Genomic DNA, 57,671 nt, shown 5'->3' with positions numbered 1-57,671 from the left:
CGCCACTGCGGCCGCGGAGTCTCTACGCCGCAGGCAAGGTCGCGCAGGAGAACTATGCGCTGGCCTGGGCACTGGCCACCGGTGGTTCCGTGACGGCTCTGCGCTATCACAACGTGTACGGCGATCGCATGCCGCGGAACACCCCGTACTCCGGGGTGGCCGCGATGTTCCGTTCTGCCCTCGAGAACGGCGACCCTCCGCACGTGTTCGAGGACGGCAGGCAGACGCGGGATTTCGTGCACGTCCACGACGTCGCGGCGGCGAACGTGGCCGCGGTCGAGTCTGCGCTGCCGGGATTCTCGGCGTTCAATGTGTGCTCGGGGCAACCGATCACGATCGGGGAGGTGGCCGCGACGCTCGCGCGTTCGTACGGTGGCCCCGATCCCGTCGTGACCGGCGAGTACCGTCCCGGCGACGTGCGGCACATCGTCGCCGACCCCCGGCTGGCCCGGGAGCGGCTGGGGTTCCGGGCGCAGATCATGCCCGCCGAGGGAATCGCGGCGTTCGCGCACGCACCCCTGAGGGACGCGGTGCCGGCGGGACCTCCCCGTGTCTGAGCGCGAGCCGATCTCTGCGCGGGACGTCACCGTCGTGATCCCGTGCATGAACGAGGCCGGATCCCTGCCCGGAGTGCTGGCCGCGGTGCCCCGCGACTACCGGACGGTGGTGGTGGACAACAACTCCACCGACAACACCGCCGCAGTCGCCGGCGCGCACGGTGCGTCGGTGGTGCGGGAGCACGTCCCGGGATACGGTTCGGCCGTGCACGCCGGGGTGCTGGCGGCGCAGACACCGGTGGTCTGCGTGCTGGACGGCGACGGCTCGATGGACGCGGGTGAACTCCCGCGACTGGTCGCCGCGCTGGGCTCGGGAGCCGACCTCGCCGTGGGACGGCGTCGGGCCGATCGACGCGGCACGTGGCCGCTGCACAGCAGGATCGGCAACGCCGTCCTCGCCGCACGACTCCGGCGCCGGTACGGCCTGCCGATCCACGACCTCGGGGCGATGCGAGCCGTGCGCAGACAGGACCTCCTCGACTTGGGCGTCGACGACCGCAGGTCGGGCTATCCGCTGCAGCTTCTCGTGCTCGCCGGCCGCGCCCACTGGCGGGTCGTGGAACACGACATCACGTACCGGCCGCGCACCGCCGGCGCGTCGAAGGTGTCGGGTTCGCTGAAGGGCACCGTCGTCGCCGTCCACGACTTCTGGAAGGTGATCGGGTGAGCCTCGACGTCGCAGTACTCGTGGTCGCGAAGGCGCCGGTACCCGGGTTCGCGAAGACCCGGCTCGCGCGGGACGTCGGCGACGCCCGGGCCGCCGACCTCGCCGCCGCCTCGCTGCTGGACACCCTGGACGCCGTCACCGGTGCGGGTGTCGCGCAGCGGGTGGTGGCGATGACGGGCGACCTTGGCCGGGCGGTCCGGGGCACCGACATCGCCTCGGCGCTGGACTGTTTCACGGTGCTGCCGCAGCGGGGTGAGAATTTCGCGGCGCGATTGGTGAACGCCCACGCCGACACGTTCGACGCGTTCGGCCTGCCGATACTCCAGATCGGCATGGACACACCGCAGGTGACGGCGGGACTGCTCGCCGAATCGGCGGACCTGCTCACCGAACGGAGAGGCCGGTGCGTCCTCGGACTCGCGGAGGACGGCGGGTGGTGGATCCTCGGAGTGCCCGACGCCGTGGCGACGGAGGCGATCGGATCGGTTCCCACGTCGAGTCCGGACACCGGACGCCTCACCCGGGAGGCCCTCGTCGCGGCGGGGGCCGAGGTGCTGTCGCTGCCGACGCTCCGCGACGTCGACTACGCGACCGACGTCGCACCGGTCGCCGCCCTCTGCCCGGAGTCCAGCCACTTCCGCCGTGAGTACTTATCAACCACAGGAGGTTGACAAGTACTCACGGGGCGTTGATGCGGGCGAGCGCGAGATAGAGCGGCTCGGTGGGGTCGAGTTCGATCCCGTTGCGACGGAGGAACGCGTCGAGCACACCCCACACGAGGGGCGCCACCTGGCCGACGAAGTACTCGGTGTCGGGTTTCGCGGAACCCTTCGACGACTCGAGCCACAGGTCGGTGGTCGAGATCATGATCCCGACCGCGGCGCGGGCGGTGAACCGGACGTCGGAGACTTCGGCGGACACGGACTCGAAGATCGTCGACGCGACGCCTGCCAGCCGCTCGGTGAGGTCGCGCTCGACGTCGAGGGACAGGGCGGATCCCGCGCCGTCCTGTTTCAGCTCGCCGTCCGCCAGGAAGCGGAAGACGTTCGGGTGCTCGGCGACCACCTCGGCGTAGCCGGTGATGGCATGGTTCAGCGCCTCGTGCGGTGTGGTGAGCAGGAAGTTGAACTTGGGCGCCACCAGCTTGTAGACGTCGTGGGTGGTGCGGTCGGCGATGGCCTTGTAGAGGTCGGCCTTGTCTGCGAAGTGCCGGTACAGCCGGGGCTTCGTGGCCCCCGCTTCCTTGGCGATGTCGTTCATGCTCGGGCGTGGGCCGTGCGTGTCGATCACCCGATAGGCGGCGTCGATGAACTCTTCACGGGCGCGTGCCCGCCGGTCCCACGACCGCGGGGTGTCTGTTTCTGCCACTTCGCCTGGACTCCGAATACTCGTTGGACCGCGTGCCGATACCCAGGGTACGGGACCGTGTTCCGACAACGGCAGTAGTGGTTGACACCGAAGTTCGCCGGTGTGACACTCGACTCGCACAAAACGTAACCGCGGGTAACGCTCATCGTGTCTCGCGGTACCAGCGGCCACGCGGCCGAACGGCGCCCCTCGCCCGAAGCCGACTTCGAGGAGATCACTGATGGCACTGCGGAACGGAAAGAAGGTCGACGCGATCGACGTCGACCCCGGTGACGTGACCCTGCAGGCACGCAACGTGAAGTTCGACTGGTCCCGGACCCCGCTACACTGGATTCCCGGCGAACCGATCGCCTCCCACACGCTCAGCGCGATCAACCTGATCCTCCCCGAGGGGGAGCGGTGGTTCTGCGCGACATTCACCGAGGCGCTCCCCCTGATCAACGACGACCGGCTCCGCGCCGACGTCCGCGGGTTCATCGGGCAGGAAGCGATGCACGCCGAGACCCACAACGTGGTGCTGTACGAGTTCCTGGACGCACACGACGTGGATCCGCGGCCGTTCGTGCTGCAGTCGGAATTCCTCATGCGGAAGGTGCTGGGCCGCAGGGAGATGGGCAGCGCCCGCGCGCAGCGTCAGCAACTCGTCGAACGGCTCGCGTTCATCGGTGCGATCGAGCACATGACGGCGTTCCTGGGCGACTGGATCCTCAACGCGCGCCTCGAGGACTTCGACGCCGACCCGAGCATGACCGACCTCTACCGCTGGCACGGCGCGGAGGAGGTCGAGCATCGCAACGTCGCTCACGACGTCGCCATGTACTTCGGGGTGGGGTACTTCCGCCGCAACCTCGCGATGCTGGTGTCGGATCTCGCGTTTCTGGTGGTGATGACGCGCGGGCTGAAGTTCATCGTGCACGCCGACCCGACCATGCGCGACCGCGGCTACTTCTCGCTGTGGATGGGGCTGTTCGCGGCGATGCGCCGCGGTTCCCTGCCCGGACTGTCGAGCCTGTTCCGGGGCGCGCTCCGATACCTCAACCCCCGGTACTCGCCGCAGGCCGAGGGTGACACGGCGCAGGCGATCGCCTACCTGGCCAAGTCGCCGGCCGCGAGGGCGGCGTAGTGACTCCGACGTATCCGGCACCGACCTCCGTACCGGGTGATCTGTGGGGGAAGCGGCAGCGCGACCCGCTGCTACGTGCCGTCGCCGGTGTCACCACCGCGTACATGCGGTCGCTGCGCTTCCTCTACCGCACCGACCTCACCCCACCGGTCAGCGACGGCGGCCGGAGAATGCTGGTGCGTGAGCGCAGAGTGGTGGCGCACGACGAGAACGTCGTGAGCCTCACGCTGGCCGCCCCCGACGGCGGCGAACTCGACCGGTGGCGGCCGGGCGCGCATCTCGACCTCGAGCTGCCGTCCGGGCGGCGGCGTCAGTATTCCCTGTGCGGCGACCCGGCAGACAGTCGCGCGTACACCATTGCGGTGCGGCGCATTCCCGACGGCGGCGGAGGCTCACTCGAGGTCCACGACCTCCTGCACCCCGGAGCCTCGGTGAAGGTCCGCGGCCCGTACAACGCGTTCCCCCTGGCATTGCCCGGACACGGATCGACCGCCGACGGTCTGCATTTCGTCGCCGGCGGAATCGGGATCACCCCGATCCTCCCGATGGTGCGCCTTGCCTATCGCCTCGGCCTCGACTGGTCGATGGTCTACACCGGCCGCAACCGGGAGTCGCTGCCCTTTCTGGACCAGCTCGCGGAGTTCGGCGACCGGGTGACGGTGCGCACCGACGACGACGGCGGCGGAATACCCAGCGCAGCAGAGCTGCTCGGCGCGGTGACCGATTCGTCCGCGGTGTACTGCTGCGGTCCGATCCCGATGATCGAGGCCATCGACGGCGCTCTGCCGCCTGGTGCCGAATTCCACTACGAGCGGTTCTCGCCCCCACCGATCGTCGACGGACGGCCGTTCGAGGCCGAACTCGCCCGCACCGGCGAGGTGGTCGTCGTTCCCGCCGACCGGACGGCGCTCGACGCGATCTCCGACGTGCGTCCCGGGCTCGCCTTCTCCTGTCGGCAGGGGTTCTGCGGCACCTGTGCCGTCCGCGTGGAGCACGAGGGCCGGACCTCCGGCCAGATGCTGCTCTGCGTCGAACGCACGCAGGGCGAGCGCGTCGTCCTGGATATCTGACAACCCTCCCGAGGAGACGGTTCCTTCATGACACCACTCGACAACAGACACTTCGGGTTCGGCGACATCCCCGACCAGTGGGGCAGGACGATCCTCGTCACCGGCGCGAACAACGGACTCGGGCTCCACGCCGCGACGGCGCTCGCCGGTGCGGGCGCGACGGTCCTGCTCGCGTGCCGCAATCCGCAGACCGGCGCCGCCGCACTCACCCGGATACGCAAGGCGGGCAGCGACGCCGAGCACCACCTGATTCCCCTGGACCTCACCGACCTGGCCTCGGTCCGCGACGCGGCGCAGCACGCCTGCGGCGTCGCACCGCGGATCGACGTGCTGATCAACAACGCGGGACTGATGGCCGTTCCCTTCGGCCGAACGACCGATGGTTTCGAACTGCAGATCGGCACAAATCATTTCGGGCACTTCGCGCTCACCGGACAGCTCCTCCCGGCGCTCCTCGCCGCCCCGGCCCCGCGCGTGGTCACCCTCGCGAGCATCGCACACCGCCGCGGCCGGATCGTGCTCGACGACCTGAACTTCGACCGCCGCAAGTACACCCGGATGGGCGCGTACAACCAGTCGAAGCTCGCCAACCTTCTATTCAGTGGCGAATTGGCCAGGCGCAGTGCAGCCGCCGGCCTTCCACTTCTCTCGGTGGCGACGCACCCCGGCATCGCCGCCACCAATCTCTTCGACTCGATGGTTCCGCCGATCCCGGGGGCTCTCGCCGTGACCCACCTCGGATTGCGGGTGGTCGGCAACGACGAGAAGGACGGTGCGCTCGGACAGCTCTACGCGGCGACGATGCCCGACGTCCGCACGGACGACTACTTGGGTCCGAACCAACTGTTCGGGGTTCGGGGACCGGTGGCGCGCTCGCCGCGCACCGGTGGGGCACGGAACACGAAACTCGCGGCGGCCCTGTGGGAGAAGTCCGTCGAGCTGACCGGGGTGGAGTACTCCCAGCTCGTTCGCGCGTAGCAGGCCCCCTCTGCTCCCGCGCGTACCATCGGAGTGGATGTCGGAGAGAATGACACGCCATCCGTCCACCGTGGCCGACTGGAGCAACGATCGCCGCAAGGCGCGTCTGCACGCGACACGGCTCGGTCGCCAATGGCAGAAATTCGGTCGCACCCGGCGCTTCCTCGCCGCGGTCGCGCTCGGGACCGTCCCCCTGCTCCTGGCCGGCGGACAGTACTGGGTGCACGACGTGCAACCCGAACGCGAGCGACTCGCGCTGACCCAGCCACAGATCCACGAGGTGTACGACGCGCAGTCGCCCGCCGACCACGACACCGCCGTCGTCGACCTGGTCGGACTGGGCAACAAGGATGCCACCGACACCGCCCGCACCCTGTCCTCGTACGACCGGATCGGGCGGGTATGGGCGGTCCAGTACGACAACGGCGGTATCGACACCAAGGTGATCAGCGAACTGATCGCCACCCGCGCGGCCGACGAGGGCATCGACAACATCGTCCTGTCCGGGCACAGCATGGGCGGCGTCGTCGCGCTGGAGGTCGCGCAGCACATCTACGAGGACACGGACGCCAACCTCATCGGAGTGGTGCTCGACTGCACCCCGGTGGACCTGCACGCCGTCCGGGCCGGGAGCCGCGACAGCGGCGAGGACATGCTGCGGTGGATCGGCTGGCTCCCCGGCGCGCGTGAGAGCCGGACGATGCGCCTGCTCGTGGAGACAGCGGCCCGGCAGAGCAGGTTCCTCGACACGAAGTCGGACTGGTATCCGCACGTCGACGTCGACGAGTTCCGCGACGTCGTCGACGAGGTCCTCACCGAGAAGGTCCTGTCGGAGGACGTGGCGAGCAACGGGCTGATCGAATCGCAGTTCAAGACCATCGTCGCGTCCGGTGCGATCGACAACCTGAAGTCGCTGGCGGTGGAGACGGACGACAAGCCGCGGCCCGGGATCGTCTTCGTGCGTCCCCGCGCGGGGTGGAAGGACGCGGTGGTCGACGTCGACTACACGCAGAAGATCCTCGTCGAACAGTCCGGCGGGACCGACGGCAGGCTGCTGGTGGCGAAGCTCGACGGGACCGGTCACGCGAATCCGAACCAGCAACCGGTCGCGTACAACGAGGCGATCGTCGGCCGCATCCTGCCCTTCCTCCAGCCCATTCTCGACGAGCTGTCGGTCACCAGCGACGTCGCGGGCGGCCGGCGGTGACGGCCCGGCCCGGCCACGCCGTCGTGCGCGACTCCCACCCCCGTGCCAGCAGGACCGCCAGTCCCACATACGCCCATCCCGCCAGCACGTCCACGACGTAATGCTCACCGCCGTAGACCAACACGAACGCCATGGCGAGCGGGTACGCGACCAGCAGCGCCCGCGACCACAGGTTCTTCGCGAACGGCCAGAGAGCGACGGCCACGAGCAGGGCGAACGCCGCATGCAGGGACGGCAGCGCGGCGACGGGGTTGCTCTGCGCCTCCAGCCACCGTGTACCGACATCCGTGGGGACCACACCGAAACCGAAACCGGCGACGCGGCCCACGCTGCCGGAGATCACGTCCCCCTCGGCGGCCAGCCACGGCGGGACGGACGGCAGCAGGATGTAGGTGACCAGGCCGAGATACGACAGCAAGAGCACCCGCCGCATGTACCCCGACCACAGGTCACGCGAGTACACGTAGAAGACGGCCGCGACCACCCACGGAACGATGAAGTGGCTGGTGTAGACGATTCCCGTGAGCAGAGTCCACCACGGCAGCTCGCCCGTCGGGGGTAGGAGGGTGTCCTGCAACCAGACCGTGGGGATCGCGCCGCCGAAGAGCCAGCTCTCCACGGTCACCAATTCCTCCGCCCGCACCGGCATCCCGAGTTCGTGGGCGACGCCCCGGCTGAGGTCGTACACGACGAGAGCGGCGATGAGCGGCAACCAGTCCCGCACCACGCGCAGATGGTCCTGCCACGGCCGATCGATCGTGAAGGCGACGAGGCCGGCGACGATCCACGTCGCCTGGTAGATGCGGTCGGTGGGGAGCCCCAGCGTGTAGATCGTGGCGGCCAGCGCGAGCAGGTACGCACACCACACCGCCCACCGGAGGTGCTGCCGCCGCCCGTGAGTACTTATTAACCGCCCGCCGTTAATAAGTACTCACGGGTGCAGCATCCCCATGCCTGCCTGCCCCGGCGGCGAAGCGTGCGGCACCCTCCACCGTCCCGTTGGCCAGAGAGATTGCGCCGTGCCGGAATTCGTTCAGCAGGGCCTGATCCTCGGTGAGTCCCGACTGCTCGAGCAGCGACAACCGGTCCTGCCGCAGGCACACCTGGGGCAGGCCGGCGATCTCGGCGGCCAGCCGGCGGGCCGCGGTGAGGGCCTCCCCCGCCGCGACCTTCCGGTTGATCAGCCCGATACTCAGGGCTTCGTCGGCATCGACGGGCCGCCCGGTGAGGACGAGATCCATCGCGCGACTTTCCCCGATGAGCCGCGGCAGGCGGACGGTTCCGCCGTCGATGAGCGGCACGCCCCAACGTCGGCAGAACACTCCGAGGACGGCGTCCGCACCGGCGACCCGCAGATCGGCCCACAGCGCAAGTTCGAGCCCGCCTGCCACCGCGTGCCCGTCGATCGCGGCGATCACCGGTTTGGACAACCGCATCCGGGAGATGCCCATCGGTGCGTCGCCGTCGGGCGCCACCCGGTTCCCGGTCCCGGAACTGATCGCCTTGAGATCTGCTCCGGCGCAGAATGTTCCGCCTTCGCCGTGAAGTACCGCCACCGACGCGTCCTCGTCGGCGTCGAATGCACGGAAGGCGTCGGCGAGCGCCTCGGCGGTGGGCCGGTCGACGGCATTGCGGACTTCGGGCCGGTTCAGGCCGATCGTCGTGACCGGGCCGTCCTTGCGAACGAGTACCACGTCGGAAGTCATCGAGCGCGCCTTTCCTCGCTGGTGTAGCCGACGCTAGCACCCTTGACGGAAGAACGGAACGGGTGTTCACTCCTTGAATATGGCCTACCGGCGCACACCCGCCGTCCAGGAACGTCTGGACGCTCTCCGCACCACCCTCATCGATTCCGCGATCGGGCTGATCGCCCGCCACGGATACGCCGGGTGCTCGATCTCCGCGGTCGCGGCCGAGGCGGGGGTCGGCACCGGCACCGTCTACCGGCACTTCGCGAACAAGGGCGAACTGTTCGCGGAAGTCTTCCGCATCGTCTGCAGCCGCGAGGTGAGCGCCGCCGTCGAATCCGGCAACGCCGCCCGCGGCGCCGAGGGTCGCTGCGTCGCCGCGGTATCCGCCTCCGTCGGCACGTTCGCCGAACGCGCGCTGCGCGCACCCACCCTGGCGTACGCGCTACTCGTCGAACCTGTCGACCCGCAGGTCGACACCGAACGCCTCCTGTTCCGCGAGTCCTTCCGCGACGCCCTCGCGGTCGCGATCGCCGCCGCCGTCGAGGCCGGGGAGATCCCGGAACAGGACGCGTCGGTGACAGCAGCCTGCATCGTCGGCGCCATCGGCGAAGCGCTGATTCTGCCCCTCGCCCGCGGTGCCGCCGACGGCGCGATCATCCCCGCCCTGCTCACCTTCACCCTTCGATCCCTCGGGAGCCCGACATGAGTGCCACACACGAGGTCGTCAACCAGGCGCCGCCACTGGTCGATTTCGACGCGGCCGATTACCCACCGATCCTCGAAGCGCTGCAACGCGAAGGCGCCCACGACGCGCTCGAGGAACTGCACGACGTCGGACGCCTCGCCGGAAGCGAGGATGCCCAGCGCTGGGGTGATCTCGCCGAGGCGCACCCTCCCGTCCTGCGCACCCACGACCGCTACGGCAACCGCATCGACGAGGTGGAGTACGACCCCGCGTACCACCAGCTGATGACCACCGCAGTCGAGATGGGCCTGCACGGCGCACCGTGGGCCGACCCGCACCCGCGCGCCCACCTGGTCCGGGCCGCGAAGATGGCGGTGTGGGGCCAGGTCGACGCCGGACACGGCTGCCCGATCTCCATGACGTACGCCGTCGTCCCCGCCCTGCGCCACCACCGTGATCTGGCGGAACAGTACGAACCGCTGCTCACCGCCCGGGTCTACGATCCGGCGCTGCACCCACCGCTGACCAAGGCCGGACTGATCGCCGGGATGTCGATGACGGAGAAGCAGGGCGGCTCCGACGTCCGCGCGGGCACCACCCGCGCGGTGCCGCAGTCCGACGGCAGTTACCTCCTGACCGGCCACAAGTGGTTCACGTCAGCGCCGATGTCCGACGTGTTCCTCGTGCTGGCGCAGGCCCCCGGCGGACTGTCGTGTTTCTTCCTCCCCCGGGTGCTGCCGGACGGCACCCGCAACCGGATGCACCTGCAGCGCCTCAAGGACAAGCTCGGCAACCATTCCAACGCCAGCAGCGAGGTCGAGTACGACGAGGCGGTGGCCTGGCTGGTCGGCGAGGAAGGCCGCGGCGTTCCGACGATCATCGAGATGGTCAACATGACCCGGCTCGACTGCACCATCGGCACCGCCACCGGCATGCGTGTCGGCACCGCGCAGGCCGCGCACCACGCCGTGCACCGCAGCGCATTCGGCGCCCACCTGGTGGATCAGCCGCTGATGCGGAACGTGCTCGCCGACCTCGCCGTCGAGTCGGAGGCGGCCACGACCGTCGCCCTGTGGCTGGCCGCGCTCACCGACCGGGCGACCGCCGGCGACGAGCACGCGAACACCCTGCGTCGCATCTCGCTGGCGGTCAGCAAGTACTTCGTCTGCAAGCGCGGCCCGATCCACGCCGCCGAGGCCCTGGAATGCCTGGGCGGCAACGGGTACGTGGAGGAATCGCGGATGCCGCGGTTGTACCGGGAGGCTCCCCTGCTGTCGGTGTGGGAGGGATCCGGCAACGTCGCCGCCCTCGACACTCTGCGTGCGATGGCGAAACAGCCGGAGACGCTTCAGGTCTTCTTCGACGAACTCGATTCCACCGCGGGAGCCGACACGCGACTCGACACCGCCGTCGCGGATCTGAAGGCGAGTTTCGGCGATCTCGACACGCTCGAGCACCGGGCCAGGCGCATCGTCGGCGACATGGCGCTCGCCCTCCAGGGGTCGCTGCTGATCCGCCACGGACACCCGGCGGTGGCCGACGCGTTCTGCGTCAGCCGGCTGTCCGGCGACTGGGGCACCGTGTTCGGGACGCTGCCGGCCGGCGTCGACACCGCCGCCATCATCGACCGCGCCACTCCCAAGGTGGGGTCGTGACCGGCCGCGACGACCACGCCGGCACCCGTCCGGCGGCCTGGCGCGACGGCTGGGACGAGGGCGGCGACTCCCTGTTCGCGGGTCGTGAACCGGACCGGGCGGACGACGCGGCGGAGTATCGAACCCTCACCTACGAGGTGACCGGGCGGATCGCCCGGATCACGTTCAACCGTCCCGACCACGGCAACGCGATCACCGCCGACACTCCTGTCGAACTCGCCGCCACCGTGGAACGCGCCGACCTCGATCCCCGCGTCCACGTGATCCTGCTGTCGGGGCGCGGGAAGGGATTCTGCGGCGGATACGACCTGGGCATCTTCGCCGAGAACGGCGGCCACACCGACGAGGAACCGGACCGCACGACGGGCACCGTGCTCGATCCGATCGTTCAGGCGCGCAACCACAATCCGTTCGGCAACTGGGATCCGATGGCCGACTACGCGATGATGAGCCGGTTCAACCGCGGTTTCGCGAGCCTGCTCCACGCGAACAAGCCGACGGTCGCGAAGATCCACGGATTCTGCGTGGCCGGCGGCACCGACATCGCGCTGTACTGCGACCAGATCGTCGCCGCGGACGACACGAAGATCGGCTATCCGCCGACCCGGGTATGGGGTGTGCCTGCTGCGGGAATGTGGGCGCACCGCCTCGGCGACCAGCGGGCGAAGCGACTCCTCCTCACCGGCGACTGCATCACGGGGCGGCAGGCGGCCGAGTGGGGTCTCGCGGTGGAGTCGGCGCCCGCGGAGGAACTCGACCGTCGCACCGAGGACCTCGTCGAGCGGATCGCGAGGATGCCCGTCAATCAGCTGATGATGGTGAAACTCGCACTGAACAGCGCGCTACTGGCGCAGGGCGTCGCCAACTCGACGATGGTGAGCACCGTCTTCGACGACATGTCCCGGCACACCCGCGAGGGGTACGCGTTCCAATTACGCTCGGCCACCGCCGGATTCCGTGAGACCGTCCGCGAACGCGACGAGCCGTTCGGCGATCACAAGTCGCAGCAGTCGCAACCTGGATTTTGATCGACCGCGCGACCACCGACCGGCGCGGGGCAGCAGGTGTCGCCCTGCCACGCGTCGACGCCTTCCTTCACCGCGATGACCGCGATCACCAGGGCGGCGATCGGATCGGCCCACGACCAGCCGAGGGTGCTGTTGAGCAGCAACCCGACGAGCAGCACCGCGGACAGGTACGTGCACAGCAGTGTTTGTTTGGAATCGGCGACCGCCGACAGGGAACCGAGTTCACGACCGGCCCGGCGCTGCGCCCAGGACAGGACCGGCATCACGGCCAGACTTGCTGCGGCCAGCGCGATTCCGACCGTCGAGTGCTGCGCCTCACCGACCCCCAGCAGTGACCGCACCGCGTCGACGCTCACGTACGCGGCGAGCCCGAAGAACGAGAACGCGATGACTCGGAGCGCGACCTTCTCCCGCGACTCGGGATCGCGTCCCGCGAACTGCCAGGCGACCGCGGCCGCCGACGACACCTCGATCACCGAATCCAGGCCGAACCCGATCAACGCCGTCGACGACACCCGTGCGCCCTCGGTGAGTGCCACGATCGCTTCGATCACGTTGTAGGAGATCGTCGCGGCCACGAAGAACCGGATCCGGCGGGACAGGACCTGCCTGCGTTCGCCGGACGGTCTGGTGGGCATGCCGAGTTCGGACGCCATCAGCAGCAGCCTTCGGTCTCCGCGTCCGGGCAGCAGGACGGATCGACCGCGAGCACCAGGCCGAGCAGGTCGTCGAGGGCACGTGCGATCCGCGGGTCGGCGAGTTCGTACCGGCTCCGCCGACCCTCCGGCACCGCGACGACCAGACCGCACCCACGCAGGCACGACAGATGATTCGACAGGATCTGCCGGGATACCCCGATCTTCTCGGCCAACTCCGATGGATACCCGGGCCCGGACCGCAGGCTCAGCAGAATCTGCGTGCGGGTGGTGTCCGACAGCGCGTATCCGAAACGCGCGAGGGCGTCCCGGTGGACCAGCGTCTCCATGATTCTTACTGTACAGCGATTTCTGTATTCAGGAAATCGTGAATCAATGGTGGAGACTCACGGTTCGGCCTGCTCCGACGCGGCGGCGGCGCGGGCCATGAGGAGGTTCCGTTCACGGCGCGTCGGTGCGGTCGCCGCGGCGTCCTCGAGGGTCCGGGCCGCCTCCCCGCAGCGGCCGAGGCGTTCGAGGACTTCGCCCCGCACGGCGCCGTAGAGGTGCAGGCGCGCCAGCCGAGGGTCGTCCCGCACGGCATCGAGCGCAGCGAGCGCGGCCTCGGGCCCGTCCGAATGCAGCAACGCCACCGCACGATTGAGTTCCACCACCGGCGACGGCGCCACCTGCGCCAGCGCGTCGTACAGGGCGACGATCGCCTCCCAATCGGTGTCCTCGAAACGTGGCGCCCTGGCATGACACCCGGCGATCGCGGCCTGCAACGAATAGGGGCCCAGCGGGCGGCCGAGCCCGACAGCCCGCTCCAGCGCGGCATTGCCGTGCGTCAGAAGGGTTCGGTCCCACCGCGACCGGTCCTGATCCTGCAGCAGTACCGGCTCACCGTCGGCGCCCACCCGGGCGGCGAACCGTGAAGCCTGCAACTCGGTGAGCGCCACCAGTCCGTGCACCTCTGGTTCCCGCGGTAGCAGGCCGGCGAGGACACGGGCGAGCCGCATCGCCTCCGACGCGAGGTCACGCCGAATCCAGTCCTCGCCCGACGTGGCGGAGTACCCCTCGTTGAACACCAGATAGACCACCTCGAGCACCGCCGCCAACCGCGCCGGAAGTTCCTCGCGTGCAGGCACTTCGAACGGCACCTTCGCCTCCGACAGCGTCCGCTTGGCCCTGCTGATCCGCTGCCCCATCGTCGCCGAGGGGACGAGGAACGCCCGCGCGATCTCGTCGGTGCGCAGACCCCCGACCAGGCGAAGGGTCAACGCCACCCGCGATTCCCGGGGAAGCACGGGATGACACGCGACGAAGACCAGAGCCAGCAGGTCATCCTCCACGCCGTCGACGGCGTCCGGCGCCGGCATGGCGCTCGGCGGTTGCGCGGACGGGTCGACGGCGATCTCCGTGTACTTCGACTGCCGCGACCGGTCACGGCGAATGCGGTCGATCGCCTTGTGCTTGGCCGTGGCCGTCAGCCACGCACCCGGTTTGTCGGGAACGCCCTGCTCCGGCCACTGTTCGAGCGCGAGCACGAACGCATCCTGAGCGATCTCCTCGGCGATCCCGACGTCACGGACGAGGCGGGTGAGCGACGCGATGAGGCGTGGCGACTCCATGCGCCACACCGCCTCGACCGTGCGCTGGACGTCCACCGAACTCAGCCGTTCGGGTGCTGCTCACGGATCCGCTCCGCCAGTGCGGCTTCCTTCTCCCGCAGTTCCGGCGTGAACTCGTCCCCGAAATCCTCCGACTCGAAGATCGGCCGCACCTCGATCAGCTGGCGCAGTCCGGTGCCGGGGTCGGCGGGGCACTTCTTGACCCACCCGATCGCCTCCTCGAGGGATCGCACCTCCCAGATCCAGTAGCCCGCGATGATCTCCTTCGACTCGGTGAACGGGCCGTCGACCACCGACGTCGTGCCGCCCTCGAACACCACCCGCGCGCCGGCGCTGGTCGGCTTCAGACCCTGACCGTCGAGCATGATGCCCGCGTTCACCAATTCCTCGTTGTACGCACCCATCGCCGCCAGCATTTCCTCGGTCGGGGCGATCTTGTCTTCGTCGGCACCTGCACCCTCGATCATCACCATGACTCGCATGATTTCCTCCTCGATTGTGGTCGGTCCCGGCCTTCGTGCCGTGGACTCACACAGTACGTCGAACGGGCTACCCCCCATTTCGACATTCGCACCCCGTGAGTACTTATCAACCGCCCGCGGTTAACAAGTACTCACGGGCGGGGACTGCAACACGATGCAACGCTTGCCGCCCGCCCCACTCCGGAGTGTGCTGTATGTCACATACCAAGCGAAGGAGAGGTACATGACACAGACGGTCCAGCCGACTGCGGTACAGACGTCCCTGACACCTCAGGAACGAGTCGACCTGTGGTTGGCGAGCTTCGAATCCGCTCTCGCCGCGCGTGACGTCGACCGCGCCGCGGGCATGTTCGCAGTCGACAGCTTCTGGCGCGACCTGGTGGCGTTCACCTGGAACCTCAAGACGGTCGAGGGACGCGACGCCGTCGCCGCGATGCTCCACGCACGCCTGGACGACACCGACCCCGTCAACTTCCGCACCACCGAGACACCGGACGAGGCCGACGGCGTCACCTCGGCATGGATCGAGTTCGAGACCGCGACGGGCCGGGGCAAGGGACACCTGCGCCTGAAGGGCGACGAGGCGTGGACCTTCCTCACCACCATGCAGGAGTTGAAGGGCCACGAGGAACGCCGCGGACGGAACCGCGTCAAGGGTGCCGTCCACGGCTCCGGCGGCGACACCCTGAGCTGGGCGGAGAAGCGGGAAATCGAGGAGCGGGAACTCGGCTACACCCGCCAGCCGTACGTTCTGGTGATCGGCGGCGGCCAGGGCGGCATCGCGCTCGGCGCGCGGCTGCGCCAACTCGGTGTCCCGGCCATCGTCGTGGACAAGAACGAACGCCCCGGCGACCAGTGGCGCAACCGGTACAAGTCGCTGTGCCTGCACGACCCGGTCTGGTACGACCACCTGCCCTACATGCCGTTCCCGGACAACTGGCCGGTCTTCGCGCCGAAGGACAAGATCGGCGACTGGCTGGAGATGTACACCAAGGTGATGGAGATTCCGTACTGGTCGTCCACCACCTGCACGTCCGCGACGTTCGACGAGGAGACGAAGGAGTGGACCGTCGTCCTCGACCGCGACGGCGAGGACGTGGTGCTCCACCCGAAGCAGCTGGTGCTCGCGACCGGCATGTCGGGCAAGCCGAATGTTCCGTCGTTCCCGGGCCAGGACGTCTTCCGGGGCGAGCAGCACCATTCGAGCCGGCACCCCGGTCCGGATGCCTACGTGGGCAAGCGCGTCGTCGTCGTGGGTGCCAACAACTCGGCTCACGACATCTGCAAGGCGCTGTTCGAGAACGGCGCCGACGTGACGATGCTGCAGCGGTCGTCCACCCACATCGTGAAGTCGGACTCGCTGATGGACCTCGGCCTCGGCGACCTCTACTCGGAGCGCGCGGTTGCGGCGGGCATGACGACGGAGAAGGCCGACCTCACGTTCGCGTCGCTGCCGTACAAGATCATGCACGAGTTCCAGATCCCGATCTATCAGAAGATCGCCGAACGGGACAGGGACTTCTACGACCGACTGGAAAAGGCCGGATTCAAGCTCGATTTCGGTGACGACGGCTCCGGTCTGTTCATGAAATACCTGCGCCGCGGATCCGGCTACTACATCGACGTCGGCGCGTCCGAACTCGTCGCAGACGGCAGCATCCACCTCGTGTCCGGGCAGGTCGACCACCTCACCGAGGACGCCGTGGTTCTCACCGACGGGACGGAATTGCCTGCCGACCTCGTCGTCTACGCCACCGGCTACGGGTCCATGAACGGGTGGGCCGCCGACCTCATGGGTCAGGAAGTGGCCGACAAGGTCGGAAAGTGCTGGGGCCTCGGCTCGGACACCACCAAGGACCCCGGACCATGGGAGGGCGAGCAGCGCAACATGTGGAAGCCGACGCAGCAGGAAGCGCTGTGGTTCCACGGCGGCAACCTGCACCAGTCGCGGCATTACTCGCTGTACCTCGCTCTGCAGCTCAAGGCCCGGCACGAGGAGATCCCGACACCGGTGTACGGGCTGCAGGAGGTGCATCACCTCAGCTGATCGGCCCTGATATGCAGCGGCGCCCTCACTCGTCGAGTGAGGGCGCTGTTGAATCGTGAATACGCTTACCTCGCTTCGAGGACCCCGGTCATCTGCTTGACGGTTTTGGCCGCGAGCACCTCGAATGCGAGGCGGGCGACGGGGTCGGCGAATCGCGCCAGGCCGGTGAATTCGAGGTGGGCGCGGTAGGTGATCGACGTGGAGGCGTCGTCCACCTTCTCGAACGCCAGATCGTCCGACGTGGTGGCCGTCTTGTTGCGACCCTCGAAGGCGACGTGATCGGGGTCGTCGCGGGTCATGCGGTAGGTGAGTTCGGTGGTGCGGCCGAAGAACGACGACACGTTGTGCCATTCCGTGCCCACCGCCACCGGACCGGGGGTGGTCTGCTCGCACGTGTCGGTCCCGGGATCCCAGGCCTCGGTGTTCGCGAAGTCGCGCAGGTACGCGACGACTTTCTCGAGCGGTGCGGCGACGATGAACGTTCTACTGACCTCGGCCACTCGGGCCTCCTATACGCAGTCGCGGCAGATCGGCTGTCCACCCTCTTCGGACGCGAGACGCGACCGATGATGGACCAGGAAGCAACTACTGCAAGTGAATTCGTCGGCCCTCTTCGGAACGACGCGGACAGTGAGTTCCTCACCGGACAGGTCGGCGCCGGGCAGTTCGAAGGACTCCGCCGTGTCGGTCTCCTCGACGTCGACGACGGACGACTGCGAGTCGTTCCTCCGTGTCTTCAGTTCTTCGAGCGAGTCCGCGGCGAGTTCGTCGTCGACGGTAACCCGTGGTGCGTCGTAGTCGGTTGCCATGACTTCCTCCCTTTGGCTCATGTTCCCCGTGTCGTGAAATTCCACACTTGCGGGGCACGGTTGCTAGACAACGCACCGATCCCGCGTTTTGTTCCCGGGCGGCCACAGCTCACCGCGTGATTGCGGGATGCCCGTTCCGGGTACCACTCAATCAGCCGATCGGAAGGTGGTCAGTTGATGACGAGTGCCCACGACGAGCTCGGCAATCCCGTGCCGGACCCGGAGCCGGTGCCGCCGGATCCGAGCCCTCCGCCCGTCCCGCCGACGCCGTCGCCGCCTCACCCGTTTCCGCCCGAGCCGGGGCCGGAACCTGCACCTCCCGAGCCCGGGCCGCAACCGGAGCCGCCGGAACCTCCGGGACCTCCGCAGCCCCCGATTCCCGAGCCGACTCCGCCGTTTCCGCCGCAGATGCACGGGCGGGACCACTCCCTGTAGGTTAGCCTCACCTACAGGGAGGTATGTGGATGCGAACGCTCGACCGTCGCAAGTTCCTGAGCGTGAGCGCCGGGGTCGGCCTTGCCGTCGTCGCCGCAGCGTGTTCCTCGGGAACCGCAGCAGACACTGAAGGCGGCACCCGGACGGTGACGCACAAGAAGGGAACGACCGAAGTCCCGGACAACCCTCAGCGCATCGTCACGGTCGGCTACTCCGACCAGGACACGCTCCTCGCGTTCGGACGTCAGCCGGTCGGCGTCACCGACTGGTACGGCGACTACCCGGACGCCACCTGGCCCTGGGCTCAGGACGCGCTGAGCGGGACGCACCCCGAGGTCTTCAACCGCGGACAGTTCACCGGTGAGGCCAATTTCGCGTACGAGGCCATCGCGAAACTCGATCCCGACCTGATCCTCGCGCTGTACATCGACGTCGACGACGACGCGTATCAACGACTCTCGGCCATCGCGCCCACCGTGACGACGTCGCCGGACTACCCCGATTTCGGCATGCCGTGGCAGTACGCCGTCCGGATCGTCGGCACCGCCCTCGGCGAGGACGAGAAGGCGAACCACCTCGTCGCCGGCGTGGACGACCTGGTGGCGCAGCAACGCGCCGCCCACCCCGAGTTCGAGGGCAAGACGGTTGCGGTCGCCGAGCTGGGCGACGCCGGCACGTTCTACGTCCGCTCCCCGAACGACCCTCGTTCACGCCTGATGACGTCGCTCGGGTTCGTCGTCCCGGAGCGGATCGCGCAACTCGCAGGCGATCAGGATGCGTTCACCATCAGCAAGGAGCAGTTCGACATCGTCGACGTCGACGTCCTCGTCTGGAACGTGGGCAGCAGTCCCGGCGCCGAAGCGAAGATCACCGCCGACCCCGTCTATCAGTCGCTACCGGTGGCAAAGGCGGGGCGGGCCGTGTTCGTCGACGACCCCACCGTCTCCGGCGCGCTCACCTGGGGCACCGTCCTCAGCCTCCCGTACGCCGTCGAGGCACTCGTGCCGAAACTGGCGGAGGCCGCCGCCAAACCGGCCTGACGCCGCGCTCACCCGGACTGGTCTTCGAGCCGGGTGAGCGCCACCAGCGTTCGGACCCCGTGAATCATGGCGCGCTCGTCGAGGTTGAAACCCGGCTGGTGCAGTTCCTGCCGGGTGCCGGTCCCGTCCCACACGCCGAGTCTGGCCATCGCGCCCGGAACCTTCTCCAGGTACCACGCGAAATCCTCGCCGCCGCTGGACTGATGGGCCTCGGCCAGGTGGTCGAAGCCGACGACCGATTCGATCGCCTCCCGTAGGTCGGCGGTGCAGTCGGGATCGTTGACGACGGGCGGGACGCCCTGCAGATAGGAGAGTTCGTACCGCACGTTGTACGGCGCGAGCAGGTGACCGATCGTGTCCGTGACCAGCGGTTCGAGCGAGGCCCACGTCTCGCGGGACGCGCTGCGCAGGGTGCCGACCAGTTCACCCGACTCGGGAACGGAGTTCGCGACCTGCCCGGCGGCCACCTTCCCCCAGGTGAGGACGGTCGCGGTCCGGGCATCGATCCGGCGGTCGAGCACGGACGACAGACCGGTCACCAGGACGGCCGCGGCGTGGATCAGATCGCCGGTCAGATGGGGTCGCGCGGTATGTCCCCCCGCCGACCACAACCGCACCGTGACAGAGTCGTTGGACGACGTGATCGGCCCGGTCCGGGTGGCCAGTTTGCCGACCTCGAGATTCGGATCGCAGTGCAGTGCAAAGATTTTCGACACCCCGTCGAGTGCGCCCGCGGCGATCGTGTCGACCGAGCCGCCGGGGGTCGTCTCCTCCCCAGGCTGGAAGACGAGCCGGACCCGGGACGGCGGCGGGTATTTCGCCAGGACGGATGCCGCCCCCATCAACATGGTGGTGTGGGCGTCGTGACCGCACGCGTGTGACACCCCGGGCACCCGCGACTCGAACGGGAGACCGGTCGTCTCGGCGATCGGCAGCGCGTCGAGGTCGGCGCGCAGCGCAATGCACTCGCCCGTGTCCGGACCGACGTCGCACCACAGGCCGGTTCCGCCGGGCAACAGGACGGGTGCGAGCCCCAGACCGACGAGGTGGGCGCGCACGACGCCGGTGGTCCTGCGTTCCTCGAACGACAGTTCCGGGTGCGCGTGCAGATCCCGGCGCCACTCGATCAGCTTCTTCTCGTCGAGCTCCGTCGACTCCGTCCAGTTCATGTCGGCGGTGTCGCCGCGGTCCCAGAACCGCGCGCTCCAATATCGCCGGGTTCGGCCGGCACCGGTCGACCTCGGGCCGAGCTCGCGCGGCGCGGGTGGCGCCTCCACTTCGGGAAGGTGCTCGGAGCGGCCCGCCGTCTCCGCGAGCAGCAGATCGACCACGTCGGTGAGCCGGCCACGGCGACCGAGCGCCTGACGTTGCCGGGCGGCGGAGCTGCCGTGGGCGGTGGCCTCGGCGGACAGCTCCACCACGGTGTCCCAGTCGCCGGTCTCCTCGAGCTGCGGCCGCAGCGAATTCACGAAGTCGCCGACGAGTTCCGCCGCAGGACGGGCCTGCGGAACCGTCACGTCGACGAGGTCCTCCTCCAACCCCGACCGCGCCGCCCGCCACAGTGCCGCCCTGGTCAGGGTGGGGACGACCTCGACTCCCTTCGTCCCGGCGCGCAAACCCTCCACCTCGCGTTCCACGAGCGCACGGAACAGTGCGGCGACGAGCACGACCGTGTCCAGTCGCGGGCAGCTGTCGCACACCCGCAACTCCAGGGTCGGAAGTTTCACCGACGGCCGGACGTCGAAATACGCCATACCGGGGTCACTGATCACCCCACTGGCGACCAGGTCGTCGATCAGGGTGCCGTATTCGGCAGCCGAGGAGACCGGCGCGGCCGGACCGGTGCTCGGCCAGCGCAACCACAGCAGCGTCCGCGCGCTGGCATAGCCGGTGTCCGCACCGTCGGACCGGAACGGGGAACTCGCGCTGAGCGCCAGGAGGACGGGCATGTGCGGAGCGACGCGATGCGCGACCTGCACGGCCTCGTCGCGGTCGGGCAGGTCGACGTGAACCTGCGTGCCGCAGATCAGCTGCTCGCGGGCGAGCACCTGGTAGTCCGCGAGCATGCGCCGGTAACGCTGCGTCCCCGTCACGTGCATCTCGGCGGGCAGCGCCAGCGGCATCGAGCCCGCGGCCGCCACGCCGATGCCGAGCCCCTCGGCCGCGTCGATCAGCACTCTCCGGTGCCGCTCCAGGTCGTTCCGCAGGCCGGCGAGGTCGGCGTACACGCCACTGTTGACCTCGACGACGCACTGCTGGAGTTCGTCGACGAACACCCCGTCGGGAAGTCGTGCCAGCAACTCCGGCGCGCGGGTGGTCAGGCGCCGGGTCTTGCGATCGATGAGGTGGAATTCCTCCTCGACGCCCACCTTCCGTGGGTCGCTGGCGAGCACGATGTGCCTCGATTTCTATTTCTCTGTGGCACCCTCGGTGTCGTCGAAGAACGCCCAGGTGCCGTCCTCGTCGACTTCCATCCGCCATCCGAGTTCGGAATTGTCTGCGCGAACGTCGACGAACCATGCGTGCGCGTCACCGGCGCTCGGGATCTCCTTCGTCTCGACGACACTGCCCTGGGGATCGATCACTCGGTATTTCGCCATGGTCGACGGGTTCCCCGCCCGCCCCGGTCTGAACCATCGGACGGAATATCCCGTCCGCCCGCGCAGTTACATCATCTAATTGATGGTTCAACTATCACGAGGAGTGGTGGCATGGAACTCGGGTTGACGACGTTCGCCGAGGTCGGTTCCGGCGGAACCGGGGCGGTGTCCCCGCGGCAGCGCCTGAAGGATCTGCTGGAAGAGGTCGTCCTCGCCGAGCAGGTGGGCCTCGACGTGTACGGCGTCGGTGAGCACCACCGCGCGGACTTCGCCGCGTCGGCACCCGCGGTCGTGCTGTCGGCCGCCGCCGCCCGGACGTCCCGCATCGCATTGACCAGCGCGGTCACCGTCCTGAGCTCCGACGACCCGGTGCGGGTGTTCGAGGAATTCGCCACCCTCGACCTGATCTCCGACGGGCGTGCCGAGGTGATGGCCGGTCGCGGCTCGTTCACCGAATCGTTCCCGCTCTTCGGTTACGACCTGGCCGACTACGATGACCTGTTCGTCGAGAAACTCGGCCTGCTACTCGCCCTTCGCGACTCGGAGACCGTGAACTGGTCGGGACGGCACCGGGCGGCGCTGACGGACCAGTCCGTCTACCCACGGCCCGAACGTCCCCTTCCCATCTGGGTCGGGGTCGGCGGCAATCCCGAGTCGGTGGCCCGCGCCGGACTGCTCGGCCTGCCGATGGCGCTCGCGATCATCGGCGGACAACCCGCCCGATTCGCACCGCTGGCCGACCTGCACCGTCGTGCGGTGTCGGAGGGTGGGCACGAACCGCAGCCCATCGCCGTCCACGCGCACGGTTACGTCGCGGACACCGAGGACCGGGCGGTGTCGGAGTTCTACCCGTCGTACGCCGCGGCCATGACCGGCCTCGGACGCGAACGCGGGTGGGCACCGATGAACCCGCAGGCATTCGACGGTCTGCGCGGACCCGGCGGTTCGCTCGTGCTCGGCAACCCCGAGCAGGTGGCCGAGAAGATCGTCGGCATGCGCGACACCCTGGGCATCGAACGGTTCATGCTGCACCCCAGCGTCGGGCCGCTGCCCCACGACAAGGTGATGCGCGCGATCGAACTGCTCGGCACCAAGGTGGCCCCGCTCGTCGAGCAGGCGTGATTCCTGCGGTGGCGGTGCGTTAACCCGTACCGTCACCCATCACCGCGCCCTCCCGTCGTGGGTCCGCGCCGCCGACCCACCCCGAGTCCTGGCGCTGCAGCGCACTGAGCCCACTGGACTGCGGCGCGACCGACACCTGGTGACCCATCGCCCGCAACTGCACGATCAACGGGTCGTCGGCGCCGTCGTTGGCCGCATTGATGTTCGGATGCTCCCCACCGACGCCGGTGACCGGGGTGTTGGCGGCCCCGAAGTCGACCGCCGACACCGCCTGCTGCGGGTTCAGACCCCAATCCAGCATTCCCACCAGCGTTTTCACGACGAACTGGATGATCACCGAACCGCCCGGCGACCCCGTCACGTACTGGACGTCCCCCAGCGAACCGTCGCTGCCGCGGTCGAAGACGAGCGTCGGCGCCATCGAACTGCGGGGTCGTTTACCCGGTTCGACGCGGTTGGCGAGCGGCGTCCCGTCCGGTCCGACGGGCTGGGCCGAGAAGTCGGTGAGCTGATTGTTGAGCACGAAGCCGTCCGTCATGTGGAACGAGCCGAATGCCGATTCCACCGTCGTCGTCATCGACGCGACGTTGCCGTACCGGTCGGCGATCGAGATGTGGCTGGTGCCGTGTTCCTTGTCCTGCGGCTGCACACCGAGCGGGACCGGACCGAAGTCTCCGGGTTGCGCGGTGCCCATGCTCTTGCCGGGGTCGATGAGGCCGGCCCGCTGCTTCAGGTAGTCCTCGTTCAGCAGTGTGTCGAGGGAATTGCCCGGCAGCGGAACGAAATCGGGGTCCGCGACGTACTTGTCCCGGTCGGCGTACGCCAGTCGCTCCGCCTCGGAGATGAGATGCACGGCCTCCGCCGTCGGCTTTCCGCCGTTGTCGTCGAGGTTCGTGGGCCCGTACTCCGACAGGTCGAAGTTCTCCAGGATGCCGAGCGACGCCGCGACCGCGGTGCCGCCGGACGACGGGTTGGGCATGCCGCAGATCTCGTGGTCCCGATACGGCGTGCACAGCGCCGTCCGTTTCTTCGACTGGTAGTTCGCGAGGTCGTCGAGAGTCATCTGTCCGGGGGTGCGCCCGCCCGACGCCGTCGCCGTCGCATCGACGATGCCCTGGGCGATGGCCCCGGTGTAGAAGGCGTCGGCACCGCCCGCCGCGATCGCACCGAGCGTCTTGGCCATGGCCGGGTTCGTCAGCTTCGTGCCCGCCGGTTTGGGGCTGCCGTCCGGATTGAGGAAGTATGCCTTCGACGGCTCGTCGAGCGCCAGATCGGGTGCGGACTCGGCGATCTGCCCGCCCATCCGGGGGCTGATCTCGAGTCCCTGGTCCGCGAGCGAGATGGCCGGGTCGAACAGTTCCCGCCACTCGTCCCGGCCGTGTTCGCGGTGCGCCAGCTCGAGCATCCGCACCACCCCGGGAACCCCGATGGACCGCCCGCTCGCCCGGGCGTCGGGTTTGGGTTCGGTGCGGTCGGTGTCGCTGATCCAGCGGAGGTAATTCTCCGTCGCCGCCATCGGCGCGACCTCACGCCCGTCGTACGCCTCGACGCTCTTCTGCCCGGCGTCGTAATAGAGCAGGAACGCCCCGCCCCCGATTCCGGAGGACTGCGGTTCGACGAGCCCGAGAACGGTCTGGGCCACGATCAGCGCGTCGGCGGCCGTGCCCCCGTCCCGCAACACCTCGCACGCGGCCTGCGTCGACACGGGATTGGCGGTGGAGACCGCGTACGACGCGGTGTTCACCGGCACCATCCCGGAGCGGTACACCGTGGCGATCTCGGGGTTGGTCGCGAGGTTCTGGGTGGTCGGCGCCGGGCCCGGGGGCGGCGGCGCCTTGGCGATCGGGGTGCCGTTGGGAACGTCCGCACACGTGGCCGCCGGATCGCTCTGCGGTTCCTCGTCCGACGCGCACGCGGCCAGCATGCCGACGCAGAGAGCCGCGGCCAACGAGGCCCGAATTGCCGTTCCGATTCCCGTCACAGGACCCATCACCGAACCCTAACAGCGGGGATCCGGTGCCGACCGGCTAAAGACGAGGTCCGAAGTGCCGGGTGAGAATTCGGTAGCCGAGCTCATGGAGGTGGTGGTGCTCGGGCCACCGGTCGCGGGTCCACGCCGGGTCGGTGTGGGCGGCGGTGATCGCGGCGGTGGTGGACGCATGCAGATCGAACTCGAGATCCCGGCAGAGTTCCGCGACGGCATCCGGTTCCCGCGCATCGCCGAGCCGCCCGATCGTCCCGGCCACCTGGTCGTCCGCGTCGCGCAGGATCCGCCGGTACGAGCCCGGAAGCACGGTCCACAGCACAAGGAGCGCCACCGCCACGCCGAGAACGGTCTCGAGAAGCCGGTCCCGGGTGACCGCGACGAGGTCCACGTGCGTTCCGAGACCGCCGAGAACCAACGCGAGCGGGGTGATGAACACCATCGCCAGGCCGTAGTTGCGGACGAGGAAGGCTTCCGTCCCCGCCATCAGGAGCGCGACGACGAGGACCAGCGCGGCCGCCGACAGGTCGAGGGTCGCGAGCGCGGCGAGCAGAGCGAGTCCGAGCACCGTTCCGAAGAACCGGTGCAGCCCGCGGTACGTCCCCAGCACCCGGTCGGGACCCTGGTGCAGGATCATCGCCGCGGTGATCACGGCCCAGTCGGGCCGGGCGACACCGAGACCCAGCGCCAGGAGACCGGCCGCGGGGCACGCGACCAGCAGTCGTGCGACGATCGTCCAGGACCGGCCCCGGAGATGGGCCGCCCGCGCGAGCCGGTAGCGGATCGACGGCCTGGGCAGCGGTACCTGCGGCCGCAGGTCGTCTTCGTCGGAGGCGTGGTCCGCGTCGAGGCCATGCACCGTGGCCGCGCACCGCAGGTGAGCCGCACGCAACGTGCGGGTCAGTGGATGATCACGGCCGACGAGGGCGGCGTCGTGCAGGCACTGCCAGGCGGCGTGAAGCGACCGCACCGCGTCCCGGCGGGCATTCGGTGCGGGCGTGCCGGAGAGTGCGGCGTCGACCGCGGCGACCGCGGTCGCGACCGCGGCCCGCTCGGGGGTGCGTGGACGCGCGAGCAGCCCCGACATCGACACGAGCAACGCCGACACCGCACCGGCCGCCGCCCAGGACGTCACCTCCGCCACGGAGACACCGAGGGCGGGCAGCGCGGACGAGATCTCCACCGTGAGCAGCGGAAGAAAGGCACCGGGTGCTCCGAGCCGCAGCCCGTCGACGACGAAGGCGCAGACGGCCACCACGACGGTCATCGCGAGGACGAGCGCCATCCCCCACAGCGCGGAACCGCCCGCCGCGGTCGCGTCGTGAACGAACGCGCCGACCGCGGCGCCGACACCGGCCAGGAGCACCATCACGGCGGCGGCGATCGAGACCACCCGCCACCGCACCCGGTACGCCCTGCCCTCGCCGTAGACGACGGCGAAAGCTCCCAAAGTCGCCGTCGCGGCGACCGCAGAGTGTCCGAGCGCGACCCCCGCCAGCGCGGGCAGACACGCCGCCATTCCGGCGCGGACCACTCCCGGCCAGCGCCGACCTTGCTTGGGCACCCCCAGAAGCAACGACCGTGCCGGGGCCGGCGCGGGGATCGGCACACCGTGATCCCGGTGATCCCGAGACCCGGTTCCCTGATCCTGCGCTCCTACCGACACGACCACACAGACTACGAGCGGTCGAGTCACTCGAAACAGTCGATGAGGTGCATCTCACGTGGGTGCGCGGTACCGATCAGGCGTGGGGGCGGTGGAGCGGGCGCCCGTATTCCGCGGCGAGCAGGCCGAGAGCGACGGCACCGGCGAGCAACCCGAAGTCGCGCAGTGCGACGTCGTAGTACCCGGACAGCGTGACCAGGTTGACGATGATTCCGGCCAGCCAGGCCGCGACGACCCAAGCGCCGATCCGCGGCATCACGGCGACGAGGATTCCTGCGACCACTTCGATCACGCCGACGGCGTACATGCCCTGCTGCGCGGTCCCCGGCAGGATGCCGTCGATCCACGGCGCCAGGTAGGCCGGCCAGTCGGTGAGCCAGTTCGTGAACTTGTCCAGCCCGAACAGGATGGGCGCCACGGTGAAGACCGTGCGCAGTACGAGAAAGGCCTGATACCCGGGGTCGGCCAGGGTGTGCGAACCGTGGCTGACCTCGTGGGGTGTGTTGGTAGCCATGACGACTCCTTCTAAAAACTATGTATCTTGACTATAGAATTCCCGGCACAATTAAGTCAACGATTCTCGGTTTTACAATGGGTCCATGGACGACACTCCACGCTCGGACGTCTCGGCCGTCTCCTCGCTCGACGAACCGGTGCGCAGGCGGGTGTACGACCACGTGCGCGCGCAAGCGACCCCGGTCAGCCGCGACGACGTCGCCGAGGCGCTGGGACTCGCCCGCTCGACGTCCGCGTTCCATCTCGAGAAGCTGGCCGACGAGGGGCTGCTGGCCGTCGAGTTCGCGCGGCGCGGGGGGCGGTCGGGTCCGGGCGCGGGGCGGCCCGCCAAGCTCTACCGACGATCCGACCGTGAGTTCTCGGTACACCTGCCCGAGCGGGCGTACGCGCTCGCCGGCGAGTTGCTCGCCCGGGCGATCGAGGACGCGGATTCCACCGGCGCATCACCGCGGGCGGCCCTCTCCGCGCGTGCCCACGACTTCGGGCGCGGCCTCGGCGCCGACACGGGCTGCACGGACGACGATCTGCTCGCGGCGCTCGCGACGTGCGGTTACGAACCGCGCCGCAGCGACGGCACCCTCGTCCTGGTCAACTGCCCGTTCCACGCGCTCGCCCGGCAGCACACCGACATGGTGTGCGGAATGAACCTCGCGCTGTTGTCCGGACTGCTCGACGGCGCGGGATGCGAGGATCGCCGCGCCACGCTGGCACCCGCCGAGGGGTACTGCTGCGTGCGGATCGAAAGTGAGCAGCCACCCGCACGTGAGTGACAAAGCGTGCCCCGGGACGCTTCGGCACTCACCTGGGGTTGGCGCCGACGACGACGGTGGCGTCCATCTCCTCCGAGGTCTCGATCCGGGTGATCAACCCGGCGTCCGCGAACGCCTCCGCGGTGAGCGGGGCCTGACCCGCACTGGTCTCAATCAATAGATAACCGCCCGGCGCGAGCCAGTCGCGTGCCCCGAGGGTCACCCGCCGCTGGATGTCGAGTCCGTCCGCGCCGCCGTCGAGCGAGACCCGCGGCTCGTGGAACCGGGCCTCCGGCGGCATCAACCGGATCGCGTCGGTGGGCACGTACGGGGCGTTGGCCACCAGGACGTCGATGCCTCCCCGCAGCGTGGTGGGCAACGGCTCGTACAGGTCGCCCTCGAACACCCGGCCTGGGTCCGGGACGTTGCGTCGCGCGCACCGGACGGCGGCGGCGTCGATGTCCACCGCATACAACTCGATGCCGTCGCCCGTCTCGGCGAGCGCCGCACCCACCGCGCCCGAACCGCAGCACAGGTCGACCACGACAGCGTGCGCGCCCGCGAGGGCGGCGGCCTGCTCGACGAGGAACGCGGTACGACGACGCGGCACGAACACCCGCGGATCGACCGCGATCCGGAGCCCGCAGAACTCGGCCCAGCCGAGGACGTGTTCGAGAGGGACGCCTGCGACGCGGCGGTCCAGCATCGACGCGAGTTCGTCGGACGTCCGGGCCGCGGAGACGATCAAACGGGCCTCGTCCTCGGCGAACACACAGCCGGCGGCGCGAAGCCTCGTGACGAGAACGAATTCGAGGGACGGTGAGAGAGACACTGACATGGGAGAGCCTTCCGGAATGCCGATGGGCGCTCTCCCGGTCACCTTATGTCGGTACGACCGCGCGGTCGCGGAGTGAGAGCACCCGACCTGAACGAACGGACACAGGTCTCACCTCCTCGATACGGATCCTGCTCGGAGTCGCCACACTACCTTCATCCGCGGTCGCCGGGCATCCGAATAACCGGAAGTGGTGTGGACCGGAGCGGCGGCGGGTATCCCATGTGACCTGCCCGAATTGACCAGGTAGATCGATCGATGGTGATGCTCGGACCGCTGCCTCCGCATGGTGGTGGCGGATACAATCGAGGTTTCCGCGCTATGTATGGCGGATCTCGGATAGGACCCCGATATGGCCGATCAGGCGAAGCTCCTCGACTATCTGAAGCGAGTGACCGCGGAGCTCTACCAAGCGCGGGAAAAGCTGCGCGAGGTCGAGGGTGTGAGCCGCGAACCGATCGCCATCATCGGGATGGGCTGCCGGTTCCCCGGCGGGGTGCGATCGCCGCAGGACCTGTGGCGGTTGGTGGAGTCCGGCACCGACACCGTCGCCGGGTTCCCCGAGGACCGGGGCTGGGGCCTGGCGGACCTCTACGATCCGACGGCCGAGCAGGCCGGCAAGACATACACGGTGCAGGGCAGCTTCCTCGACGATCCGGCGGGGTTCGACCCCGAAGTCTTCGGCATCTCGCCGCGCGAGGCGCTGGCGATGGACCCGCAGCAGCGGCTTCTGCTGGAGACGAGCTGGGAGACGTTCGAGCATGCCGGCATCGATCCGCGGTCGATGCACGGCCGCCAGGTCGGCGTCTTCACGGGGCTGTCCGGCATCGACTACGCGGCGCGGGCGGGCGGCATGCCGCCCGAAGATCTCGAGGGGTACTTCATCACCGGCAACGCCATGAGCGTTGCGTCCGGCCGCGTGGCCTACAGCTTCGGCCTGAACGGGCCCGCGATCACGGTGGACACCGCATGTTCGTCGTCGCTGGTGTCCATTCACCTCGCCATGCAGGCGCTGCGCAGCGGCGAGTGCGAGTTGGCGCTGGCGGGTGGGGCGACCGTCATGGCGACCCCCGCGGTGTTCGTGGAGTTCAGCCGCCAGCGTGGGCTGGCCCGGGACGGCCGGTGCAAGGCATTCTCTGCCGCCGCGGACGGCACGGCGTGGGGCGAGGGCGCGGGGATGGTCGCGTTGGAACGCCTGTCCGACGCAGAGCGCAAAGGTCGCCGGATACTGGCCGTCATCCGCGGCAGCGCCGTGAACCAGGACGGCGCCAGCAACGGCCTGACCGCCCCCAACCGGCAGGCTCAGGAGCGGGTGATCGCGCAGGCGCTGGCCAATGCGGGACTCGGCCCGGGCGACGTCGACGTGGTCGAGGCGCACGGCACCGGCACGAAGCTGGGCGATCCGATCGAGGCGTCCGCCCTGCTGGCCGGTTACGGACGCGACCGCCCCGCCGACCGGCCGCTGTGGCTCGGCTCGGTGAAGTCGAACCTCGGGCACACCCAGGCGGCCGCCGGCGTCGCCGGGGTGATCAAGATGATCATGGCGATGCGGCACGGCGTCCTGCCGCAGACTCTGCACGTCGACCGGCCGACCCCGCACGTCGACTGGTCCGCCGGTTCGGTGTCGTTGCTCACCGAGAACCGGGAGTGGCCGGCGTCCGATCGGCCCCGGCGGGCGGCGGTCTCGTCGTTCGGCATCAGCGGCACCAACGCCCATGTCGTCCTGGAGGAGTCCCCACCGGTCGAGCCCACGGCGTCTGAATCAGCCTCTCCCCCGGACGAAGTCGTGGCCTGGTTCGTCTCGGGCCACACCGAGCTCGCGCTGCGCGCCCAGGCCGAGCGGTTGCGCGACTACGTCACCGAGCACCCGGGCCTGACGCCCGCCGCCGTGGCAGGCGCACTGCTGGGTTCGCGTGCCACGTTCGACCACCGCGCCGCCGTGATCGGCGCGCGGCCGCAGGGCCTGCTGAACGGCCTCGACGCGCTCAGCCGAGGCGCGCCCAGCGCCGACGTCGTCACCGGCGTGGCGTTGGAAGCCGGCGACCGGCCGGTGTTCGTCTTCCCCGGCCAGGGTTCGCAGTGGGTGGGCATGGCCACCGAACTCCTGGACACGTCGCCGGTGTTCGCCGACGCCGTGCGGGAGTGCGCCGACGCGCTGGCCCCGTACACCAACTTCTCGTTGCTGGACGTGCTGCGCGACCGTGATCCCGCGGCTCTGGACCGGGTCGACGTGGTGCAACCGGCGCTGTTCGCGATGATGGTCGGTCTCGCGGCATTGTGGCGTTCCCACGGCGTCGAACCGGCGGCCGTCGTCGGACATTCGCAGGGCGAGATCGCGGCCGCGTATGTCGCGGGCGCGCTGAGTCTTTCGGATGCGGCGCTCGTCGTGGCCGCGCGCAGCAGGGTGATCGGCGCGTCGGCCCGGCGTGGCGGCGGGATGGCCTCGGTGGCACTGCCGGCGGACATCGTGCGGGAGAAGATTCAGCCCTGGGCCGGCGCCGTCGAGGTCGCGGCGATGAACGGGCCGTCCGCGACGGTGATCTCCGGACCCGTCGACGCCCTCGACCTCCTGGTCGGCCAGTTGCAGGGCGACGGCGTCCAGGCCAGGCGGATCGCCGTGGAATACGCGTCGCATTGCGCGGACGTCTCCGTCCTGCGGGAACCCATTCTCGATGTCCTCGCGTCCATCACTCCCCGCCGGTCGCGAATTCCGTTCTACTCGTCGGTGACCGGTGGTGTGCTGGACGGCACCGCACTGGACGCGGACTACTGGTACCGGAACCTGCGACGGACGGTCCGCTTCGAGCAGGCGACGAGATCGCTGGCCGCGGACGGGTATCGACTGTTCGTCGAGTCGTGCAGCCACCCCGTCCTCACCGTGCCCTTGCAGGAAACCCTCGACGCGGCGGGCGTCGCCGGCCGCGCCATCGGGACCATCCGGCGCGACCGCGCGGGCCTGCGCCAGTTCACCGCCGCACTCGCCGAGGCACAGGTGTACGGACTGCACGTCGAGTGGGATCGGGTGAGCTGGGCGCGGCACGACGATCGGCAGCAGTGGGTGGACCTACCCACGTACGCTTTCCAGCACCGCCGCTACTGGCTGGAAAGTCCGGTTCCGCAGGGCGATTTCGCGTCGACCGGTATGGAAACCGGGGGGCATCCGATGCTCGCCGCGTCGGTCGAGCTCGGTGACGGCCGGGGCGCGGTGTTCACGGGTCTGCTTTCGCCACAACGCCTTCCGTGGCTGAGCGACCACGGTGTCAGCGGCACCGTCATTCTGCCGGGCACGGCTTTCGTGGAGCTCGCCCTGCACGCGGGGAACCGCGTGGGGTGCGGCAGGCTCGAAGAACTCGCCATCGAAGCACCCCTGGTGATTCCCGCCGAGGGTGAGGCGGCATTGCAGGTGAGCGTGCTCGCCGACGGTGAATCGGGCCGATCCACGGTGTCGGTGCACTCCCGGCCTGCCGATGCCGCGCAGGACACCCCGTGGACCCGGCACGCCACCGGAACGCTCACGGCGGCCGTCGACACCGCCGATTCCCCCGAACAGCAATGGCCGCCCGCCGATGCCACGCCGATCGACGTCCGGGGTCTGTACGACGTGCTCGACGAGGCCGGCTACGAATACGGCCCGGCCTTCCGTGGCCTCCGCGCGGCGTGGCGGCGAGGCGACGACCTGTTCGGCGAGGTGCGGCTGAGCGGAGAGGACCCTGCTGCTGCGGTCGCGGGATACGGAATCCACCCGGCGGTGCTCGACGCGGCGCTGCACGTGATTGCGCTCGGGGCCGCGGACACCGGTGTCCGGCTGCCGTTCGCCTGGGACAAGGTGCAGCTGCACGCCGTGGGCGCCACCGCCCTGCGCGTGCACGTCACCACGACCGGACCCGAGCGCTACCGGGTCTCCGCGTACGACGCGGCAGGCGGACCGGTGCTGACCGCTGAATCGCTGGCACTGCGGCCGCTCGGGGAGTCGGGTGTGCCCGCCGCCGGGGTCCGAGACAGCCTCTACCGCGTGGAATGGATGCCGGTGGGTGCGTCCAGCACGGCTCCGGCAGACCTGATGCCGCTCGAGGAGGCGCTTGCCGGCGGCGATCCGGAAGGTCGCGTGCTGTGGCTCGACCGCGAACCGGGCGACGAACCGGACACGCCGACTCGAGCGCACACCGCCGCGGAGGCGACGTTGCGGGCGGTCCAGTCCTGGCTCCGCGAGGATCGCCTGGCCGATACCCGGTTACTGGTCACGACGAGGCTCGCGGTGGCGGTCCGCGACGACGATCCGGTCGACGACGTGTCAGCCGCCCCCGCGTGGGGACTGATCGGCGCGGTGCAGAACGAGCACCCGGACCGCATCACGCTGGTGGACCTGGACGTACACGCCGGTGACCCTTCGCTGATCGCCATGGCCCTGGCCTGCAACGAGCCTCAGCTGGCCATCCGGGACGGTGTACTGCTGGCGCCCATGCTCGCCGCGGTGACGCCCGCCGCGTCGGCACCCGAACCGGGACCCGCACGCTTCGGCCCGGACGGCACGGTCCTGATCACCGGCGGCACGGGAACCATCGGCAGACTGATCGCCCGCCACCTCGTCGTGCGGCACGGGGTGCGCCGTCTGGTGCTGACCGGCCGGCACGCACTCGATGCCGACAGTGCGGCCGAACTGCGTGCCGAGTTCGCCGAGTCGGAGGCGGAGGTCAGCGCTGTCGCCTGCGACGTGGCCGACCGCGCCGCGGTGGCCGCTCTCCTTGCCGGCATTCCCGACCTGTCCGGCGTGATCCACGCCGCCGGGGTGCTCGAGGATGCCACCGCCGCCACCCTGACCGAGGACCAGTTGCACGCCGTCCTCCGTCCCAAGGTGGACGGTGCCTGGCATCTGCACGAACTCACCCGGGACCGCGACGTGTCGGCGTTCGTGCTGTTCTCCTCCGCGGCGGGGGTGCTCGGCGGCGCAGGCCAGGCGAACTATGCGGCGGCGAACGTCTTCCTCGACGCACTCGCGCAGCACCGCCGTGCCCGCGGGCTGCCCGCGACGTCGATGGCTTGGGGACTGTGGGACCGGCCCAGCGGCATGACGTCCCATCTGAATGCGGCCGACCTCGACCGGTTGCAGCGCAGCGGCATCGACACCATCAGCCCGGAATCGGGTCTGGCCCTGTTCGACGCTGCCCTCGCCGTGAACCGTCCGTTGATCGTGCCGATACGGCTCTCGACGAGGGCCTCTCGATCCGAGGGCGAGTCGCTGCCACCGATCCTGCGCCGGGTGCTCGGCGTCCGTCGTCGCCGTGCCGCGGCGGCCGATTCCCCGACCGGCCTGGCCGAGGAGTTGCGGGCGCTGGACCCCGGGGAGCGGCACAGCCGGGTGCTCGACATCGTCACCACCCACGTGGCGGCTGTGCTGGGTCACGAAGGCAAGGAGGCGATCGACCCGGAACGTGCCTTCAAACAACTCGGTTTCGACTCGCTGACCGCCGTGCAACTGCGCAATCAACTGGCGACCGCCACCGGTGTGCGACTGGCCGCGACGGTGGTGTTCGACCATCCCACCGCGGACGCGCTGACCCAGGAACTGGTGGCGCGCCTGCTCGGGGACGATGCGGCTCCGCAGCCGGCCGGGCCGACACGTGCCCGCAGGGACGACGACCCGATCGTGATCGTGGGGATGGCGTGCAGATACCCGGGCAAGGTGTACTGCCCGGAGGACCTGTGGCGGCTCGTCCACGACGGCCGCAACGCCGTGGGCGCGTACCCCCACAACCGGGGCTGGAATCTCGACGAGGTGTACGACCCCGACCCGAACCGGGCCGGCACCACGTACATGAAGGAGGGCGGGTTCCTCTACGACGCAGACGAATTCGACGCCGCGTTCTTCGGGATCAGCCCGCGCGAGGCGATCGCGATGGACCCGCAGCACCGGCTGCTCCTCGAGAGCGCCTGGGAAGCCTTGGAACAGGCCGGAATCCGGCCGACCGCGCCCGGCCTCACCGACACCGGCGTGTACGTCGGGCTGATGGGCGGCGACTACGGCTTCCACCTGATGACTCAGCGCAACGTCGACGCCGAGGGCTATCTGATGACCGGGACGAGCAACAGCGTCGCGTCCGGCCGGATCTCCTACTCCCTCGGCTTCACCGGTCCCGCGGTCACCGTGGACACGGCCTGCTCGTCGTCGCTGGTGGCCATGCATCTGGCGGCGCGAGCACTCCGCGACGGGGAATGCGCGCTGGCGCTGGCCGGCGGGGCGACGGTGATGGCCACACCCGGTGTGCTGATCGAGTTCAGCCGCCAGCGCGGGCTCGCCTCGGACGGACGCTGCAAGCCGTTCTCCGACCGGGCCGACGGCACCGGGCTCAGCGAGGGCGCGGGAATGGTGGTGCTGGAGCGGCTCAGCGACGCCCGGCGCAACGGCCACCGGGTGCTGGCGATCATCCGCGGATCGGCGGTCAACCAGGACGGGGCCTCCAACGGATTGACCGCCCCGAACGGGCCGTCCCAGGAACGGGTCATCCGCCAGGCGCTGGCCGACGCCTCGCTCGGCCCCACAGACATCGACGCCGTGGAGGCGCACGGCACCGGCACCACGCTCGGCGACCCGATCGAGGCGCAGGCGCTGCTCGCCGCGTACGGGCAGGGCCGGGAGGGCCGGCCGCTGTGGCTCGGTTCCGTCAAGTCGAACATCGGCCACTCCCAGGCGGCGGCGGGCGTCGCAGGCGTGATCAAGATGGTGATGGCGATGCGGCACGGGATCCTCCCCCCGAGCCTGCACGGCGACGTCCCCACCCGGCACGTCGACTGGACCGCGGGCGAGGTCTCGCTGCTCGCCGAATCGGTTGCCTGGCCGGAGACCGGACGGCCCCGGCGGGCGGCCGTCTCGTCGTTCGGTATCAGCGGCACCAACTCGCACATGATCCTCGAACAACCGCCCGAGGACACGGCGCCGGAGGTCTCTCCGTCGACGTCGCCGCTGGTCTGGGTGATCTCCGGAAAGACCGGGGACGCGCTGCGGGCGCAGGCCACCCGGCTGGCGGAGTTTCTCGACACGGACGAGTCCGAACTCCCGGATCCGGCCGACCTCGCCTACTCGCTGGCCACCACCCGATCCGGTTTCACCCACCGCGCCGCGGTGATCGGCGAAACATTCGCCGACCTGCGCGACGGCCTCGCCCGCATCGTCACGGGGCGCCCCGGCGGCAACGTCGTCACCGGGACGAGTGCCCGCGGCAAGACGGCCTTCATGTTCACCGGCCAGGGTGCGCAGCGCATCGGGATGGGCCGCGGCCTCTACGAGGCCTACCCGGTGTTCGCGCGGGCACTGGACGAGGTCTGCTCCGCACTCGACGAACATGTGGAAACCCCGGTACGGCAAGTCATCTGGGACGAGTCCGACGGTGGCGGTGCGAAGCTCGACAGCACCGAATACACCCAGCCGGCACTGTTCGCCGTCGAGGTCGCGCTCTATCGGTTGCTGCGGGACTGGGGAATCACCCCCGATTACCTGATCGGCCATTCGATCGGCGAGATCACCGCGGCACACGTCGCGGGGGTGTTCAGCCTGCCCGATGCCGCCGCCCTGGTGGGTGACCGTGGCCGGTTGATGCAGTCGACCAAACCGGGGCTGATGATCGCCGTACGGGCACGCGAGGAAGACGTCCTGCCGCGGATCGACGGCCGCGTCGATCTCGCGGCCGTCAACGGCGCCGACTCCGTCGTCCTCGCCGGCAGCGAACGCGACGTGCACGCCGTCGCCTCCGAACTGTCCGCCGCCGGACTGAAGACCACGAGTCTGCGGGTCGAGCGGGCCTTCCATTCGACCCTGATGGACCCCATCCTCGACCAGTTCGCCGCCGTGGTGTCGAGGCTGACGGCGCAGCCGCCGAAGATTCCGGTCGTCTCCAACGTCACCGGCCGCGTCGCCACCGCCGACGAACTCATGTCCCCGGAGTACTGGACCCGGCACATCCGGCACGCGGTGCGTTTCCACGACGGCGTCTGCGCCCTCGACGAACTCGGCGTCACCCGCCTCGTCGAAGTCGGCCCGGGCGCGGCACTGGCGGCACTGGCCGCCGAGGTCGTCCCGAACACGATCGCCACGCTGCCCGGGCGCGGGGACGAAACACACGGGATCATCGAGGCGGTCGCTGCCGCCTACGTGCAGGGCGCAACGATCGACTGGGATCGGGTACTGCCCGGTCGCCGCCGGGTAGCCTTGCCCACCTATGCATTCCAGCGCCGTTCCTACTGGCCGACGGCGTCCACTCGACATACCGGCGACCCGACCGAGCTGGGTCTGACCCCGGCCGATCATCCGCTGCTCGGTGCCGCGGTGACCCTCGACGACGACGCGACCCTGTTCACCGGACAGCTGTCCCTGCACCGGGATCCATGGCTCGTGCCACCGACGATCGACGACGGCGACCAGCCGGCGACCGGCGCAGCGAAAACACTGCTGCCGGCGGTGCCGATCGAACTCGCCCTGCATGCGGCCCACCACGTCGGTCTCGACCACATCGACGAACTCACGCTGGACCACCCGCTCGTCCTCCCGCCGTCGGGACTGGCCTCGATTCGCGTACTGGTGTCGCCGCCCGGCACCGACGGCGCTCGCACCGTCACGATCTCGTCGAAGTCGGGTGACACCGACGGCCCGGACAGCTGGGTTCGGAACGCTTCGGCGACGATCGACGACGTCGTCGGCCCCGCCGCCGGTGTGCCGCAGCAGGACCCGGGCGACACCGAGACCGAGGTGCGCCTCGACGACGGCACCGACACGACTGGATTCGGCATCCATCCGGAGCTGCTGCAGGCGGCGATCGAACCCCTCCTCGGGTGGGACGGCTGGCCGCTGACCTGGTCGGGGATCCGTCTGCACACCGTCGGCGCGGAGGCGATGACCGCCCGATTCACCCCCGGCGAGGACGGGCGGTATCGCGTTGCCGCCGTCGACCCCGCCGGTGAGCCGGTGCTGACCGTCGATGCCCTGCAGGTGGCGCAGAGGGCGGTCGACGGAGATGGCGCAGGCCGGTCGCCGTCCCTTCGACTGCACCGGGCGGCCTGGATCCCGGTGGAGGTGGCCTCGTCCGAACGGCCCCTCGGACCGACGGTCGTCCTCGACGCCGAGGGCTTCGGCGACCCGGGTGTCGGTTCGACGTTCCCGGGTTACCCCGACCTCGAAACGTTGCGGACCGCGATGCAATCCCGGCCGGACGACGACGATCTGCGTCCGTGGACGGTGCTGGTCGGGTGTGCGACCGAGGGCGACCACGGTCCGGACGCGGCTCACGACCTGTGCGCTCGGGTACTGCGGCTGCTTCAGGAGTGGCTCGACGACGAGGCCGTCGCCGACAGCCCACTCGTGATCGTGACCCGCAACGCCATGGTCACCGACGACGGGCACGACCACGACGCCCGTCCCGACCTCGCGGCCGCGGCCGTGTGGGGTCTCGTCGGCTCCGCACAGAACGAGAACCCGGACCGGTTCGTGCTGATCGACCTCGACGACGAATCCGACGCCGAGGCCGCGGTCACGTCGGCGCTGGCGAGCGGAGAACCGCAGTTGGCGGCCCGGAACGGCACCTTGCGCGCACCGCGGTTGCGGCGCATGCCCGCCGTCGACGAACCGACACCGTTCGATCCCGGCGGCACCGTCCTCGTCACCGGCGGCACCGGCACGGTCGGATCTCTCGTAGCCCGGCACCTGGTGACCGAACACGGGGCACGGCACGTGCTGCTGACCAGCCGGCGCGGACCCGACGCCGAGGGCAGCGACCGGCTGCGCAGCGAACTGAGCGGTCTGGGTGCCGAGGTGAGCATCGTTGCGTGCGATACCGCGGACGCGTCGGCGGTCGCCGCTCTGCTGGCCGGGATACCGCCCGAACACCCACTCACGGCGGTGATCCACGCCGCCGGCGTGATCGACGACGGCACCCTCGCGTCGCTCACCCCCGAGCGGCTCGACGCGGTCCTGCGACCGAAGGTCGACGCGGCCTGGAACCTGCACCTGCTGACCGCGAACAGCGACGTGCGGGCGTTCGTCATGTTCTCGTCGCTCGCCGGCATCCTCGGGGCCCCCGGGCAGGCGAACTACGCGGCCGCGAACATGTTCCTCGATGCCCTCGCCCATCACCGCCACGCCCTCGGGCTGCCCGGTCTCTCGATCGCGTGGGGCATGTGGGCGACACCCAGCGCCATGACCGACAACCTCGGCGCGATCGACCTCGCCCGTGCCCGCCTCAGCGGAATGATTCCCATGCCCGCGGCCGACGGCCTGGCCCTCTTCGACAGCGCGCTGGCCGCCGGTGCACCCACGGTCGCGGCCGCACGGTTCGACCACTCGGGCTCGGCCGCACCGTACGTTCCCGCCCCGCTGCGTGGCCTGATCCGGGAATCGCGCCCGCACGCCGCGGGGTCGGACGCGGTCGTGACCGCGAGCGGGGCCGGGCCGTCGGATTGGGCGCAGCGCCTCGCCGACCGGTCGATCCCCGAACAGCGGCACCTGATGCTCGATCTGGTGCGGGGCGGTGCAGCGACGGTGCTCGGCTACGACGCGTCGGATTCGGTGGACCCCGACCAGGCGTTCAAGGAACTCGGCTTCGATTCGCTGGCGGCCGTGGCGCTCCGTAATCATCTCGGTGCCGCCACGGGGCTGCGGTTGCCGCCGACCATGGTGTTCGACCACCCGAGTCCGCGTGCCGTCGCCGAGTTCCTGCGCTCCGAACTCGTCCCGGACCCGATGTCCGTCGCCCTGGCCGACGTCGACCGGCTGCGCGCGACCATCGCCGAACTCGGCGAGGACAGCGAGGCGCGGTCCGCCATCGCACAGCGCCTGGGAAGCCTGTTGGCCGAGGTCGGCACGTCCGACGATGCGCATGCGGCCGCCGTCGACAAGATTCACGCCGCGACGAGTGAGGAGATCCTCGACCTCATCGATCGCGGTCTCTGACCCGAAACAGTGCGGGTGATCGCCGCAGGGAACACCGGCCCCGCAGGCGATACGATCGTCGCCGTCACAGGCCTCGAAAGGAATCACACGCCCCATGCGCCGCACCCTTGCTCTGACCGCCCTCACCGTCTGCTCCGCGGCAATCCTCACCGCCTGCGGTGGCGACAGCGACACCGCCGCATCCGAGACCACTTCCGCCTCGGCGTCCGTTGCGGCGAGGACGACCGCCGCCACCGCCCCCGGCAGCCGAGTCTTCTCGGTCGCCGACGACCCGCAGACGGCCGCCGACTACCTGGCCTACCTGCGTGCGAACAACCAGACCGTCACCGACGACGACCTGGCGGTCCATCAGGCCGGCGAGATCTGCACCGCCCTCGACGCGGGCAAGCCCCTCGATCGGGTGCGTGAGGAGTGGACGCCGATGCTCACCAACGACGGCGTCTACCCGTACATCATCGGCGCGATCACGCGGTACTGCCCCGATCACGAGAATGTCCTCAACTAGTAGGCAGTAGGCGCTTCGCGCCCGTGCGCCTTTCTGGTTGTTGCAGCTACCAAAAAGGCGCACGGGCGGCGGAGCCGCCCCTGTGGGAATACCTGGACGCAGCGGGTGTTACACACCATGAAGTAGTTGAACAATCAATTACCTGAGTACGAGGAGACACCCCATGCCTGCCGTGACGGTCGACAACATCCTTGCCCTGCCGCGTATCGACGCACCCGCTCCCGGCGCCGTCGACCGCCCGGTCCGTTCGCTCACCACCGCACCCGTCGGATACGAGGGCGAAGGCTTCCCGGTGCGCCGCGCGTTCGCGGGCATCGACCTGCCCGCCCTCGACCCGTTCATCCACATGGACCAGATGGGTGAGGTCGACTACGCACCCGGTGAACCCAAGGGCACACCGTGGCATCCACACCGCGGCTTCGAGACCGTCACCTACATGATCGACGGCATCATGGAGCACCAGGATTCCAACGGCGGCGGCGGGACCATCGGCGGCGGCGACACCCAGTGGATGACCGCGGGTGGCGGCATCCTGCACATCGAGACCCCGCCCGAGCACCTGGTGACGAGCGGTGGCCTGTTCCACGGCGTCCAGTTGTGGGTGAACCTGCCGCGCGACAACAAGATGGCCGCGCCCCGCTACCAGGACATCACCGGCCAGAAGGTGGCCCTGCTGTCCTCGCCGGACGGCGGCGCGCTCGTTCGCGTGATCGCCGGTGACGTGGACGGACACCAGGGTCCCGGGTCCACGTACACGCCGATCAGCCTCGTGCATGCGACGATCGCACCGGGCGCGAGCCTGACGCTGCCGTGGAACCCCGAGTTCAACGCGCTCGCCTACGTCCTCGCGGGTGAGGGGCTCGTCGGTTCGGAGCGCCGTCCGATCCGAATGGGGCAGACGGCTGTCTACGGACGCGGTGACACGCTGACGATCGCCGCGGCCGACACGCAGGATTCGCGGACGAAGTCGTTCGAGGTGTTCCTCCTCGGCGGCAAGCCGATCCGCGAGCCGGTCGCGATGGCCGGACCGTTCGTCATGAACACCAAGGCCGAGGTGCTGCAGGCGTTCGAGGACTTCCAGGCCGGCCGCCTGGGTTCCGTTCCCGCGGCGCACGAAACGCTCGACTGACCCCACGTGAGTGGCAAAGCGTGCCCGGGCACACAATGCCACTCACGTGCGGAAGACACTGCGCGACAGACGGTCCGGCGCCCCTGATCAGGGGCGCCGGATCTTCGCGTCGATGCGGTGGATACGCAGGTCGTCCTGCGGGATCCGGAACGTCTCGACCACCCGGACCGTCACGAGGGTGCGGCCGAACAGTCCGGCGTCGAGGAGGTAGTCGACGGTGACGTCGTCGCCGTCGACCGTCCACACACAGCCGCGGATCGCCCGGATCACCCGGTACTGGGGGCCGCCGGACAGGCTTCGGCGCAGGTGATTTCCGGAGAACGCCGTCTTCAGCCCCACCTCGTAGCGCACGGCGCGCGGCTCGATGGGCACCGAGTTGCCGTCGTGGCTGAGCAACGCGTCCAGGTAGGCCCGGGCGACATCGACCTGTGTGTTCATGTCAGTAGTCGAACATTTCGGCCGCGGCGAGCACCAGCGTTTCCGCGTCGTCGCAGCTAGGCGCGGACGCCGCCACGGACGCCGTCAGCCGATTGGTGCGTTTGTCCCGTTCGCTCACCGGACTCGACGGCAGGTTCGTGTCGAACACCGCGCCCGGGTAGAAGTAGTAGTGGCATTCGCGTGCGTCCCGGAAGTACGTGAACGTCTTGCCGTCGAGTTCGACCGCTTCGGGGCCGCCGGTCTGCGACGGTTCGGGCGACAGGGCCAGTTGCACGGACGCCGCGTCGCCGCCGCGGAGAGTGAGGAGACACTCGTAGGGACGGCTGCCCGGGGTGAACGTCTCGACGCCCCGTCCGGACATCTTCTCGACCACCCTGCACGGATCCTGCTGCGCGAGAGGGATATCCGAACGCACCGGCACCGGGGTGCGCAGCCTGCCGGTGATCGATCCGAGCACCGTGCGGGCCTCCGCGCAGTCGTCGCCGCCGGCGGAGTCACCCGTTCCGCCCGCCCCGTCGAGATACGACACGTGCCCCCAGCGCCCCGGGGCGGTGGCGTCGTCCGGCACTCCCGGAACCGGGGGCAGCGCGAAGTAGAGGGTGCACGTGCCCGGGAGTGCGCCGACCGCGGGACGCACCTCGATTCCCGACGTCGCCTCGCCCGCACCGGTTTCTTCCGTGGGTTCGCGTTCGCCCACCGCCACCTCGACCCAGACGGGGTTGGCGGGCGTGCCGCGGGGTGGCACCACCTCGGCGTGGCACGTCGACAGATCGCCGACGGGACCGAACGCGGTGACCTGCCCGAGCGAGGCGACCAGATTTTCGTCGAGCAGGGAGCACGGGGCGATGTCGCGGGCCGCGGCGGCGACGGCCAACTCGACGCGGCTGTGATCGCTGACGGGCAGTCCGTAGATCGGCTCGCCGACCCCCGCCACGCTCGGCGCCCCCTCGACCACCCCGGCACAGGAGGTGAGCAGTACCGCAAAAAGTGCGGCCACCAGCGGTGATGTCACCGTCGCGCTGCGGCCCACCGCTGTCTCCTCACTCGGACTTCGAACCCCGGCACGCGAACGATGGTGCCCGGAGTACAGTGCTGAGTATGCAGCGCGCACTCCTCCTTGGTTGCCGCGACGGGGTCTGATCCAGACTGGCTTCCCGTCGCGGGGTTTCTCGTGCGCCGGTCGACACAGCCGTTGGACTCAGAAAGTCCACATCGAACCTGGAGATCAATCCCATGTCCCCCGCTGACGCCTTTACATCCGGAACGCGCACCATCACGCCGCCTTCCAAGCCTGCTCCCTCCGATCAGCCTGAGTGGAACACGCAGAAGAATTCGTCGATGCCGACGTTCCGTTACCGCTCCTTCTCCGAGGAAGTGGAGCCGGTGTCGCTGCCGGACCGCTCGTGGCCCGACAAGATCATCGACCGCGCGCCGCAGTGGTGTGCGGTCGACCTCCGTGACGGCAACCAGGCGCTGATCGACCCGATGAGCCCCGCCCGCAAGCGCCGCATGTTCGAACTGCTGGTGCGGATGGGCTACAAGGAGATCGAGGTCGGCTTCCCGTCGGCCAGCCAGACGGACTTCGACTTCGTCCGCGAGATCATCGAAGACGGCGCGATTCCGGACGACGTCACCATCCAGGTACTCACGCAGTCCCGGCCGGAACTGATCAAGCGCACGTTCGAGGCCTGTGAGGGCGCGAACAAGGTGATCGTCCACTTCTACAACTCGACGTCCATCCTGCAGCGCCGGGTGGTGTTCAAGGCCGAGCGCGACGTGATCAAGAAGATCGCGACCGACGCTGCGACCCTGGCCCTCGAAGAGGCGAAGAAATACCCCGACACGCAGTGGCGCTGGGAGTACTCCCCCGAGTCGTACACCGGCACGGAACTCGAGTACGCCAAGGAGGTGTGCGACGCCGTCACCGAGGTGCTGCAGCCGACGCCGGAGAACCCGGTGATCCTGAACCTGCCCGCCACCGTCGAGATGGCGACGCCCAACGTGTACGCCGACTCCATCGAGTGGATGCACCGCAACCTGGCCCGCCGCGACTCGGTCATCCTGTCGCTGCACCCCCACAACGACCGCGGCACCGGCGTGGCCGCCGCCGAGCTGGGCTACCAGGCCGGCGCCGACCGCATCGAGGGCTGCCTGTTCGGCAACGGTGAACGCACCGGCAACGTCTGCCTGGTCACGCTCGGACTCAACATGTTCACCCGGGGCGTCGACCCGCAGATCGACTTCTCGAACATCGACGAGATCCGCCGCACCGTCGAGTACTGCAACCAGCTGCCCGTCCACGAACGCCACCCGTACGGCGGCGACCTCGTGTACACCGCGTTCTCCGGCAGCCACCAGGACGCGATCAACAAGGGTCTGGACGCCATGAAGTTCGACTCCGACTCGCAGGACGCGGACGTCGACGACATCCTGTGGGCGGTGCCCTACCTGCCGATCGACCCCAAGGACGTGGGCCGCACGTACGAGGCCGTGATCCGCGTCAACTCGCAGTCCGGCAAGGGCGGCGTCGCGTACATCATGAAGGCCGATCACGGGCTGGTGCTGCCGCGTCGCCTGCAGATCGAGTTCTCGCAGGCCGTCCAGCGGATCACCGACGGCGAGGGTGGCGAGGTGTCGCCCAAGGAGATGTGGGACGTCTTCCACGAGGAGTACCTGGCTCCGATCACGCCGCTCGAGCGGATGAAGCAGAAGGTCACGGCGTCCGAGGAGGACGGCGGCACCGACTCCATCACCGCGACCGTGAAGGTCGACGGCAAGGAGCACGAGATCTCGGGTTCGGGCAACGGCCCGCTCGCCGCGTTCGTCGACGCGCTCGCCACGATCGACTTCGACGTGCGGGTTCTCGACTACTCCGAGCACGCCATGTCGGCCGGTGACGACGCCCAGGCGGCCGCGTATGTCGAGTGCGCGGTGACCGCTCCCGACGGACGGAACACCGTGGTCTGGGGTGTGGGCATCGCGACGTCGATCACTACCGCGTCGCTGCGGGCCGTGGTGTCGGCGGTGAACCGCGCGCACTGACCGCTTCCCGACCCTCGCTGCCGCAGGCGCGCACCACGCGCACCTGCGGTAGCGTCGTTTCCGGCCCCGGAAAGCGGCTCCCTCCGGGCGTCGGGTGACTACCCTGGTAACGGAGTCCACACCGGACCCGAACCGCCTCGGACCCTTCGGGGGGCGTCGTGAATCTGGCATTTCAACAGCATCTTCCGGTCCGCCCGTATCCGGCCCGGCGCCGCCCCAAGGGCAGCTTCTTCTACAAGATGATCACGACGACGGATCCCAAGGACCTGGGGATTCTGTACCTGATCACGTCGTTCGCGTTCTTCATGGCCGGCGGTCTGATGGCCCTGCTGATCCGCGGCGAACTCGCCGTCCCGGGTCTGCAGTTCCTGTCGAACGAGCAGTACAACCAGCTGTTCACGATGCACGGCACGATCATGCTGCTGCTGTACGCGACGCCGATCGTGTTCGGGTTCGCCAACTACATCCTGCCGCTGCAGATCGGCGCCCCCGACGTCGCGTTCCCCCGTCTCAACGCGTTCAGTTACTGGGCGTTCCTGTTCGGCGGCACGATCGCGATCGCGGGTTTCATCACCCCCGGCGGTGCCGCGGATTTCGGCTGGACGGCATACTCGCCGCTGACGAGCGCGCTGCATGCGCCGGGTGTCGGCGCCGATCTGTGGATCATGGGGCTGGCGCTGTCCGGTCTCGGCACCATCCTCGGCGGGGTCAACATGATCACCACCGTCATCTGCCTGCGAGCCCCGGGCATGATCATGTTCCGGATGCCGATCTTCACGTGGAACATATTCATCACCAGCATCCTGATCCTGGTGGCGTTCCCGATCCTCACCGCGGCGCTGATGGGGCTGTTCGTCGACCGCCACCTGGGCGGCAATCTGTACGACCCGGCCACCGGCGGCGTGCTGCTGTGGCAGCACCTGTTCTGGTTCTTCGGCCATCCGGAGGTGTACATCGTCGCGCTGCCGTTCTTCGGCATCGTGTCGGAGATCTTCCCGGTCTTCAGCCGCAAACCGCTCTTCGGGTACAGCGGGCTCGTCTACGCGACGATCGCCATCGCGGCCCTGTCGATCGCCGTGTGGGCGCACCACATGTACGCGACGGGCGCGGTGCTGTTGCCGTTCTTCTCGTTCATGACGTTCCTCATCGCGGTGCCCACCGGGGTGAAGATCTTCAACTGGATCGGCACCATGTGGAAAGGGCAGCTGACGTTCGAGACCCCCATGCTGTTCTCGCTCGGCTTCCTCATCACGTTCATCTTCGGCGGCCTCACCGGCGTCATCCTCGCGAGCCCGCCGCTGGACTTCCACGTCACCGACAGCTACTTCGTGATCGCCCACTTCCACTACGTGCTGTTCGGGACGATCGTTTTCGCCACATACGCGGGCATCTACTTCTGGTTCCCGAAGATGACAGGCCGCATGCTCGACGAGCGTCTCGGCAAATGGCATTTCTGGACCACGTTCACCGGTTTCCACGGCACGTTCCTCGTCCAGCACTGGCTCGGCGCCGAGGGGATGCCGCGCCGCTACGCCGACTACCTGCCCTCGGACGGCTTCACCGTCCTCAACTCGGTCTCCACGGTGTTCGCGTTCGTCTTGGGCGCGTCGACCGTGCCGTTCGTCTGGAACGTCTTCAAGAGCTACCGCTACGGCGAGGTGGTCACGGTGGACGACCCGTGGGGTTTCGGCAACTCGCTCGAATGGGCGACGACCTGCCCGCCGCCGCGGCACAACTTCACCGAGCTGCCGCGCATCCGCTCCGAGCGGCCGGCGTTCGAACTGCACTATCCGCACATGGTCGACCGAATGCACCGCGAGGCACACGTGGGTGTGCGGGGCGCAGTGGCGCACGCGACCGAACCGGCGTCCGCCGACCCGAAGGTAAACCGTCAGTAACATCCGCGTGAAAGTTCCCTTCCCCGAGAGCTTCTCGAGGAACCGGACGAAAACGACTCTGTGACAAAGCGTTGCAGATACCTCGACGGAGGACGCCCAGTTCGACGGAATTCCGGCGTTATTACTCTCTCGTAGGGTCGACACGCAAGTCCTTGAACGCTTGACAAGCCGATCGGGGCCTCGCAGAAGTTACGCGCGGGTACATATTTTCGACGTTATGCTCGCATTCCCCGAGCAGCGGACCCGCAATGGCGCAGGTCCGACGATCGCGTTCGGGGCGCCCCTGGAGTTAGTCAAGTGGGTTGTGCAGGGGTGCACGTGTCCGCGAAGGCGGCACCCAGTCCTCGGCGGACATGGCCTTGGCCATCGAAACACTCTGCGGATCAATGAGTTTTACGGAAACGGAGCGATAACAGATGTTCAAGCGAATAGCGATAGTCAACCGCGGCGAGGCGGCGGTCCGCCTGATTCGTGCGGTGCGCGAACTGAACGCCGAGCACAACTACGGCATCCGCACGATCGCACTGCACACCGAGGCGGAACGCCGCGCGATGTTCGTTCGGCAGGCCGACGAGGGTGTGTGCTTGCGCACAGTCAAGACCGGCACCGCCTACCTCGATCACGCCGAGCTGGCCCGCGCGCTGCGCGAGAGCAAGGCCGACGCCGTGTGGGTCGGCTGGGGCTTCGTCGCCGAGGATCCCGCGTTCGTCGAGGTTTGCGAGCAGCTCGGCATCACGTTCATCGGCCCGCCCGCCGAAGCGATGCGCCTGCTGGGCGACAAGGTGGAGGCCAAGCTCCTCGCGGAGAAGGTGGAGGTCCCGGTCGCGCCGTGGAGCGGCGGCCCCGTCGCCACCCGCGCCGACGCCCGCCGTCACGCCCAGGCCATCGGCTACCCGCTCATCATCAAGGCCCGCTCCGGTGGTGGTGGCCGCGGTATCCGCAAGGTGTGGTCCGAGGACGAACTCGAACTCGCGCTCGAACGCACCCAGGGTGAGGCCCAGCGGTCCTTCGGCGACCCCGTCGTGTTCATCGAACGACTGGTTACCGACGCACGCCACGTCGAGGTACAGGTAATTGCCGACAACTTCGGCAACGTCTGGGCTCCCGGTGTGCGCGACTGCTCCATCCAGCGCAAGAACCAGAAGGTCATCGAGGAGTCCAGCTCCCCGCTCCTCACCGCCGAGCAGTCGAACCACCTGCGCACCGTCTCCGCAGAGCTCGTGCGCGCCGCCGGCTACCGCGGCGCCGGCACGGTCGAGTACCTGTACCAGCCCGAGCAGAAGACGTTCACGTTCCTCGAGGTCAACACCCGCCTGCAGGTCGAGCACCCCATCACCGAGGCCACCACCGGCATCGACCTGGTGAAGCTGCAGATCCTCGTCGCGAGCGGTGAGCCGCTGGTCGGCGACTGCCCGCCCGAGTTCGGTCACGCCGTCGAGGCCCGCCTCAACGCGGAGGACGCCGCCAACGGCTTCGCTCCCGCGCCCGGCGCCGTGCAGCTGCTCAAGTTCCCGCTCGGCAGCGGTCTCCGCGTCGACACCGGCATCGCCCAGGGCGACGTCATCCCGCCCGACTACGACTCGATGGTCGCCAAGGTCATCGCCTGGGGTCGCGACCGCTCCGAGGCGCTCGCGCGTCTGCGCACCGCGCTCCGCGAGACCACGGTCGTGCTGCAGGGCGGCACCACCACCAAGTCGTTCCTGCTGGACCTGCTGGACCGCGAAGAGGTCATCTCGGCGTCCGCGGACACCGGCTGGCTGGACCGCACCGACGCAGGCAACTCCAACGTCCCGTCCCGGACCGCGGACGTCGCCCTGATCGCCGCCGCCATCGACGTCTACGACGCCGAGGAGAAGCTCGAGCGTGAGGCGTTCCTGTCGTCCGCTCGCGGTGGACGCCCCCGCGCCGGCCACGCCATCGGCCGCAAGGTGGAGCTCAGCTACCAGGGCCAGGCCTACGGACTCACTGTCACGCAGGTCGGCGCCCACACCTACCGCGTCGACGGGGACGCCCCCGAGACCGAGGTCGAGGTCGACCGCCTCAGCGAGTTCGAGAGCCGTCTGGTGATCGGCGACCGCCGCCACCATGTCGTCTCGGTCGCAGGCCGCGCCCAGTACCTCGTCGAGGTCGACGGCATCAGCCACCAGATCAGCCAGGACGAGGCCGGCGTCGTCCGCGCACCGGCTCCCGCAGTCGTGGTCGCGGTGCCCGTGTCCGTCGGCGACGAGGTCGAGGTCGGCGCCACGCTGGTCGTCCTCGAGAGCATGAAGATGGAGACCGCGGTCCGCGCCCCCGTCGCAGGCCGGGTGCGGGAAGTTCTCGCCATGGTCAACTCCCAGGTCGACGCCGGGACGGCACTGCTGCGCGTCGAGGAGAGCTCCGAGGAGTCCACCGCTCCGAAGTCGCCTCGCGTCGAATTCGATCTCGGTTCTCCCGCTTCGCACGGGAACACCCGGGCCGATGCCCTCGAGCAGATCGACGCACTCGCCGCACTGCTCACCGGTTACGACGTCAGCGCGAAGCGGGCCGGTGTTCTCCTCGCCGATTACGAGAAGCTGCGCGCCGAGATCGCTGGCGACCCGGATCTCGTGCAGGCGGAACTCGCCCTGCTGAACACGTTCGCGGACATCTGCGAGATCGGACGTAACCGTCCGACCGCAGCCGAGGAGGACGGTGACGAGCGCGTCCACAGCCCGCGCGAGCACTTCCACACCTACCTCCACACCCTCGACGTCGAGCTCGAAGGCCTGCCCGAGTCGTTCACGACCCGGCTGTCGCGGGCGCTGCGTCACTACGACGTCACCGACCTCGAGCGCACCGCAGAGCTGGAGGAGGCGGTCTACCGCCTGTTCCTCGCGCAGCAGCGCATGGACAACCAGGTTCCCGTCATCGCCGCCCTGCTCGATCGGTGGCTGAACGAAAAGAACGCTCCCGGCCGCGCACCCAGCGGACTCGGTGAGGTCCTGGACCGGCTGATCATCGCCACCCAGGTCCGCTACCCGGTGATCGGCAACGTCGCCCGCAACGTGCGGTTCCGGTTCTTCGACGAGCCGCAGATCCGCAAGGCCCGCGAGCAGGTCTACGACGGTGTCCGCGGCAGCCTCGAGTACCTCGCCGAGCGTCCCGACGCCGTCGACTACCAGGAACGCCTCGAGGCATTGGTCGCCACCCCGCAGTCGCTGACCGAGCTCCTCGGGCAGCGGATCGCACGCAAGAGCACCACCGTCGGGCCGCTGCTCGAGGTCGTCACCCGTCGCTACTACGACATCCGCACGCTCGAGGACGTCACGTCCTTCGACCGCAACGGACGGCGTTTCGTCACCGGCAACTTCGATCTGCTCGGCGAGCGCCTCAACCTGGTGTCGGCCGTCGCCGAGTACGCCGAACTGCCCGGTGCGCTCGACGAGATCGGTGCCGTCGCCTCGGAGAACCCCGAGAACCTCGTCCTCGACCTCTACCTGTCGTGGACCGCACCGCCCGCCGACCCGAACACGATGTCCGAGGACCTGCGGAAGGCGCTGGCGGCGCTGCCGCTGGCCGCGACCTGCCGCCGGGTCACGGTGTCCGTCTTCGGCGGAACCGACGTGGACGTCCGCAAGTTCACGTACCGCCCGGACGCAGGTGTCCTCGCGGAAGAGAAGCTGATTCGGGACATGCACCCGCTCACCGGCCAGCGACTCGACCTGTGGCGCCTGAAGAACTTCGACGGCACCCGCCTCCCCGCGGTCGCCGACACGTTCCTGTTCAACCTGGTCTCGCGCGACAACCCCACCGACGAACGCCTCATCGCGCTCGCCGAGATCCGCGACATCACGCCGGTCCGCAACGAGGACGGCCAGGTCATCGGTGTTCCCGCCGCGGAACGCGTCCTGCAGTCGTGCCTCGACGGCATCCGCCGGGCGCAGGCCACGCGCGGCAGCAAGCGCAAGCTCGACGCCAACCGCGTCGTGCTGTACGTGTGGCCGAAGATCGACGTCCCGGTCGAGGACCTCGAGGCGTTCGCCCGGGTCGCGGCACCGCTCACCGCGGGCGCCGGACTCGAGGAGATCACCGTGATCGCCCGGCTCCAGGGCGAGCCCGGCACGGAGTCGCGGGAGAAGGCTCTGCGCTTCTCCTACCGCACCGGTGCAGGCGTGGTCGTCAAGGTCACCGAACCGCCGACCGAGCCGCTGCAGCCGCTCGACGCGTACACGCAGAAGGTCCGCAGCTCACGTGCCCGCGGCACCGTCTACCCGTACGAGCTGATCCCGCTGCTCACCGGCCGCGACGGCAGCTTCGTCGAGCACGACCTGGACGAGACGGGCCAGCTGGTTCCCGTCGAGCGTCCGTACGGTCAGAACAAGGCCGGCCTCGTCGTCGGTCTGGTCACCGCCCGCACCGACCGGCATCCCGAGGGAATGACCCGCGTCGCGCTCTTCGGTGACCCGACGAAGGCCCTCGGCACCGTCGCGGAAGCCGAGTGCGCCCGCCTCGTCGCCGGTGTGGACCTGGCCGAGAAGCTGGGTGTCCCGGTCGAGTGGTTCGCGCTGTCGTCCGGCGCGACGATCTCCATGGACAGCGGCACCGAGAACATGGACTGGGTGTCCCGCGGCCTGCGTCGCCTCATCACGTTCACGCAGAACGGTGGCGAGGTCAACGTGATCGTGGCCGGCATCAACGTCGGTGCGCAGCCGTACTGGAACGCCGAAGCCACGATGCTGATGCACACCAAGGGCATCCTCGTCATGACGCCGGACAGTGCCATGGTGCTCACCGGTAAGAACTCGCTCGACTACTCGGGTGGCGTCTCGGCCGAGGACAACTTCGGCATCGGTGGTTACGACCGCGTGATGGGCCCGAACGGTGAGGCGCAGTACTGGGCGCCGAACCTGCCCGCCGCGTGCGAGATCCTGTTCGCGCACTACGACCACGCGTACGTCGTTGCCGGAGAACGCTTCCCGCGTCGGGCGCAGACCAGCGACCCGATCGGGCGCGACGTGCGGTCCTTCCCGCACATCCACCCGTCCAGCGACTTCACCACGGTCGGCGACATCTTCTCCGCGGAGACGAACCCGGAACGCAAGAAGCCGTTCGACATTCGCACGGTGATGCGTTCGCTCGTCGACCAGGACCACGCGGTGCTGGAGCGGTGGGCCGACATGGCGGACGCCGACACGTCCGTCGTGTTCGACGCGCACCTCGGCGGTTACCCGGTGAGCGTCATCGGCATCGAGTCGCGGGCCATCGCCCGTAAGGGATGGTCGCCGGCCAACGGTCCCGACCAGTGGACCGCGGGAACGCTGTTCCCGCAGTCGTCGAAGAAGACGGCCCGGGCGATCAACGCCGCCAGCGGCAGCCGTCCGCTCGTGGTGCTGGCCAACCTGTCCGGCTTCGACGGTTCCCCGGACTCGCTGCGGCACATCCAGCTCGAGTACGGCGCCGAGATCGGCCGCGCCATCGTCAACTTCGACGGCCCGATCGTGTTCTGCGTCGTCTCCCGCTACCACGGTGGCGCGTTCGTGGTGTTCTCCGGAGCACTGAACGACAACATGGAGGTGCTGGCGGTCGAGGGTTCGTTCGCGTCGGTCCTCGGTGGTGCCCCCGCCGCGGCCGTGGTGTTCACCCGCGAGGTCAACTCTCGGGTGGCCGCCGACCCGTCGATCCGGGAGCTCGAGGCCAACCTGGCGGGCGCCCAGAACGACGCCCAGCAGGCTCACCTGAGGGTGGAGTTGGCGGCCCAGCAGGCTGCTGTGCGCAACGAGAAGCTCGGTGAGGTCGCGGCCGAGTTCGAGGCCGTGCACAACATCCAGCGGGCTCAGCGGGTCGGCTCCGTCGACGCCGTCATCCCGGCCGTCGAACTGCGTCCGTACATCATCGGTGCGGTCGAGCGCGGCATGCGCCGGGCGGTCGAAGCAGGCAAGTAGTCCCCACCCGAACGGCCGCGGCACCTACCGGTGTCGCGGCCGTTCGGCGTTTCCGCCACCGCGGGCGGGGAGTCCGCACCGGCCGCATTTCACCTGTTTCGGATGACGCGGGTGCCCCGACCCGGTGCGATAGTCAGCGCAGAGTGAATTCGACTGTGAATGGAGCGCTGCAATGGACTCTTTCTGGGACTTTCTCTGGGTGATCATCGTCACCTTCGGCTTCGTGGCCTACCTGATCCTGTTGTTCTCCATCATCACCGACCTGTTCCGCGACCATAAGACGTCGGGCTGGGCGAAGGCCATCTGGATCATCTTCCTGTTCTTCATCCCCCTGCTGACCGCGCTGGTGTACCTCATCGTCAAGAGCGACGGCATGGCCCAGCGGTCGATGGCGGCCGCGCAGGAGGTGAAGCAGGCCCAGGACAGCTACATCCGTTCCGTGGCGGGCAAGTCCTCGGCCGAGCAGATCGCGGACGCGAAGGCCCTGCTCGATGCAGGCACCATCACACAGCAGGAGTACGAGACGCTGAAGGCCAAGGCGCTGGCCTGACCCCGCACCGTCACCGTCGAAGGCCCGCCCCGGTGCGGGCCTTCGTGCTGTCGGGGGTCAGTCCCGCATCCGCGCCGCGACGTCCCGGAACGCCTGCAGCACCGTCGCCACCGCGGGGACGTCGTCGGCGGCCGGCCGCCGAGCCAGTTCGTAGATACGGGCCGCCCGCACCCCGGCCAGCGGCAGCTGGACCACCGAGCGGTTCGTCACCGCGTGGCGGGCCAGCAGGGCAACGCCGTGACCACCGGCGACGAGTTCCTCGATGACCCGGAAGTCGTTGATGCGCATCACCACATGCGGCTGCACACCGGTCGCGGCGGCCACCGACATCAGCACGTCGTCGACGGGGAACCCGCCGCGCACACTGATCCACCGCTCGTCCGCCAACTGGTCCGGGCGGACCGCATCCTGGCCGGCCAGCGGATGGCCCGGCGGCAGGATGAGGTCGATGGGTTCGCGCATCAGCGGTTCGGCCGTCACCCGCGGCGAGGACGTGTCCGGGGCCCGCTCGTCGCGATGCGTGAGGACCACGTCGTAATCGGCGAGCAGGGTGGGCACCGCGGCGGCGGGCAGGTCCTCGTCGCGCGCCTGCAGGTCCACCCCACTGCCTTCGAGCGCGTCCAGCAGTCCGGGCAGCAGCAGCGCGGCGCCGGACGGGAACAGCGCCACCCGCACCCGCCCGCGCGGCGAACCGCGGTAGGCGCTCATCTCCGCCGCCGCACGGTCCAGGGCGGCCACGACGTCGTCGGCGCGGACGACGAGCGCCTGACCGGCGTCCGTGAGCCGCAACCGGCGGCCGGCGGGTTCGAGCAGGGTCACCCCGGCCTCCCGCGACAGGATCTTGAGCTGCTGCGACACCGCCGACGGCGTCATCGACAACGCCTGCGCGGTCGCTGCCACCGTGCCGCGGTCCGCGAGCTCGCGCAGCACGCGCAACCGGGTCGCATCCATGTAGCAAAACTACATTGATAGTGCACTTTAATGCGCTTGTCCTGATCATTTCAGGCCCTCACGATGGAATGCATGACCTCCCGCGACCGGCTGCTCGGACTCACCGTCGTCGTCCTGTGGGGGCTCAACTTCCTCGCCATTCGCGCGGGCCTCGATCACTTCCCACCGTTCTTCTTCGCCGCGCTGCGATTCTTCGTCATCGCGATCCCGGTGATCCTGTTCGTTCCCCGGCCACAGGTCCCGCTGAAGTGGCTGCTGGTGTACGGCCTCGGGTTCGGCGTCGGCCAGTTCGCCTTCCTCTTCTGGGCCATGCACGTCGGCATGCCCACCGGGCTGGCATCGCTGGTCCTGCAGTCGTCCGCACCGTTCACCGTGGTCCTCGGCGCGGTCCTGCTGCGGGAGCGACTGCGGCCCGCACAGGTGAGCGGACTCCTGGTGGCGATGGCCGGAATGACCCTCATCGGCTGGGACCGCGCCCAGCACGCCGCGCTGCTGCCGGTGGCCCTGACGCTGCTCGCGGGACTGTCGTGGGCGGTGGGCAACATCGGCAACCGCAAGGCCGCGTCGGACCAGCCGATGCGCCTGATGCTGTGGATGTGCGTCATTCCGCCGCTGCCGATGCTGGCGCTGTCGCTCGGCGTGGAGGGACCGTCCGCGGGCTGGAACTCCCTGACGTCGTCGCTGGAGGGCACCGGCCCGCTCGCGCTTGCTGGCCTCGCCTACATCGTGATTCTCGGCACGGTCGCGGGCTCGGGTCTGTGGACGGCACTGCTCAGCCGCTACCCCGCCGGGATGGTCGCACCGTTCTCCCTGCTGGTTCCGATCGTCGGGATCGGGGCGTCCTGGCTGGTGCTGCACGAGGAGCCGAGCGTCCTGTCACTGATCGGCGGGGCCGTCGTCATCGCCGGTGCCGCCGCCACCCAGGTGAGTGGCAGGGTGCGTCCGAGCACACTTTCGCACTCACCTGCCCCCGCGCGAGTCGGCGTCTGACCGGACCCTGTGCAAAACTCGCGGAGTGAGTACTGGAACTGGGATCACGACGCGTGGCAAGCTCGCCCTGCGCGCAGCGGCGGCGGCCTCGTGGGCGTCGCAGAAGGCGGGCCGGGGCAAGGGCTCGATGATCGGCGGACTGATCGCCCTGAAGATCGACCCGACACTGATGGAGCAGCTCGGCGCAGGCCGGCGCACCGCGGTGATCACCGGCACCAACGGCAAGTCCACCACCACCCGGATGACCGCGGCGGCGCTCTCCACCCTCGGTGAGGTCGCGACGCAGGCGGATGGCGCCAACATGGACGCCGGCATCGTCGCGGCGCTCAGCACCCGCGTCCACGCGCCCCTCGCCGCCCTCGAGGTCGACGAACTCCACGTCCCGCACGTCTCCGACGCGGTCAACCCCGAGGCCCTGGTGCTGCTCAACCTCAGCCGCGACCAACTCGACCGGGTCGGCGAGATCAACATGATCGAACGCAAACTCCGCGCCTGCGTCGCCGCGCACCCGGAGGCCGTTGTGATCGCCAACTGCGACGACGTCCTCGTCACCTCGGTGGCCTACGACGCGAAGAACGTCGTCTGGGTCGCCGCGGGCGGCGGATGGGCCAGCGACGCCGCCAGCTGTCCGCGCACCGGTGAACCCATCGTCTGGGAGGGCTCGCACTGGCGCAGCACGGGTTCGGACTTCGCGCGCCCGACCCCCGACTGGTGGCTGGACGACGAAAACCTGCACGGGCCCGACGGTCTGAAGATCCCGATGACACTCGCCCTGCCCGGGCGCGCCAACCGCGGCAACGCCGCGCAGGCCGTCGCCGCGGCGGTCGCGATGGGCGCGAAGGCGGAGGACGCCGTCGCCGCGGCAGCCACCGTCCAGGAGGTCGCGGGCCGCTACAGCACCGTCGAGGTCGGGTCGCACTCCGTGCACATGCTGCTCGCCAAGAATCCCGCCGGCTGGCAGGAAGCGCTGTCGATGATCGACCCCACCGTCGACGGACTCGTGATCGCCGTCAACGGGCAGGTTCCCGACGGCGAGGACCTGTCCTGGTTGTGGGACGTGCGGTTCGAGCACTTCGAGGGCGTCAAGGTGGTGGCGGCCGGCGAACGCGGCACCGACCTGGCCGTCCGTCTCACGTACGCCGGCGTCGAGCACACGCTCGACCCGAACCCGTTGCGGGCCATCGCGTCCTGCCCGCCCGGACGCGTCGAGGTGCTCGCCAACTACACCGCCTTCCGCGACCTGAACACCGCCATCGCGAAGGAGGCGCGCAATGCCTGACTCGACCGTACGCATCGGCCTGGTGCTGCCCGACGTGATGGGCACCTACGGCGACGGCGGCAACGCCCTGATCCTCCGGCAGCGACTGCGCATGCGCGGATACGACGCGGAGATCGTCGAGATCACGCTGAACGACCCGGTCCCGGAGTCCCTCGACGTGTACACGCTCGGTGGGGCCGAGGACTCGGCGCAGCGCCTCGCCACCCGGCACCTCGCCAAGTACCCCGGACTGCAGAAGGCCGCCGAACGCGGCGCCCCCGTCCTGGCGATCTGCGCCGCGATCCAGGTGCTCGGCAACTGGTACGAGACGTCGAGCGGCGAACGCGTCGAGGGTGTCTCGATGCTCGACGTCACCACGTCCCCGCAGGCGACCCGTTCCATCGGTGAAGTGATCACGACACCACAGATGGACGGGTTGTCGCAGCCGCTCACGGGGTTCGAAAACCACCGCGGCGGAACCACACTCGGCTCCGACGCCCGCGGCCTGGCCCGGGTCACGCACGGCGTCGGCAACGGCGTCGGGGACGGACTCGAAGGCGTCGTCCAGGGTTCCGTGATCGGCACGTACATGCACGGACCCGCGCTCGCCCGCAACCCCGAACTCGCCGACCTGCTCCTGAAACGGGCGCTGGGCGTCGACGAACTCGCGCCCCTCGACCTGCCCGAGGTCGAGCAGTTGCGCCGGGAGCGCCTGCGCGCCTGAGCACGTGAGTGGCACAGCGTCGTTCCGTACTCTTTCTCACTCACCTCCGCAGGTGAGTGAGAAAGAGTGGCCGGGCACTCTTTCTCACTCACGTGGGCAGGCCGGACAGCGGCGCGACATATCGGCCCATCCTTCGCGGACCAACACCCGGCGCTCTTCCTCGAATACCCCGCAGGGGTCGCGGGTCGTCTCCTCCCACCCGTAGACCAGCCGTGGACGGTCGGCCAGCTCCGCCGCGTTGTCGCGCCGACGGTCACGGAAGCGGGACTGTTGCGCGCTGTGATACTGCTGCCCGTCGAGCCGGACGATCAGCGGCACACCCATGGGGCTGTAATCGACGTCCTCGTACAGAATCCGGCCGTCCACGACGTGCGGCATCTGACGTTTCCCGCTCGGCAGCCCGTGCGCCCGTTCGACGTCGAGTGCGTAACGATGTTCGAGGGCCGATTGAACGCCGTCGCCGAGCAGCGTCACGGCGTCGGCGATGTCGGTCGCGTACCGGTGTGGACGCCGGACCTCGAGTTTCCGCCGGAGCACCTCGACGTGGACCTTGCCACTCGTGGCGGCCTCGATGAACCGGAGGGCCGCCTCCCGCGGGGTGGCCTCGGACACCGCGAGGTCGATCACCGTGTCGGCCAACGACGTCCGTGGCAGGCGGAACGGGACCGAGATGTGCTCGAATGCGCGGGACCGATGGACCACGACGCCACCATGAACGAGTGCGTTGCCGACCGAGGTGGGGCGCGGACCGCCGGGTGTGCGGACCGTCG

43 protein-coding genes (2 of these 43 cut by a window edge) are annotated in these 57,671 nt (G+C 69.2%); 24 read left to right on the top strand and 19 right to left on the bottom strand.

What is annotated here, in order from left to right; all coding sequences use genetic code 11:
- The 3 genes in view from ACLIVD_RS03040 to ACLIVD_RS03030 are tightly spaced (each overlapping or abutting the next) and all read left to right on the top strand, a layout consistent with a single transcriptional unit that may run on beyond the window.
- Positions 1-557, top strand: the 3' portion of a protein-coding gene (locus tag ACLIVD_RS03040; RefSeq protein WP_491931923.1) for an NAD-dependent epimerase/dehydratase family protein. It extends 511 nt beyond the left edge of the window; 557 of the gene's 1,068 nt are visible here — the last part of the coding sequence; its start codon lies beyond the left edge, outside the window; the stop codon is at positions 555-557.
- A complete protein-coding gene (locus ACLIVD_RS03035; RefSeq protein WP_491931921.1) occupies positions 550-1,224 on the top strand; it encodes a glycosyltransferase family 2 protein in 675 nt (224 codons plus the stop codon). Before ACLIVD_RS03040 ends, ACLIVD_RS03035 begins: the two co-directional genes overlap by 8 nt.
- Positions 1,221-1,895: a TIGR04282 family arsenosugar biosynthesis glycosyltransferase gene (locus tag ACLIVD_RS03030; RefSeq protein WP_491931919.1), complete on the top strand. Its 675-nt coding sequence runs from the start codon at positions 1,221-1,223 to the stop codon at positions 1,893-1,895. The genes ACLIVD_RS03035 and ACLIVD_RS03030 overlap by 4 nt, the downstream gene beginning before the upstream one ends.
- 7 nt (positions 1,896-1,902) lie before the next feature.
- Here ACLIVD_RS03030 and ACLIVD_RS03025 read toward each other — a convergent pair whose 3' ends face one another.
- Positions 1,903-2,592: a TetR/AcrR family transcriptional regulator gene (locus ACLIVD_RS03025; RefSeq protein WP_491931918.1), complete on the bottom strand. Its 690-nt coding sequence runs from the start codon at positions 2,590-2,592 to the stop codon at positions 1,903-1,905.
- 220 nt (positions 2,593-2,812) lie between these two features.
- On the opposite strand from ACLIVD_RS03025, the gene ACLIVD_RS03020 reads away from it, so the two are divergent.
- Genes ACLIVD_RS03020 through ACLIVD_RS03005 form a run of 4 tightly spaced genes read left to right on the top strand, consistent with a single transcriptional unit; the run spans position 2,813 to position 6,970 of the window.
- Entirely contained in the window at positions 2,813-3,715 is a 903-nt protein-coding gene (locus tag ACLIVD_RS03020; RefSeq protein WP_491931917.1) for a metal-dependent hydrolase, read from the top strand.
- Positions 3,715-4,785, top strand: coding sequence for a PDR/VanB family oxidoreductase (locus ACLIVD_RS03015; protein ID WP_491931916.1), 1,071 nt, complete (start codon positions 3,715-3,717; stop codon positions 4,783-4,785). The genes ACLIVD_RS03020 and ACLIVD_RS03015 overlap by 1 nt, the downstream gene beginning before the upstream one ends.
- A gap of 27 nt (positions 4,786-4,812) precedes the next feature.
- Positions 4,813-5,763 (top strand): oxidoreductase, encoded by a 951-nt coding sequence (locus tag ACLIVD_RS03010; protein ID WP_491931915.1) that lies wholly within the window; start codon positions 4,813-4,815, stop codon positions 5,761-5,763.
- Positions 5,764-5,812: 49 nt separating this feature from the next.
- A complete protein-coding gene (locus tag ACLIVD_RS03005) occupies positions 5,813-6,970 on the top strand; it encodes an alpha/beta fold hydrolase (protein WP_491931914.1) in 1,158 nt (385 codons plus the stop codon).
- Here the strand turns inward: ACLIVD_RS03005 and ACLIVD_RS03000 are convergent.
- Together ACLIVD_RS03000 and ACLIVD_RS02995 are read right to left on the bottom strand one after the other, a co-directional pair.
- Complete coding sequence (locus ACLIVD_RS03000) at positions 6,939-7,838, bottom strand: phosphatase PAP2 family protein (RefSeq protein WP_283332772.1); 900 nt, start codon at positions 7,836-7,838, stop codon at positions 6,939-6,941. The genes ACLIVD_RS03005 and ACLIVD_RS03000 overlap by 32 nt on opposite strands.
- Before the next feature lie 52 nt (positions 7,839-7,890).
- Positions 7,891-8,676 carry a crotonase/enoyl-CoA hydratase family protein gene (locus ACLIVD_RS02995; RefSeq protein WP_491931913.1) on the bottom strand — a complete coding sequence of 262 codons (786 nt, stop codon included), beginning with the start codon at positions 8,674-8,676 and terminating at the stop codon, positions 7,891-7,893.
- A gap of 79 nt (positions 8,677-8,755) precedes the next feature.
- Here ACLIVD_RS02995 and ACLIVD_RS02990 point away from each other — a divergent pair, with 79 nt between their 5' ends.
- From ACLIVD_RS02990 to ACLIVD_RS02980, 3 genes are read left to right on the top strand one after another with little or no spacing between them, the layout of a single operon-like run.
- Positions 8,756-9,367 (top strand): TetR/AcrR family transcriptional regulator, encoded by a 612-nt coding sequence (locus tag ACLIVD_RS02990; RefSeq protein ID WP_009477303.1) that lies wholly within the window; start codon positions 8,756-8,758, stop codon positions 9,365-9,367.
- A complete protein-coding gene (locus ACLIVD_RS02985; protein WP_317570844.1) occupies positions 9,364-11,001 on the top strand; it encodes an acyl-CoA dehydrogenase family protein in 1,638 nt (545 codons plus the stop codon). The genes ACLIVD_RS02990 and ACLIVD_RS02985 overlap by 4 nt, the downstream gene beginning before the upstream one ends.
- Positions 10,998-12,029, top strand: coding sequence for a crotonase/enoyl-CoA hydratase family protein (locus ACLIVD_RS02980; protein ID WP_491931912.1), 1,032 nt, complete (start codon positions 10,998-11,000; stop codon positions 12,027-12,029). Before ACLIVD_RS02985 ends, ACLIVD_RS02980 begins: the two co-directional genes overlap by 4 nt.
- On the opposite strand, the gene ACLIVD_RS02975 is transcribed toward ACLIVD_RS02980, so the two are convergent.
- The 4 genes from ACLIVD_RS02975 to ACLIVD_RS02960 are packed head-to-tail and all read right to left on the bottom strand — an operon-like array spanning position 11,996 to position 14,777.
- Positions 11,996-12,685, bottom strand: a complete 690-nt coding sequence (locus tag ACLIVD_RS02975) for a cation diffusion facilitator family transporter (RefSeq protein ID WP_317570846.1) — start codon at positions 12,683-12,685, stop codon at positions 11,996-11,998. The genes ACLIVD_RS02980 and ACLIVD_RS02975 overlap by 34 nt on opposite strands.
- Positions 12,685-13,014 (bottom strand): ArsR/SmtB family transcription factor, encoded by a 330-nt coding sequence (locus ACLIVD_RS02970; RefSeq protein ID WP_005248604.1) that lies wholly within the window; start codon positions 13,012-13,014, stop codon positions 12,685-12,687. The genes ACLIVD_RS02975 and ACLIVD_RS02970 overlap by 1 nt, the downstream gene beginning before the upstream one ends.
- 57 nt (positions 13,015-13,071) lie before the next feature.
- A complete protein-coding gene (locus ACLIVD_RS02965; RefSeq protein WP_491931911.1) occupies positions 13,072-14,331 on the bottom strand; it encodes an RNA polymerase sigma factor in 1,260 nt (419 codons plus the stop codon).
- Between the two features lie 5 nt (positions 14,332-14,336).
- The gene (locus ACLIVD_RS02960; protein WP_491931910.1) at positions 14,337-14,777 is read right to left on the bottom strand and encodes a YciI family protein; all 441 of its coding nucleotides are present in this window, start codon (positions 14,775-14,777) and stop codon (positions 14,337-14,339) included.
- Between the two features lie 223 nt (positions 14,778-15,000).
- On the opposite strand from ACLIVD_RS02960, the gene ACLIVD_RS02955 reads away from it, so the two are divergent.
- The gene (locus ACLIVD_RS02955) at positions 15,001-16,824 is read left to right on the top strand and encodes an NAD(P)/FAD-dependent oxidoreductase (RefSeq protein WP_105419626.1); all 1,824 of its coding nucleotides are present in this window, start codon (positions 15,001-15,003) and stop codon (positions 16,822-16,824) included.
- 65 nt (positions 16,825-16,889) lie between these two features.
- Here ACLIVD_RS02955 and ACLIVD_RS02950 read toward each other — a convergent pair whose 3' ends face one another.
- Positions 16,890-17,324, bottom strand: a complete 435-nt coding sequence (locus ACLIVD_RS02950; RefSeq protein ID WP_491931909.1) for an SRPBCC family protein — start codon at positions 17,322-17,324, stop codon at positions 16,890-16,892.
- A gap of 9 nt (positions 17,325-17,333) precedes the next feature.
- Positions 17,334-17,633: a DUF4193 domain-containing protein gene (locus tag ACLIVD_RS02945; RefSeq protein ID WP_491931908.1), complete on the bottom strand. Its 300-nt coding sequence runs from the start codon at positions 17,631-17,633 to the stop codon at positions 17,334-17,336.
- 458 nt (positions 17,634-18,091) lie between these two features.
- On the opposite strand from ACLIVD_RS02945, the gene ACLIVD_RS02940 reads away from it, so the two are divergent.
- Positions 18,092-19,108 (top strand): iron-siderophore ABC transporter substrate-binding protein, encoded by a 1,017-nt coding sequence (locus ACLIVD_RS02940; protein WP_317570848.1) that lies wholly within the window; start codon positions 18,092-18,094, stop codon positions 19,106-19,108.
- A gap of 8 nt (positions 19,109-19,116) precedes the next feature.
- On the opposite strand, the gene ACLIVD_RS02935 is transcribed toward ACLIVD_RS02940, so the two are convergent.
- Entirely contained in the window at positions 19,117-21,501 is a 2,385-nt protein-coding gene (locus ACLIVD_RS02935) for a glutamate--cysteine ligase (RefSeq protein WP_280782978.1), read from the bottom strand.
- Between the two features lie 15 nt (positions 21,502-21,516).
- On the bottom strand, positions 21,517-21,708 hold the full coding sequence (locus ACLIVD_RS02930) for a hypothetical protein (RefSeq protein WP_009477291.1): 192 nt from the start codon (positions 21,706-21,708) through the stop codon (positions 21,517-21,519).
- A gap of 111 nt (positions 21,709-21,819) precedes the next feature.
- Between ACLIVD_RS02930 and ACLIVD_RS02925 the strand changes: the two genes are divergently transcribed.
- A complete protein-coding gene (locus tag ACLIVD_RS02925; protein ID WP_491931907.1) occupies positions 21,820-22,830 on the top strand; it encodes an LLM class flavin-dependent oxidoreductase in 1,011 nt (336 codons plus the stop codon).
- A 19-nt stretch (positions 22,831-22,849) separates the two neighbouring features.
- Here ACLIVD_RS02925 and ggt read toward each other — a convergent pair whose 3' ends face one another.
- From ggt to ACLIVD_RS02910, 3 genes are all read right to left on the bottom strand, one after another.
- Complete coding sequence (ggt, locus tag ACLIVD_RS02920; RefSeq protein WP_491931906.1) at positions 22,850-24,820, bottom strand: gamma-glutamyltransferase; 1,971 nt, start codon at positions 24,818-24,820, stop codon at positions 22,850-22,852.
- Positions 24,821-24,857: 37 nt separating this feature from the next.
- Positions 24,858-26,348: an FUSC family protein gene (locus ACLIVD_RS02915; protein ID WP_491932841.1), complete on the bottom strand. Its 1,491-nt coding sequence runs from the start codon at positions 26,346-26,348 to the stop codon at positions 24,858-24,860.
- Positions 26,349-26,556: 208 nt separating this feature from the next.
- A complete protein-coding gene (locus ACLIVD_RS02910; RefSeq protein WP_491931905.1) occupies positions 26,557-26,994 on the bottom strand; it encodes a hypothetical protein in 438 nt (145 codons plus the stop codon).
- 85 nt (positions 26,995-27,079) lie between these two features.
- Here ACLIVD_RS02910 and ACLIVD_RS02905 point away from each other — a divergent pair, with 85 nt between their 5' ends.
- Complete coding sequence (locus tag ACLIVD_RS02905; protein ID WP_491931904.1) at positions 27,080-27,766, top strand: helix-turn-helix transcriptional regulator; 687 nt, start codon at positions 27,080-27,082, stop codon at positions 27,764-27,766.
- Positions 27,767-27,794: 28 nt separating this feature from the next.
- Here the strand turns inward: ACLIVD_RS02905 and ACLIVD_RS02900 are convergent, their stop codons facing one another.
- On the bottom strand, positions 27,795-28,583 hold the full coding sequence (locus ACLIVD_RS02900) for a putative protein N(5)-glutamine methyltransferase (RefSeq protein WP_491931903.1): 789 nt from the start codon (positions 28,581-28,583) through the stop codon (positions 27,795-27,797).
- A 349-nt stretch (positions 28,584-28,932) separates the two neighbouring features.
- On the opposite strand from ACLIVD_RS02900, the gene ACLIVD_RS02895 reads away from it, so the two are divergent.
- From ACLIVD_RS02895 to ACLIVD_RS02885, 3 genes are all read left to right on the top strand, one after another.
- A complete protein-coding gene (locus tag ACLIVD_RS02895; RefSeq protein WP_491931901.1) occupies positions 28,933-39,513 on the top strand; it encodes an SDR family NAD(P)-dependent oxidoreductase in 10,581 nt (3,526 codons plus the stop codon).
- Positions 39,514-39,607: 94 nt separating this feature from the next.
- Complete coding sequence (locus ACLIVD_RS02890; RefSeq protein ID WP_283332751.1) at positions 39,608-40,018, top strand: DUF732 domain-containing protein; 411 nt, start codon at positions 39,608-39,610, stop codon at positions 40,016-40,018.
- A gap of 163 nt (positions 40,019-40,181) precedes the next feature.
- Positions 40,182-41,147, top strand: coding sequence for a pirin family protein (locus ACLIVD_RS02885; RefSeq protein WP_491931900.1), 966 nt, complete (start codon positions 40,182-40,184; stop codon positions 41,145-41,147).
- 87 nt (positions 41,148-41,234) lie between these two features.
- On the opposite strand, the gene ACLIVD_RS02880 is transcribed toward ACLIVD_RS02885, so the two are convergent.
- Positions 41,235-41,585, bottom strand: a complete 351-nt coding sequence (locus tag ACLIVD_RS02880; RefSeq protein ID WP_491931899.1) for a DUF8021 domain-containing protein — start codon at positions 41,583-41,585, stop codon at positions 41,235-41,237.
- Position 41,586: 1 nt separating this feature from the next.
- On the bottom strand, positions 41,587-42,615 hold the full coding sequence (locus ACLIVD_RS02875) for a hypothetical protein (RefSeq protein ID WP_283353903.1): 1,029 nt from the start codon (positions 42,613-42,615) through the stop codon (positions 41,587-41,589).
- 203 nt (positions 42,616-42,818) lie between these two features.
- On the opposite strand from ACLIVD_RS02875, the gene leuA reads away from it, so the two are divergent.
- The 4 genes from leuA (at position 42,819) to ACLIVD_RS02855 (ending at position 52,978) form a co-directional block, all read left to right on the top strand.
- Positions 42,819-44,627 (top strand): 2-isopropylmalate synthase, encoded by a 1,809-nt coding sequence (gene leuA / locus ACLIVD_RS02870; RefSeq protein WP_491931898.1) that lies wholly within the window; start codon positions 42,819-42,821, stop codon positions 44,625-44,627.
- Between the two features lie 158 nt (positions 44,628-44,785).
- A complete protein-coding gene (gene ctaD, locus ACLIVD_RS02865; RefSeq protein WP_283332747.1) occupies positions 44,786-46,525 on the top strand; it encodes an aa3-type cytochrome oxidase subunit I in 1,740 nt (579 codons plus the stop codon).
- 416 nt (positions 46,526-46,941) lie between these two features.
- The gene (locus tag ACLIVD_RS02860) at positions 46,942-52,428 is read left to right on the top strand and encodes an ATP-binding protein (protein ID WP_491931897.1); all 5,487 of its coding nucleotides are present in this window, start codon (positions 46,942-46,944) and stop codon (positions 52,426-52,428) included.
- A 172-nt stretch (positions 52,429-52,600) separates the two neighbouring features.
- Entirely contained in the window at positions 52,601-52,978 is a 378-nt protein-coding gene (locus ACLIVD_RS02855) for an SHOCT domain-containing protein (RefSeq protein ID WP_005253383.1), read from the top strand.
- A gap of 57 nt (positions 52,979-53,035) precedes the next feature.
- Here the strand turns inward: ACLIVD_RS02855 and ACLIVD_RS02850 are convergent, their stop codons facing one another.
- On the bottom strand, positions 53,036-53,929 hold the full coding sequence (locus ACLIVD_RS02850; RefSeq protein ID WP_105419659.1) for a LysR family transcriptional regulator: 894 nt from the start codon (positions 53,927-53,929) through the stop codon (positions 53,036-53,038).
- Positions 53,930-54,001: 72 nt separating this feature from the next.
- Here ACLIVD_RS02850 and ACLIVD_RS02845 point away from each other — a divergent pair, with 72 nt between their 5' ends.
- From ACLIVD_RS02845 to ACLIVD_RS02835, 3 genes are read left to right on the top strand one after another with little or no spacing between them, the layout of a single operon-like run.
- On the top strand, positions 54,002-54,919 hold the full coding sequence (locus tag ACLIVD_RS02845; RefSeq protein ID WP_491931896.1) for an EamA family transporter: 918 nt from the start codon (positions 54,002-54,004) through the stop codon (positions 54,917-54,919).
- A gap of 25 nt (positions 54,920-54,944) precedes the next feature.
- Positions 54,945-56,198, top strand: a complete 1,254-nt coding sequence (locus tag ACLIVD_RS02840; protein ID WP_491931895.1) for a Mur ligase family protein — start codon at positions 54,945-54,947, stop codon at positions 56,196-56,198.
- Positions 56,191-56,901, top strand: coding sequence for a type 1 glutamine amidotransferase (locus ACLIVD_RS02835; RefSeq protein ID WP_491931894.1), 711 nt, complete (start codon positions 56,191-56,193; stop codon positions 56,899-56,901). The genes ACLIVD_RS02840 and ACLIVD_RS02835 overlap by 8 nt, the downstream gene beginning before the upstream one ends.
- Before the next feature lie 84 nt (positions 56,902-56,985).
- Here ACLIVD_RS02835 and ACLIVD_RS02830 read toward each other — a convergent pair whose 3' ends face one another.
- Positions 56,986-57,671 carry the 3' portion of a type IV toxin-antitoxin system AbiEi family antitoxin domain-containing protein gene (locus ACLIVD_RS02830; RefSeq protein WP_491931893.1) on the bottom strand. Its footprint extends 328 nt past the window's final position, so the window shows 686 of its 1,014 coding nt (coding positions 329-1,014); the start codon falls outside the window, past its right edge; its stop codon occupies positions 56,986-56,988.

The organism is Rhodococcus sp. G6(2025) (assembly GCF_058628105.1).
Note: the sequence above shows the minus strand (reverse complement) of the source record. Positions and strands in the feature narration are given on the sequence as shown.

Excerpts from the sequence above, each read along its gene's own strand:
- ACLIVD_RS03020 (WP_491931917.1), top strand. The coding sequence starts at position 2,813 with ATGGCACTGCGGAACGGAAAGAAGGTCGACGCGATCGACGTCGACCCC.
- ACLIVD_RS03010 (WP_491931915.1), top strand. The coding sequence starts at position 4,813 with ATGACACCACTCGACAACAGACACTTCGGGTTCGGCGACATCCCCGAC.
- ACLIVD_RS03005 (WP_491931914.1), top strand. The coding sequence starts at position 5,813 with ATGACACGCCATCCGTCCACCGTGGCCGACTGGAGCAACGATCGCCGC.
- ACLIVD_RS02995 (WP_491931913.1), bottom strand. The coding sequence starts at position 8,676 with ATGACTTCCGACGTGGTACTCGTTCGCAAGGACGGCCCGGTCACGACG.
- ACLIVD_RS02990 (WP_009477303.1), top strand. The coding sequence starts at position 8,756 with ATGGCCTACCGGCGCACACCCGCCGTCCAGGAACGTCTGGACGCTCTC.
- ACLIVD_RS02985 (WP_317570844.1), top strand. The coding sequence starts at position 9,364 with ATGAGTGCCACACACGAGGTCGTCAACCAGGCGCCGCCACTGGTCGAT.
- ACLIVD_RS02975 (WP_317570846.1), bottom strand. The coding sequence starts at position 12,685 with ATGGCGTCCGAACTCGGCATGCCCACCAGACCGTCCGGCGAACGCAGG.
- ACLIVD_RS02970 (WP_005248604.1), bottom strand. The coding sequence starts at position 13,014 with ATGGAGACGCTGGTCCACCGGGACGCCCTCGCGCGTTTCGGATACGCG.
- ACLIVD_RS02960 (WP_491931910.1), bottom strand. The coding sequence starts at position 14,777 with ATGCGAGTCATGGTGATGATCGAGGGTGCAGGTGCCGACGAAGACAAG.
- ACLIVD_RS02955 (WP_105419626.1), top strand. The coding sequence starts at position 15,001 with ATGACACAGACGGTCCAGCCGACTGCGGTACAGACGTCCCTGACACCT.
- ACLIVD_RS02945 (WP_491931908.1), bottom strand. The coding sequence starts at position 17,633 with ATGGCAACCGACTACGACGCACCACGGGTTACCGTCGACGACGAACTC.
- ACLIVD_RS02940 (WP_317570848.1), top strand. The coding sequence starts at position 18,092 with ATGTGGATGCGAACGCTCGACCGTCGCAAGTTCCTGAGCGTGAGCGCC.
- ACLIVD_RS02930 (WP_009477291.1), bottom strand. The coding sequence starts at position 21,708 with ATGGCGAAATACCGAGTGATCGATCCCCAGGGCAGTGTCGTCGAGACG.
- ACLIVD_RS02925 (WP_491931907.1), top strand. The coding sequence starts at position 21,820 with ATGGAACTCGGGTTGACGACGTTCGCCGAGGTCGGTTCCGGCGGAACC.
- ggt (WP_491931906.1), bottom strand. The coding sequence starts at position 24,820 with ATGGGTCCTGTGACGGGAATCGGAACGGCAATTCGGGCCTCGTTGGCC.
- ACLIVD_RS02910 (WP_491931905.1), bottom strand. The coding sequence starts at position 26,994 with ATGGCTACCAACACACCCCACGAGGTCAGCCACGGTTCGCACACCCTG.
- ACLIVD_RS02905 (WP_491931904.1), top strand. The coding sequence starts at position 27,080 with ATGGACGACACTCCACGCTCGGACGTCTCGGCCGTCTCCTCGCTCGAC.
- ACLIVD_RS02900 (WP_491931903.1), bottom strand. The coding sequence starts at position 28,583 with ATGTCAGTGTCTCTCTCACCGTCCCTCGAATTCGTTCTCGTCACGAGG.
- ACLIVD_RS02895 (WP_491931901.1), top strand. The coding sequence starts at position 28,933 with ATGGCCGATCAGGCGAAGCTCCTCGACTATCTGAAGCGAGTGACCGCG.
- ACLIVD_RS02890 (WP_283332751.1), top strand. The coding sequence starts at position 39,608 with ATGCGCCGCACCCTTGCTCTGACCGCCCTCACCGTCTGCTCCGCGGCA.
- ACLIVD_RS02885 (WP_491931900.1), top strand. The coding sequence starts at position 40,182 with ATGCCTGCCGTGACGGTCGACAACATCCTTGCCCTGCCGCGTATCGAC.
- ACLIVD_RS02880 (WP_491931899.1), bottom strand. The coding sequence starts at position 41,585 with ATGAACACACAGGTCGATGTCGCCCGGGCCTACCTGGACGCGTTGCTC.
- leuA (WP_491931898.1), top strand. The coding sequence starts at position 42,819 with ATGTCCCCCGCTGACGCCTTTACATCCGGAACGCGCACCATCACGCCG.
- ACLIVD_RS02860 (WP_491931897.1), top strand. The coding sequence starts at position 46,942 with ATGTTCAAGCGAATAGCGATAGTCAACCGCGGCGAGGCGGCGGTCCGC.
- ACLIVD_RS02855 (WP_005253383.1), top strand. The coding sequence starts at position 52,601 with ATGGACTCTTTCTGGGACTTTCTCTGGGTGATCATCGTCACCTTCGGC.
- ACLIVD_RS02850 (WP_105419659.1), bottom strand. The coding sequence starts at position 53,929 with ATGGATGCGACCCGGTTGCGCGTGCTGCGCGAGCTCGCGGACCGCGGC.
- ACLIVD_RS02845 (WP_491931896.1), top strand. The coding sequence starts at position 54,002 with ATGACCTCCCGCGACCGGCTGCTCGGACTCACCGTCGTCGTCCTGTGG.
- ACLIVD_RS02835 (WP_491931894.1), top strand. The coding sequence starts at position 56,191 with ATGCCTGACTCGACCGTACGCATCGGCCTGGTGCTGCCCGACGTGATG.